Annotated in this window: 53 protein-coding genes and 1 other RNA gene (2 of these 54 running past the window's edge); 22 read left to right on the top strand and 32 right to left on the bottom strand. The window is 69.8% G+C overall.

Features of this window, described 5'->3' with window-relative positions; genetic code table 11:
- Together AB0I38_RS08020 and AB0I38_RS08015 are read left to right on the top strand one after the other, a co-directional pair.
- Positions 1-871, top strand: the 3' portion of a protein-coding gene (locus AB0I38_RS08020; protein ID WP_358463793.1) for a dipeptidase. 485 nt of this gene lie to the left of the window's left edge; only the last 871 of its 1,356 coding nucleotides appear in the window; its start codon lies beyond the left edge, outside the window; it ends in the stop codon at positions 869-871.
- 80 nt (positions 872-951) lie between these two features.
- A complete protein-coding gene (locus tag AB0I38_RS08015) occupies positions 952-1,590 on the top strand; it encodes an alpha/beta fold hydrolase (RefSeq protein ID WP_358463790.1) in 639 nt (212 codons plus the stop codon).
- A 73-nt stretch (positions 1,591-1,663) separates the two neighbouring features.
- Here AB0I38_RS08015 and AB0I38_RS08010 read toward each other — a convergent pair whose 3' ends face one another.
- Both AB0I38_RS08010 and AB0I38_RS08005 read right to left on the bottom strand, forming a co-directional pair.
- Positions 1,664-2,065, bottom strand: a complete 402-nt coding sequence (locus tag AB0I38_RS08010; RefSeq protein WP_358463787.1) for a YbaB/EbfC family nucleoid-associated protein — start codon at positions 2,063-2,065, stop codon at positions 1,664-1,666.
- 145 nt (positions 2,066-2,210) lie between these two features.
- Positions 2,211-2,603: a YbaB/EbfC family nucleoid-associated protein gene (locus AB0I38_RS08005; RefSeq protein ID WP_358463784.1), complete on the bottom strand. Its 393-nt coding sequence runs from the start codon at positions 2,601-2,603 to the stop codon at positions 2,211-2,213.
- Positions 2,604-2,739: 136 nt separating this feature from the next.
- Between AB0I38_RS08005 and AB0I38_RS08000 the strand changes: the two genes are divergently transcribed.
- The 4 genes from AB0I38_RS08000 to AB0I38_RS07985 all read left to right on the top strand — a co-directional run bounded on the left by AB0I38_RS08000 (position 2,740) and on the right by AB0I38_RS07985 (position 5,873).
- Positions 2,740-3,063, top strand: coding sequence for a hypothetical protein (locus tag AB0I38_RS08000; RefSeq protein ID WP_358463781.1), 324 nt, complete (start codon positions 2,740-2,742; stop codon positions 3,061-3,063).
- The gene (locus tag AB0I38_RS07995; protein ID WP_358463778.1) at positions 3,054-3,953 is read left to right on the top strand and encodes a hypothetical protein; all 900 of its coding nucleotides are present in this window, start codon (positions 3,054-3,056) and stop codon (positions 3,951-3,953) included. The genes AB0I38_RS08000 and AB0I38_RS07995 overlap by 10 nt, the downstream gene beginning before the upstream one ends.
- 6 nt (positions 3,954-3,959) lie before the next feature.
- A complete protein-coding gene (locus AB0I38_RS07990) occupies positions 3,960-4,463 on the top strand; it encodes a hypothetical protein (protein WP_358463775.1) in 504 nt (167 codons plus the stop codon).
- A 222-nt stretch (positions 4,464-4,685) separates the two neighbouring features.
- A complete protein-coding gene (locus AB0I38_RS07985; protein ID WP_358463772.1) occupies positions 4,686-5,873 on the top strand; it encodes a hypothetical protein in 1,188 nt (395 codons plus the stop codon).
- A gap of 33 nt (positions 5,874-5,906) precedes the next feature.
- Here AB0I38_RS07985 and AB0I38_RS07980 read toward each other — a convergent pair whose 3' ends face one another.
- Positions 5,907-6,425: a cysteine dioxygenase family protein gene (locus tag AB0I38_RS07980; RefSeq protein WP_358463769.1), complete on the bottom strand. Its 519-nt coding sequence runs from the start codon at positions 6,423-6,425 to the stop codon at positions 5,907-5,909.
- Positions 6,426-6,542: 117 nt separating this feature from the next.
- Between AB0I38_RS07980 and AB0I38_RS07975 the strand changes: the two genes are divergently transcribed.
- A complete protein-coding gene (locus tag AB0I38_RS07975) occupies positions 6,543-7,529 on the top strand; it encodes a LysR family transcriptional regulator (RefSeq protein ID WP_358463766.1) in 987 nt (328 codons plus the stop codon).
- A gap of 78 nt (positions 7,530-7,607) precedes the next feature.
- Positions 7,608-8,234, top strand: a complete 627-nt coding sequence (locus AB0I38_RS07970; protein WP_358463763.1) for a LysE family translocator — start codon at positions 7,608-7,610, stop codon at positions 8,232-8,234.
- Positions 8,235-8,273: 39 nt separating this feature from the next.
- On the opposite strand, the gene AB0I38_RS07965 is transcribed toward AB0I38_RS07970, so the two are convergent.
- Entirely contained in the window at positions 8,274-8,561 is a 288-nt protein-coding gene (locus AB0I38_RS07965; RefSeq protein ID WP_358463760.1) for a hypothetical protein, read from the bottom strand.
- Positions 8,562-8,656: 95 nt separating this feature from the next.
- Positions 8,657-9,115, bottom strand: a complete 459-nt coding sequence (locus tag AB0I38_RS07960; RefSeq protein WP_358463757.1) for a hypothetical protein — start codon at positions 9,113-9,115, stop codon at positions 8,657-8,659.
- Positions 9,116-9,214: 99 nt separating this feature from the next.
- Here AB0I38_RS07960 and AB0I38_RS07955 point away from each other — a divergent pair, with 99 nt between their 5' ends.
- Positions 9,215-10,513: a hypothetical protein gene (locus tag AB0I38_RS07955; RefSeq protein ID WP_358463754.1), complete on the top strand. Its 1,299-nt coding sequence runs from the start codon at positions 9,215-9,217 to the stop codon at positions 10,511-10,513.
- A 27-nt stretch (positions 10,514-10,540) separates the two neighbouring features.
- Here the strand turns inward: AB0I38_RS07955 and AB0I38_RS07950 are convergent, their stop codons facing one another.
- Genes AB0I38_RS07950 through AB0I38_RS07930 form a run of 5 tightly spaced genes read right to left on the bottom strand, consistent with a single transcriptional unit; the run spans position 10,541 to position 16,848 of the window.
- On the bottom strand, positions 10,541-12,124 hold the full coding sequence (locus AB0I38_RS07950; RefSeq protein ID WP_358463751.1) for an acyl-CoA synthetase: 1,584 nt from the start codon (positions 12,122-12,124) through the stop codon (positions 10,541-10,543).
- 46 nt (positions 12,125-12,170) lie between these two features.
- Complete coding sequence (locus AB0I38_RS07945) at positions 12,171-13,316, bottom strand: thiolase domain-containing protein (protein ID WP_358463748.1); 1,146 nt, start codon at positions 13,314-13,316, stop codon at positions 12,171-12,173.
- Positions 13,317-13,366: 50 nt separating this feature from the next.
- A complete protein-coding gene (locus AB0I38_RS07940) occupies positions 13,367-14,386 on the bottom strand; it encodes a thiolase domain-containing protein (protein WP_358463745.1) in 1,020 nt (339 codons plus the stop codon).
- Between the two features lie 19 nt (positions 14,387-14,405).
- The gene (locus AB0I38_RS07935; protein ID WP_358463743.1) at positions 14,406-15,308 is read right to left on the bottom strand and encodes a Zn-ribbon domain-containing OB-fold protein; all 903 of its coding nucleotides are present in this window, start codon (positions 15,306-15,308) and stop codon (positions 14,406-14,408) included.
- The gene (locus AB0I38_RS07930; RefSeq protein ID WP_358463740.1) at positions 15,298-16,848 is read right to left on the bottom strand and encodes an acyl-CoA synthetase; all 1,551 of its coding nucleotides are present in this window, start codon (positions 16,846-16,848) and stop codon (positions 15,298-15,300) included. Before AB0I38_RS07930 ends, AB0I38_RS07935 begins: the two co-directional genes overlap by 11 nt.
- A 218-nt stretch (positions 16,849-17,066) precedes the next feature.
- Here AB0I38_RS07930 and AB0I38_RS07925 point away from each other — a divergent pair, with 218 nt between their 5' ends.
- Entirely contained in the window at positions 17,067-17,876 is an 810-nt protein-coding gene (locus tag AB0I38_RS07925; protein WP_358463737.1) for a crotonase/enoyl-CoA hydratase family protein, read from the top strand.
- Positions 17,877-17,928: 52 nt separating this feature from the next.
- On the opposite strand, the gene AB0I38_RS07920 is transcribed toward AB0I38_RS07925, so the two are convergent.
- A complete protein-coding gene (locus AB0I38_RS07920) occupies positions 17,929-19,035 on the bottom strand; it encodes an NAD(P)H-dependent flavin oxidoreductase (RefSeq protein ID WP_358463734.1) in 1,107 nt (368 codons plus the stop codon).
- A gap of 186 nt (positions 19,036-19,221) precedes the next feature.
- Positions 19,222-20,139 (bottom strand): DUF3068 domain-containing protein, encoded by a 918-nt coding sequence (locus AB0I38_RS07915; RefSeq protein WP_358463731.1) that lies wholly within the window; start codon positions 20,137-20,139, stop codon positions 19,222-19,224.
- A 157-nt stretch (positions 20,140-20,296) separates the two neighbouring features.
- Between AB0I38_RS07915 and AB0I38_RS07910 the strand changes: the two genes are divergently transcribed.
- Positions 20,297-21,022: a class I SAM-dependent methyltransferase gene (locus AB0I38_RS07910; RefSeq protein ID WP_358463728.1), complete on the top strand. Its 726-nt coding sequence runs from the start codon at positions 20,297-20,299 to the stop codon at positions 21,020-21,022.
- On the top strand, positions 21,019-22,161 hold the full coding sequence (locus tag AB0I38_RS07905; RefSeq protein ID WP_358463725.1) for an acyltransferase family protein: 1,143 nt from the start codon (positions 21,019-21,021) through the stop codon (positions 22,159-22,161). Before AB0I38_RS07910 ends, AB0I38_RS07905 begins: the two co-directional genes overlap by 4 nt.
- Here AB0I38_RS07905 and AB0I38_RS07900 read toward each other — a convergent pair.
- From AB0I38_RS07900 to AB0I38_RS07885, 4 genes are all read right to left on the bottom strand, one after another.
- Positions 22,082-26,236 (bottom strand): alpha-(1->3)-arabinofuranosyltransferase domain-containing protein, encoded by a 4,155-nt coding sequence (locus AB0I38_RS07900; RefSeq protein ID WP_358463722.1) that lies wholly within the window; start codon positions 26,234-26,236, stop codon positions 22,082-22,084. The two genes, AB0I38_RS07905 and AB0I38_RS07900, sit on opposite strands and share 80 nt — an antisense overlap.
- Positions 26,233-27,357: a glycosyltransferase family 4 protein gene (locus tag AB0I38_RS07895; RefSeq protein ID WP_358463719.1), complete on the bottom strand. Its 1,125-nt coding sequence runs from the start codon at positions 27,355-27,357 to the stop codon at positions 26,233-26,235. Before AB0I38_RS07895 ends, AB0I38_RS07900 begins: the two co-directional genes overlap by 4 nt.
- Complete coding sequence (locus AB0I38_RS07890) at positions 27,354-28,157, bottom strand: glycosyltransferase (RefSeq protein WP_358463716.1); 804 nt, start codon at positions 28,155-28,157, stop codon at positions 27,354-27,356. The genes AB0I38_RS07895 and AB0I38_RS07890 overlap by 4 nt, the downstream gene beginning before the upstream one ends.
- Positions 28,158-28,413: 256 nt before the next feature.
- Complete coding sequence (locus AB0I38_RS07885) at positions 28,414-30,000, bottom strand: hypothetical protein (RefSeq protein WP_358463713.1); 1,587 nt, start codon at positions 29,998-30,000, stop codon at positions 28,414-28,416.
- Between the two features lie 50 nt (positions 30,001-30,050).
- On the opposite strand from AB0I38_RS07885, the gene AB0I38_RS07880 reads away from it, so the two are divergent.
- On the top strand, positions 30,051-31,919 hold the full coding sequence (locus AB0I38_RS07880) for a hypothetical protein (RefSeq protein WP_358463710.1): 1,869 nt from the start codon (positions 30,051-30,053) through the stop codon (positions 31,917-31,919).
- Between the two features lie 150 nt (positions 31,920-32,069).
- Here AB0I38_RS07880 and AB0I38_RS07875 read toward each other — a convergent pair whose 3' ends face one another.
- Complete coding sequence (locus tag AB0I38_RS07875; RefSeq protein WP_358463707.1) at positions 32,070-32,546, bottom strand: hypothetical protein; 477 nt, start codon at positions 32,544-32,546, stop codon at positions 32,070-32,072.
- A 10-nt stretch (positions 32,547-32,556) separates the two neighbouring features.
- A complete protein-coding gene (locus AB0I38_RS07870; RefSeq protein WP_358463704.1) occupies positions 32,557-33,810 on the bottom strand; it encodes a helix-turn-helix domain-containing protein in 1,254 nt (417 codons plus the stop codon).
- Positions 33,811-33,948: 138 nt separating this feature from the next.
- Between AB0I38_RS07870 and AB0I38_RS07865 the strand changes: the two genes are divergently transcribed.
- The 5 genes from AB0I38_RS07865 (at position 33,949) to AB0I38_RS07845 (ending at position 36,179) form a co-directional block, all read left to right on the top strand.
- Positions 33,949-34,257, top strand: coding sequence for a hypothetical protein (locus tag AB0I38_RS07865; protein ID WP_358463702.1), 309 nt, complete (start codon positions 33,949-33,951; stop codon positions 34,255-34,257).
- A complete protein-coding gene (locus AB0I38_RS07860) occupies positions 34,254-34,607 on the top strand; it encodes a hypothetical protein (RefSeq protein ID WP_358463699.1) in 354 nt (117 codons plus the stop codon). The genes AB0I38_RS07865 and AB0I38_RS07860 overlap by 4 nt, the downstream gene beginning before the upstream one ends.
- A gap of 53 nt (positions 34,608-34,660) precedes the next feature.
- On the top strand, positions 34,661-34,948 hold the full coding sequence (locus tag AB0I38_RS07855; protein WP_358463696.1) for a hypothetical protein: 288 nt from the start codon (positions 34,661-34,663) through the stop codon (positions 34,946-34,948).
- A 190-nt stretch (positions 34,949-35,138) separates the two neighbouring features.
- Positions 35,139-35,741 (top strand): MerR family transcriptional regulator, encoded by a 603-nt coding sequence (locus AB0I38_RS07850; RefSeq protein ID WP_358463693.1) that lies wholly within the window; start codon positions 35,139-35,141, stop codon positions 35,739-35,741.
- Between the two features lie 174 nt (positions 35,742-35,915).
- Positions 35,916-36,179: a hypothetical protein gene (locus tag AB0I38_RS07845; RefSeq protein WP_358463690.1), complete on the top strand. Its 264-nt coding sequence runs from the start codon at positions 35,916-35,918 to the stop codon at positions 36,177-36,179.
- Positions 36,180-36,289: 110 nt separating this feature from the next.
- Here the strand turns inward: AB0I38_RS07845 and AB0I38_RS07840 are convergent, their stop codons facing one another.
- Together AB0I38_RS07840 and AB0I38_RS07835 are read right to left on the bottom strand one after the other, a co-directional pair.
- On the bottom strand, positions 36,290-38,467 hold the full coding sequence (locus AB0I38_RS07840; protein WP_358463687.1) for an acyl-CoA dehydrogenase: 2,178 nt from the start codon (positions 38,465-38,467) through the stop codon (positions 36,290-36,292).
- A 61-nt stretch (positions 38,468-38,528) separates the two neighbouring features.
- On the bottom strand, positions 38,529-39,227 hold the full coding sequence (locus tag AB0I38_RS07835; RefSeq protein ID WP_358463684.1) for a hypothetical protein: 699 nt from the start codon (positions 39,225-39,227) through the stop codon (positions 38,529-38,531).
- Between the two features lie 430 nt (positions 39,228-39,657).
- Here AB0I38_RS07835 and AB0I38_RS07830 point away from each other — a divergent pair, with 430 nt between their 5' ends.
- Both AB0I38_RS07830 and AB0I38_RS07825 read left to right on the top strand, forming a co-directional pair.
- On the top strand, positions 39,658-41,088 hold the full coding sequence (locus AB0I38_RS07830; protein ID WP_358463681.1) for an AMP-binding protein: 1,431 nt from the start codon (positions 39,658-39,660) through the stop codon (positions 41,086-41,088).
- 19 nt (positions 41,089-41,107) lie between these two features.
- Positions 41,108-42,172, top strand: a complete 1,065-nt coding sequence (locus AB0I38_RS07825) for a S1C family serine protease (RefSeq protein ID WP_358463678.1) — start codon at positions 41,108-41,110, stop codon at positions 42,170-42,172.
- Positions 42,173-42,177: 5 nt separating this feature from the next.
- Here the strand turns inward: AB0I38_RS07825 and AB0I38_RS07820 are convergent, their stop codons facing one another.
- From AB0I38_RS07820 to AB0I38_RS07800, 5 genes are all read right to left on the bottom strand, one after another.
- The gene (locus AB0I38_RS07820) at positions 42,178-42,723 is read right to left on the bottom strand and encodes an OmpA family protein (protein ID WP_358463675.1); all 546 of its coding nucleotides are present in this window, start codon (positions 42,721-42,723) and stop codon (positions 42,178-42,180) included.
- Positions 42,707-43,333, bottom strand: a complete 627-nt coding sequence (locus AB0I38_RS07815) for a hypothetical protein (protein WP_358463672.1) — start codon at positions 43,331-43,333, stop codon at positions 42,707-42,709. Before AB0I38_RS07815 ends, AB0I38_RS07820 begins: the two co-directional genes overlap by 17 nt.
- 29 nt (positions 43,334-43,362) lie before the next feature.
- The gene (locus AB0I38_RS07810; protein WP_358463670.1) at positions 43,363-46,404 is read right to left on the bottom strand and encodes an AfsR/SARP family transcriptional regulator; all 3,042 of its coding nucleotides are present in this window, start codon (positions 46,402-46,404) and stop codon (positions 43,363-43,365) included.
- Positions 46,405-46,406: 2 nt separating this feature from the next.
- Positions 46,407-47,966 (bottom strand): serine/threonine-protein kinase, encoded by a 1,560-nt coding sequence (locus AB0I38_RS07805; RefSeq protein WP_358463667.1) that lies wholly within the window; start codon positions 47,964-47,966, stop codon positions 46,407-46,409.
- A 63-nt stretch (positions 47,967-48,029) separates the two neighbouring features.
- Positions 48,030-48,629: a nitroreductase family protein gene (locus AB0I38_RS07800; RefSeq protein WP_358463664.1), complete on the bottom strand. Its 600-nt coding sequence runs from the start codon at positions 48,627-48,629 to the stop codon at positions 48,030-48,032.
- A gap of 361 nt (positions 48,630-48,990) precedes the next feature.
- Between AB0I38_RS07800 and AB0I38_RS07795 the strand changes: the two genes are divergently transcribed.
- Positions 48,991-50,145 carry an alpha/beta hydrolase gene (locus tag AB0I38_RS07795; RefSeq protein ID WP_358463661.1) on the top strand — a complete coding sequence of 385 codons (1,155 nt, stop codon included), beginning with the start codon at positions 48,991-48,993 and terminating at the stop codon, positions 50,143-50,145.
- Between the two features lie 22 nt (positions 50,146-50,167).
- Here the strand turns inward: AB0I38_RS07795 and AB0I38_RS07790 are convergent, their stop codons facing one another.
- The 7 genes from AB0I38_RS07790 to prfB all read right to left on the bottom strand — a co-directional run bounded on the left by AB0I38_RS07790 (position 50,168) and on the right by prfB (position 56,709).
- The gene (locus AB0I38_RS07790; RefSeq protein ID WP_358463658.1) at positions 50,168-50,428 is read right to left on the bottom strand and encodes a cell division protein CrgA; all 261 of its coding nucleotides are present in this window, start codon (positions 50,426-50,428) and stop codon (positions 50,168-50,170) included.
- 151 nt (positions 50,429-50,579) lie between these two features.
- Positions 50,580-50,963, bottom strand: a transfer-messenger RNA (tmRNA) gene (ssrA, locus tag AB0I38_RS07785).
- Positions 50,964-51,252: 289 nt separating this feature from the next.
- Positions 51,253-53,112 (bottom strand): penicillin-binding transpeptidase domain-containing protein, encoded by a 1,860-nt coding sequence (locus AB0I38_RS07780; RefSeq protein ID WP_358463655.1) that lies wholly within the window; start codon positions 53,110-53,112, stop codon positions 51,253-51,255.
- Positions 53,109-53,576 (bottom strand): SsrA-binding protein SmpB, encoded by a 468-nt coding sequence (gene smpB, locus AB0I38_RS07775; protein ID WP_189124779.1) that lies wholly within the window; start codon positions 53,574-53,576, stop codon positions 53,109-53,111. The genes AB0I38_RS07780 and smpB overlap by 4 nt, the downstream gene beginning before the upstream one ends.
- Before the next feature lie 23 nt (positions 53,577-53,599).
- Entirely contained in the window at positions 53,600-54,505 is a 906-nt protein-coding gene (gene ftsX, locus AB0I38_RS07770) for a permease-like cell division protein FtsX (protein ID WP_358463652.1), read from the bottom strand.
- 18 nt (positions 54,506-54,523) lie between these two features.
- A complete protein-coding gene (gene ftsE, locus AB0I38_RS07765; RefSeq protein WP_189124781.1) occupies positions 54,524-55,213 on the bottom strand; it encodes a cell division ATP-binding protein FtsE in 690 nt (229 codons plus the stop codon).
- 380 nt (positions 55,214-55,593) lie between these two features.
- Positions 55,594-56,709, bottom strand: coding sequence for a peptide chain release factor 2 (gene prfB, locus AB0I38_RS07760; protein ID WP_358463648.1), 1,116 nt, complete (start codon positions 56,707-56,709; stop codon positions 55,594-55,596).
- A 47-nt stretch (positions 56,710-56,756) separates the two neighbouring features.
- Between prfB and AB0I38_RS07755 the strand changes: the two genes are divergently transcribed.
- Positions 56,757-56,971, top strand: the 5' end (the start) of a protein-coding gene (locus tag AB0I38_RS07755; protein ID WP_358463645.1) for a hypothetical protein. 802 nt of this gene lie beyond the right edge of the window; 215 of the gene's 1,017 nt are visible here — the first part of the coding sequence; its start codon is at positions 56,757-56,759; the stop codon falls past the right edge of the window.

The raw sequence follows: 56,971 nt of genomic DNA, 5'->3' as shown, positions 1-56,971 counted from the left end.
CTTCGTCGAGCGCAACCCCGATCTGCTGCGGGCCGACGCCATCGTGGTGGCCGACACCGGCAACCCGCGCGTCGGCGACCCCGCGGTGACCACGTCGCTACGCGGCATGGCGGCCTTCACCGTCGAGGTCCGCACCCTGCGCGGTCCGGTGCACAGCGGGTCGTTCGGCGGCGCCGCCCCCGACGCGCTCGCCGCCCTGATGCGCATGCTGACCTCGCTGCACGACGACAACGGCGACATCCGGGTCCCGGGGCTGCCCAGAGGGTCGTTCCTCGGGCAGGGCCCGCCGGAGGCGGAGTTCAGGAAGACCTCGGGCGTGCTCGACGGCGTGTCACTGGTCGGCTCCGGCTCGCTGGCCGACCGGCTCTGGTCGTCCTACGCGATCACCGTGACGGGCCTCGACGTGCCGACCGTCTCCGGGGCGATCAACGCGGTGCAGCCGGCGGCGCGGGCCCGCGTCACGGTCCGGGTGCCCCCGGCGGGCGATCCGAAGACGACGGTCAACGCGGTGGTGGAGTTCCTGCGGCAGGTCACGCCGTGGGGGGCGCAGGTCTCGTTCGGCGACTTCACGGTGGGTTCGGGCTTCCAGGCCGACTCGGGCGGCAAGGCCCGTGCGGCCCTCAACCGGGCCATGGAGCGCGCCTTCGGCCGCCCTCCTCGCGACGTCGGCGCCGGCGGCTCGATCCCGCTGGTCAACACGCTGCTCAAGCAGTTCCCGGCGGCCGAGATCCTGCTGTTCGGGGCGGAGGACGAAGACGCCGCCATCCACGCGCCCAACGAGCGGGTCGACCTGGAGGAGCTGCGCCGCGTCGCCACCGCCGAGGCCCTCTTCCTCCACGAGCTCAGCCTCCCCTCGGCCCTCGGCATCTGACACCCCGGCTCGCGGGTCCGGCCGATGACTTTCCGGGCCCCGACTGGTCTTCCTGTCGAACACGACTTCGAGGAGGACTCATGGCCACGTTCGCACTGATCCATGGAGGCGGCTCGAGCGCCCGGGACTGGCACCTGGTCGTCGCCGAGCTGCGCCGCAGAGGGCACGACGCCGTGGCCGTGGACCTGCCGATCGAGGACGAGTCGGCGAGCCTCGGCGACTACGCCGACACCGTGGTCCGGGCCGTCGGCGACCGCGGCGACCTGGTCGTCGTGGCCCACTCGTGGGGCGGCTTCGTCGGCCCGCTGGTCTGCGACCGGGTCCAGGCCGACCTGCTGGTGCTGGTGACGGCCGTGATCCCGGTGCCGGGCGAGCCGCCCACCGACTGGTGGGCCAACGCCGGTTTCCACTCACCCGCGATGGACGATCCGATCGCCGTCTTCCTGCAGGACGTCCCCGCCGAGATCGCCGCCGAGGCGCTGACCCGGGGACGGGAGCACGCCGAGAAGGCGCTGCTGGAGCCGTGGCCGCTGGCCGCGTGGCCGGACGTGCCGACGAGGTTCCTGCTCTGCCGTGACGACCGGTTCTTCACTCCGGAGTTCATGCGTGAGCTCGTCCGCGAACGGCTGGGCATCACGCCCGACGAGATCGACGGCGGCCACACCCCGATGCTGGCCCGCCCGATCGAGCTGGCCGACCGCCTGGAGAGCTACCTCTAACGAAGGGCCGGGTCGCGGACGCGGCGGACACCGCTGCCAAGACGGCTCACCGGCACCAGGCGGATCGTCCCGGTCAGGGGCGTTCGAAGGAGCGAAGCAACCGGCCGATCTGCTCCTCGATGGCCTGAGGATCCGGCCCGCCGTCAGGGACCAGGTCGGCCAGCGCGTCGGTCATCAGCTGCCGGCTCTGCCGCTCGGCGTCATCCTGGGCCCGGCCGACGGCCAGCATCAGGTGCTCGGCCAGCGACCGGCTGTCCAGCCGCATGGCGCGCGGCGTGATGACGATCTCCCGCACGAGGCCGTCCACGGCCGTGGTGGCCTTCACCTGACCGTCCGCGGCCTCGCCCGTACCGGTGATCTCGTCCAGCTCGCGCTGCCCGTCGCCCACCCAGGCGAGGATCTTCGCGGCCTTCTCCGCATCCTGCTCCAGATCCTCGTCACGCCAGTTGGCGGGGTCCGCGTCGAAGGTGTGCACCCTGTCTCCTTACCTGTGCGTTCACGCCCCACATGGCATCCGGCACCCTTGGCGCGCACCGGTCGCGCTCGTGAGATGTGCTCGGTATTCCGGCCCAGGCGCCGCGAACCGGTCACTCCCCCGAGGTCCGCGGCCGTGCCGGAGACTATTCGATCTCGTGGGCGACCTGCTCGACCCGGCGGCGCACGAACGTCTCGTCCAGCGGCTCAGGCAGCCGCTCGGCGCGCGCCCGCGCCCGTTCGATGATCTCCTGCGACCTGCGCCCGGCCGCCTCCTGGGCGGCCCGTGTCGCCGCCATGACCTGCCTCGCCAACTCGCCGGCGGGCTGGCGCATGACCCGGGGGTTGAGTGTGATCGCCTTGAGCCGCCCGCCGCCGCCCGCCACGACGCGCACCATGCCGCCGCCCGCCTCGCCCACAGCGGTGATCTCCGCGATTTCGGTCCGGGCGGATCCGAGCTCGCGCATGATCTCCTCGGTCTGACGGACGAGCCGCTCCAGGTGGTCGAGGTCATCGCTCCATGGGCCCGAGGACGACATCGCGAACTCCTTCACCAGACTCCAGGGACGACACGATCGGCAAGATACCAGCCCCCGGCCGGCTATCAGGGTGACGAAACCAGCAAAAGATCGACCTATCACCCACCTCTACCTAGATCATGGTTAACCTACGGCCATGGATTCGGAATTACGGATGATCCATGGGGCTGTCGAGACAGCCACCACGCATCTGAGGGGCGATGGAACCGACTACACGGCAGCGCTCCAACGCTTACAGCAGCGCGGCAACGCAGCCTCCTGGGGCGATGACGGCCTACTGCGCCCGCTGGTCACCGCGTACTGCGAGTGCACCGCGATCGCCCTGGCCGCCTACACCCACATGGGCGACGTGATGGAGTCCACGGGAGACGCGCTGGCGCTGTCGAGCCGGCGGGTGTCGAATGTCGACGACGGGACCGCTCAGGACATCGACCGGCTGCCGGACACGTCATGGGTGTGATTCTGCCGCTCTGGGCCGACGGCATCCTGGCGCTGGCGGGAATTCCCTGGCCGAACATCGACGAGGATGAACTGCGGCTGGACGCGGACGCGTGGCGCACCGTCCTCGCCGGCACCTCGACGGCCGCGGCCCACGCGGACAGCACCGTCGCCCAGACGACGAGCCCGGCCGTCTACCAGGGCGATTCCGCGACGGCCCTGGCCGGCTACTGGGAGAAGACAGGTGGCGGCGGACACCTCAACGAGGCGGCAACGGCGGCTAAGTACGCGCCGGTGATTCTCGACGGCGGAGCCAACGTCATCACCGCCACCAAGGTGGCAGTCGTCTCATATGCGGCGTCGTGCGCGGTCAAGCTCTCGGCCACCATGCTCGCGGGCGGACCGCTCGCCCTCGGGACGGCCGCGGCCACGGTCCTCGGCACCCGGTACGCCATGGGAAAGGTCCTCAAGGAGGCCGGCGAGGGCGGCGCCCGGGTGCTCGCCCCCGGGCTCGCCCGGCGGGTCACAGAACCCCTGGCCAGAATCCTCAGAAACGCCCGAGGACCGTGGGGTGGCGGCCCTCCGCTCGCCCTGGCCGGCGGCCCCCGCCTGCCCACGCGACTCCCCCGTAGCCGGCCCACTGGGGTAGATGGGCCCAACGGCCCCACCGTCGCCCAGATGGGGTGGAGAAGGCCCAACTCGTCCAACAAGACGAACTCAGGTACCCACAGGGGTGTCGCCAGTAAACCGACGAGGGCCCAGGCGGAGGCGGACGCGAGACGGGCGGCCGCCGATGGTGGTTCCAGGGCTGTTTATCGCGGCCCCTGCTCGAAAGGAGACCACGTTCATGTGGACTACCTGAACAACAAAGGTGAGATCATGCACACCAGGCACTTCGACTTCGAGGGTTAGACCATCTTGAATGACTCCCAGGCAGGCAACGACGCAACCGGGCAGGACGATCTGCTGGCGGGCGCCGCCGACCTGGGCGCCGCCATCGAGCGGCACGCCCGGGTCCTCGCCGAAACCCCCCATGACTACAAGCAGGTGGTGGAGGCGGTCAATCACCTCCGCGCCTCCGCCATCGCGTACGCCACCCTCTGCGCCGACCTCGCCGGGTGGGGCAACCCGTTCAGCGACCTGGAGAACGAACCGGGCCCCGACGAGGAAGCGGCGGAGGCCGGCGACGCCTCTACCGAATACAGTCCGGTGGTGCACGTGGAGGCCCACTACCGGATCCGCGTGACGGACATTGAGGCCGCCGAGCGCCTCGTCGGCGAGGAGTCGTCCGAAGACCTGCTGGGCGCCCCCTCGGACGTGGTGACGCAGCTCTTCCTGCGCGACGGCTGGGATCCCTACCAGTACGGCGACGCTCTCCAGACGGAGGAAGTGTCATGGAGCTGCGGCCCCGACCAGGCGTGACGCCCGCCCGCTTCCCGGTACACGAGTGCATCGCGGGCCCCGGGGGTGCCACGAGCCGACCGCCAGGCCAGAGGTATGGTCTGCCCAGCGGCCGGAAATCACCGCGAGGAACCAGCGCGAAGCACCCGATAAATGATCACACTTCCACTACTTTCGGATTTTTCGTGAACCGGGAAGTGGGCGACCGGAGATGCTGACCGCATGACGGAGCAGCCTCTACACGTGAATCGCGCCGGCCTCCGACAGTCTGCCGTCAATCTCAAAGAGGTCGCCGAGCGGCTGCTCCAGTTGCACGAAGTCGGCGACGGGGCGGACGAAGGGGCCTCCGAGCTGATGCCGATCGCGCTCGGGCTGGTCGGCCAGCCGGCGCGGATGCGTTACAACCGGGCGTTCCGCGACTTCCGTGACCGCCTGTGGAAGGGAGCGCAAAGTGCCTCGGCCATGGCCGAGGTGATCACCGCCAATGAGAACGGCTACGCCCAGGCGGAGCACCAAGGCGTGCAGGCTCTGCTCAGTCTGCAGGCCAATGCGGACCGCCCTCTCGATCAGCCGCTGCTGCGGAACGACACCGTCAACCCGCTGTTCGAGCATCAGGGCGACGACAAGTACTGGCAGCCGGCGGTCATGGCTGCGGGGACGTTCGAGGCCGGCCTGCGCGCGCGGCGGCTCCGCCACCGGATCGACCGGCAGCGCTGGGTCCAGTATTTGGATGACTACGACGATCCATCCGCCCAGCGCAAACTGTCGCGAGCGACGACTTCTGCCGAACGGGCCAGGGCCTACGAGCAGATCGAGCGTTCGCGCATCGCGCTGCAGAGCGGCCGCACTGCGGCGATGCTCAAGGTCGCCGGGCGCATGTCCATCGCCGCCAGCGTGGGCACGATGGTCTGGGCCGCCGCCATGGTCCCGCGCGACGAGATACTGGACAGGCATATCGCCTACTGGGCCGCGATGGCGCGCGACCTGGACAGCCTCTTCGGCGGCGGAGATCCCGCCGGCCGGGCCGTCCTTGCGCAGACATGGCAGGGCGAGACCATGGAAGTGGCCGACAAGAAGCTGCGGGCCTTCATGACCGCGGGTATCCAGCTCTCCGACAAGGCCGTGGCGCACGCCCACGACCTCGAGCAGGCGGTGAAATCCCTTAACGCACTGCACGACAAGATCTTCGCCCTGACGGTGGTGTGGGTCCTGGCGCTGTGGACGATCCGCCTTTCCTACACGGTCAATCCCTTGGGCGCGCTGGGGGCGCAGGAGTACATCGGACGGAATCTGACCAAGACCGTGGTGGCCGCGCACGCCGCGATCAGCGCCCTGATGGCCACCCAGCTCTACATGGACGTGGACGGGCAGCCCGAGTACTCCGGGCCGGGCAACGTGCCATCGCAGGACTTTCCGGAAGTCAACGCATAGACCGCGAGGCGCGACGGACGGACCGGGCGATGCCTAGCGGACGGGCAGGTCGTAGACGCGGCGGACGCTGCTGCCGAGGCGGCGCACGTCGGCGCCGTAGACGTGCACGGAGACGCCCACCTCGTCGCTGGTGTTGAGGACCGCGTGGATGTCGCCCGGCGGGGCGAAGCCGCTGACCTCGCCCGGGCGGTTGTCGGCGCGGCCGATCTCGGTCAGGTGGTCGCCGAGGTCGCGGTAGAGGGTCTCGTGCTCGATGCCGCTGAGGACGCCGAACGCGCACCACGACACGTGGTCGTGAATCACCGTGCCCTGACCGGGGCGCCACACGACCGCCACGATCGAGAAGTCATCCTGGGCGTGCAGCACCTGCGAGACGTACCCGTCGGGTGAGCCCTCGCGTTCCTCCGGCGTGAGCAGGTCGAGCGACGGGAGATGGGCGCGGAGCAGGTCGGCGACCGCGAACGCGGTCTCACGGCGTTCGAGCCGGCGGGCGGTCAGCGCTCCGATGCCCCGCACGAGTTCGTCCAGTCCTGGTCTGACGATGGTCGTCATATTCATGGTATTCCCCTAGGGAAAGACGCTAATCGGCCTTCCCTTACCACCCTGCTACAGCCCACATCGATAGGTCCAACAGAAGTTTTGTTGCTCATCGATAGATAAGATTGATGAATGCTCGATGTCGTACGGCTACGTGTGCTCGTGGCGGTCGCTCGCAGGGGGTCGCTTACGGCGGCGGCCAAGGAGTTGCACTATTCGCAGCCGTCGGTCAGCCACCATCTGGCCCGGCTGGAGGCCGAGACCGGCGCCCGGCTCATCCAGCGCGCCGGGCGAGGCATCCGGCTGACCGAGGCGGGGCGGCTGCTCGCCGAGCGCGCGGCCGACATCATCGGCCGGCTCGACGCCACCGCCGAGGAGCTGGCCGCGCACGTCGGGCTGCGCTCGGGCCGGGTGCGACTGGCCGCGTTCCCCTCGGCGCTGGGCACGTTCGTCCCCAAGGCGGCCATGCGGATCGCCCGCGGCCATCCGGGGCTGCGGCTGGAGCTCACCGAGACCGAGCCGCCCGAGGCGCTCAGGCTGCTGCGGGCAGGGAGGGTCGACGTGGCGGTGATGTTCCGCTACGACGACACCACGCCCGAGGAGAGCGGCCTCCACCTGACCCACCTCCTCGACGACCCCAGCTACCTCGTCTCCCCCTCCCCGTCGACGGGCGAACCGGCGACCGGGCCGGCAGGCGAGCCGGCGACCGGGCCGACAGGCGAATCGGCGACCGGACCGACAGGCGAATCGACCAGCGAACCGGCGGGCGCGTCATCAGAGACGTACGAGCCCGCCAGGCTGGCGGAGCATGCGGGAGCCGCGTGGATCGCCGGGTGCGATCGGTGCCGGAGCCATCTGCTCGACATCTGCGCCAAGGCCGGGTTCGAGCCGCGCATCTCGTTCACCAGCGACGACATCGTGGCCGTGCAGGCGCTGGTGGCGGCCGGCATGGGGCTGACCGTGCTGCCGGGGCTGGCGCTGGCCGCGCACCGCCATCCCGGCGTGACGGTCGCCGAGATCCCCGGCTCGACCAGGCACGTCCACGCCGCCGTCTACGGCGAGCCGCCGCACCCTCCGGCCACCGAGGCGCTGCTGTCGGCGCTCCGGGAGAGCCGTTGACCGCGCGGTCGTCCGGGCAGGCCGGCTGACCGCTTCGGGGCCCGGTAAACCCTTTGACCGCATTCTTACGATGGCCTCATGCCGGATATCGCGACACTCGCGCTCTTCTGCGCGGCCACCCTCGCCCTGCTCGTGGTGCCCGGCCCCGCCGTGCTCTTCATCGTCACGCGCAGCGTCGCCCAAGGCAGGTCAGCGGGTCTGATCTCGGTCCTCGGCGTGCACGCGGGCTCGCTGGTCCACGTGTTCGCCGCGGCGCTCGGCATCAGCGCGCTGCTGGCGGCCTCGGCGACGGCGTTCACCGTGGTCAAGTACGCGGGCGTGGCCTACCTGGTGTGGCTGGGCGTGCGCAAGCTGATGCACCGTGGGTCGGATGAGGAGGCCGTGGCGACCGAGACGCATTCCAGGCGGCGGATGTTCTGGGAGGGGTTCGTGGTCAACGTGCTCAACCCGAAGACCGCGATCTTCTTCCTGGCGTTCCTGCCGCAGTTCACCGCCCCGGCCGCGGGCCCGGTCGGGCCACAGATCCTGCTGCTCGGGCTGCTCTGGCTGGTGCTCGGAATGGCCAGCGACGGCACCTACGCGATGGCCGCCTCGGCCCTGGCCGGGCGGCTGCGCCGATCGGCCAGGGCCCGCCGCCGCCTCGACATCGGCAGCGGCCTCGCCTACCTCGGACTGGCCGCCCTGCTGACAGGTGAGAAGGCCTGACCCCGCAGCCGTCCGCTGGAAGCCAGCGACTCCGCCCGCTCAGTGGCTACCGAAGGTGATCGTCAGGATGGCCACCACAGGGTGGGGGTCTCCGTCCGGGTTCGTTTGATAGCCGCCGTGATACTGGTAGTCGATGCGAGCCATGCTGCTCACCTCATAGTGATGAGTGCGTGACCAACCTGGCTCTTTGGGCTTCCCTGCCTTGCCGCGAAGGATCGTGATCGAGGCGATCGCCGATGGTTTGCCCGGCTCCTGTGAGACGTGATCCCAGAACTGTTGCGCCTGCTGAACACCCACACGCTCAGCCAGTTGCGCGTAGTGCTGCAAGAATCGGCGGTGAACGAGGACGCGGTACTGAGGGACGACCGGAGGTTTCCGGCCGGGCCGCCGGGCCGGACGCATGGGCTCATAGGCGCTGCCACTCATCGTGGTGGCTCTGCTTCTGTGAAATCGTCCGGATCGTGTCGTCCGAGAAGGACGGACCGACGTAGTGGGTCTTCCAACTGCCGTGCGGTTATGCGCCATGCGCGGATGCACTCTTCGAGCACCGAGGGATCTTCGTCCGAATGCGCCGCGACGAGCACGGCGTGCAGTTCGTCGACGAACTCGCGGAGATCGTCGAGCTCGAAGACGCGCAGCCAAGCCAGATCACCTAGATCAGTGACATTGGGTGGCGCCGCCTCACGACGAAGCAGCTCCTCCAGCCGCATGTGGGCGAGAGACCACTTGGCGATCTCCTCAAGCATTCGGAGGCGCCGCTCGGGCAACATCACAAGGCTCGTGCTGTCCTTGTCACGGATCTGCGCGAGACCGTGGCGGGCGCGATCGATGATCTCCGTGCGCTTGTTCGCCAGGTCGGATGCTTGGTAGATGTCGGTCATGACCGCTCTCCAGTTGCCAGGATCATGGGTACAATCCTAGTGGTGATTCTACGAAGACGCTGTAACTATTTCGCGAAGTCTCTGTAGGGGAGGGTGAAAGTGCAGGAGAGCTGTCATCCGTTTGACGCACGCAGGCAGTTGATGTGCGAGGACCATACCGGCCCACGAGAGAGCTGGACGCTTTCCAGTCTGGTCACCGACATGAGGGACGCGCTTCGTGAGCGATTCGAACCGGTCGGCGAAAGAGGAGATCCGCTCAAGCGCTTCAATGCTGCGTCCAGAGAGCTGACCCGACGGGGCCTGGACGCGGATTCGATCGTCCGCTACGGGATGGTCGTCGAAGTTCTTGGCCCCATGCTCACAGTGCTGTTGATCGATTTGATCCTTCCTGACGGGAATGCGGACAGCGGACTGCGGGTGTCCGGAGTGGATCTCGATGGCTGGCGCACACTTCTGGGAGTGCCGGCAGGCGAACTCACCAGCCACAGCGAAATCACCTCGACGCTCGAGAAGACCACGACCAGCATCTTCGGACCGTTGCTCAACTGGGTGGGCACCGCCGCGATCGGCGCCTTGGTCAACCTGTCACTGCCGGATACCAAGGATTTCTGGAAATGTCCTCCCCCGCCGCGAGATTTTCGCGTTCTTGCCTACCAGTACAGATGGCTGGTGGAGCGAGTGACTGAAACGTACGTGAAGGCTTGGTCCACCGCCTCGTTGATACTTGAGTATCGCTATCGCCAGAACATCGAGCCGATGAGCTTTCCGGCGTTCGTATGGGAAACCCGTGATCTCGATCTTGACGAGGTCTCACGCGAGATCGCTCACCGCACCTCGGCCGAATGGAATCCGTCTCCGAACGCCCCTCCGAACTCGGAGTTCCTGCTGCAGCAGATGACAACCCACGCCCGCAGCCTGCTGGTGGCCGGTCAACGTGCGGCAGCCGCCGCCCTGTTCGAGTTCGCCGCGCAGCAGTGGCCGGACGATGCCTCAGCCCAGAACAATCTCGGCTTCTGCCTCGTCCTGGACCAGCCGGACCGAGCCCTGAGGCACCTGGGCCTGGCAGCGCGCATGGGATACGAACCAATGCCCATCAATGCGTACAACCGCATGTGCTGCTATGTCGCACTGAATCAAGAGCGTCATGCCCTCGAAACAGCCGAAGAGTTCTGGCGGCAGCGAGGGGATCTCGTCCAGAACCAGGACCGGGCCATCGTCTGGATCCTGAACGAAGAAGGCCAGTGGAGCCTTGATCGGAAAGCCCGGCCATGGTCGGTCCTTGTCGGACTCGCCATCTCCATCGCGCAGAGGCAGGGATGGCAGGAGGAAGAGGACAGATGGCGACCGAGGCTACCGCCACCAGCGGCTGAGGAAGCGCCGGGCGAGGAGATGGCATAGCGCTCCCCGCCACAGCGCCGGCCGTGGTCAGTCGGCGGATTCGGCCACCTGTCTGGCCCAGCGGTAGTCGGCCTTGCCGGCCGGGGAGCGGACCATCTCGGTCACGAACGCGTACGTACGGGGCACCTTGTAGCCCGACAGCAGCCGCCTGCAGTGCGCGTCGAGCTCCTCCGGGGTGACTTCGACTTCGGGACGCCGCTCGACGACGGCGGCCACCCTGCTCCCCCAGCGCTCGTCGGGCACGCCGGTCACCACCGCGTCGAACACGGCGGCGTGGCCCTTGAGCACGGCCTCGACCTCCTCGGGGAAGACCTTCTCACCGCCGGTGTTGATGCACTGCGAGCCCCGGCCGAACATGGTGACGGTGCCGTCGGCCTCGACGGTCGCCAGGTCGCCGGTCAGCAGCCAGCGGGTGCCGTCGGCGTCGGTGACGAACGTTCGCGCCGTCTTGTCCGGGTCGTTGTGGTAGCCGAACGCGATCCGCCCGGCCTTGGCCACGGTGCCCAGCTGTCCCGAGCCCGGCTCGACGGGCCGCAGCTTCTCGTCGAGCACGGCGAGGCCGGAGGTCGCGTTGGGCTGGTAGCGCAGCCCTTTCTCCGGTGAGGAGCCCGCGACGCCCGAGGCGGTGTAGCCCGACTCGGTGGAGCCGAAGTTGTCGAGGATCATCACGTTCGGCAGCAGTTCCTGGAGCCGGTCGCGGACGGCGCCGCTCAGGATCGCGCCGGTGGAGCTGACCGCGACCAGCGAGGAGACGTCGTAGCCGCCCCGTTCGAGCTCCTCGCTGAGCGGCCTGGCCATCGCGTCGCCGGTGATGTTGACGGTGAACACCTTCTCCCGCTCGATCGTCCGCCACACGTCGGCGGCTTCGAACTTGCGGACGTACACGATGGTGGAGCCCATCCACCAGGCGATGAAGGTGGCCATCTGCGCGGCCCCGTGCATCAGCGGCGGCGCCGCCATCATCACGATCGGGTTCGCCTTGACGGCCTCGTCGACGACCTCCTGTGGCGTGGCGCGCGGCTCGCCGTACGGGTTGCCGCCGCCGAAGGCCATGAACAGGTCCTCGACGTGCCACATCGCGCCCTTGGGCATGCCGGTCGTGCCGCCGGTGTAGATGATGTAGACGTCCTGGCCGGAGCGTAATTCGAAGCCCCGCTCCGGCTTGCCGCTCTCCAGCGCCATCCAGTACGGCACCGCGTCGCGGGTGGCCGGCTGCCCGCCCACCGCGACCAGGTGCCGCAGCTCCGGGGCGTCGGGGGCGACGGCTGCCACCCGCGATTCGAACTCGACGTCGTAGAACAACGCCCGGATGCCGGAGTCGCGGTAGAGGTAGAGCAGTTCGGCTTCGACGTAGCGGTAGTTGACGTTGATCGGCACGGCCCGGATCTTCAGCGCGGCGAGCAGCGCGGCGATGTACTCGATGCCGTTGTAGAGGTGGATGCCGACGTGCTGGCCCGGCCGGATGCCCCGGTCGAGCAGGTAGTGGGCGAGCCGGTTGGCCTCGGTGTCCAGCTCGGCGTAGGTGCGCCGCTCGTCGCCGCACACGACCGCGACGCGGTCCCCGATCGCGTCCGCGAGCGCTTCGAACAGGTCAGCGTGGTTGAACTCCATCCGGACCTCTTCTTCCTCGGTTCGGGGTATGCGGGTGTCGCCCTGGTCAGGGTTTCTCCCGTCCGACGATCCACATCGCGAAGAACTGGGCTCCCCCGCCGTACGCGTGGCCGAGCGCGAGCCGGGCGCCGTCCACCTGGTGCTCTCCCGCCATCCCGCGCACCTGCTGCGCGGCCTCGGCGAATCTGATCAGTCCGGACGCGCCGATCGGGTTGCTGGACAGCACTCCGCCCGAGGCGTTCCACGGGATGTCACCGTCGAGCGCGGTGGCTCCCGACTCGGTGACCTTCCAGCCTTCTCCTTCCGCGGCGAATCCCAGGTTCTCCAGCCACATCGGCTCGTACCAGGAGAACGGGACGTACACCTCGGCCACGTCGATCTGCCGTCGCGGGTCGGTGATGCCGGCCTGCCGGTAGACGTCGGCGGCGCAGTCCTTGCCTGCCTGCGGGCTGACCGTGTCGCGCCGGGCCCGGGCCATCGGTTCGGAGCGCATGGCCGCGCCGTGCACCCAGGCGGGCGTGCCGGTGACCTTGTCCTCCGACGACAGGACGATCGCGCAGGCGCCGTCGCTGGACGGGCAGGTCTCCAGGTAGCGGATCGGCTCCCACAGCATCGGCGTCGACTCGACCATCGCCCGGTCGATGCCGGGGATCCGCAGGTGCGCGTACGGGTTCTTCAGCGCGTTCAGCCGGTCCTTGACCGCGACCAGCGTGCCGATGTGGCCGGGGGCGCCGGTCCGGCGCATGTACTCGCGGATGTGCGGCGCGAAGTAGCCGCCGGCGCCCACCACCAGCGACGAGCTGAACGGCGGGTGGGTGGTCAGCGCCCAGGTGGCGTTGGACTCCGACTGCTTCTCGAACGCCACGACGAGCACCCGGTCGTGTACGCCGCCCTGGATGAGGCCGGCGCCGACCAGGGCCGTCGAGCCGCCGACGCTGCCCGCGGTGTGCACGCGCATCATCGGCTTGCCCGCCGCGCCGAGGGCGTCGGCCAGGTAGGACTCGGGCATCATGACGCCCTCGAACAGGTCGGGCGCCTTGCCGATGACGACCGCGTCGATGTCCTTGAAGGTGAGCCCGGCGTCGTCGAGCGCCCTGAGGGCGGCCTCGCGGACCAGCCCGGCGATCGACACGTCCCTGCGTTTGGTCGTGTAATGCGTCTGGCCGACGCCGATGACCGCGCACCTGTTCACTGGTCGCTCACCACTCCTCGTTCGCTACGCGGCCTCGCCGGTTCATGGGCTCATGCCTCCAGGACCGCGACGAGGTTGTGCTGCAGGCAGGGGCCGCTCGCGGCGTGGCCCACGGTCCGGGAGGCGGTGCCGTCGTGGATGCGCCTGGCGGCCTCACCGATGCGGATCAGCCCGGTGGCCATGACGGGGTTGGCGGCGAGCGGGCCGCCGGAGGGGTTGATCACGGTGTCGGCGGGGAGTTCGAGCGCCCGGCGCAGGATCGGCTCCTCGTGGGCGAACTGGGTGTGCAGTTCGGCCACCTCTACGGCACCCTTGCCGACCCCCGCGGCGCGTGCGGCTTCGGCCGCGGAGGCCGACCGGGCGAGATCCCGCATGCCCAGGTAATGGGGCTCTATGCGATGGGCGATGCCCCTGATGTACGCGGGGTTGTCGCACAGCCGTGTGACCAGGTCACCCGTGGCGAGCACCACGGCGGCCGCGCCGTCGGTGATGGGGGCGATGTCGGCGGTCTTCAGCGGCTCGACCGCGAACCCGTCCGGCACCTCCTCCGGCAGGTCGAGCGCGTACGCGTTGCCGCGGCCGTCGGCGCGGCTGCGCCGGACGATCTCGTCGAGTTCGGCGCGGTCCACGCCGGCGGCGGCGGCCTGCAGGGCGGCGACGGAGAGCTGGTCGAGGCCGAGCGGCGCCAGGTAGTAGGGGTCGAGCTGGAGCGTGGTGATCGCGCGCAGGTCGCCGAGTGACGACTTGCCGAAGCCGTACACCAGGGCGCTGTCGATGTCGCCGTGCTGGAGCCGCACCCAGGCCTCGTAGAGCGCCCAGGCGCCGTCCATCTCCACGTGGCTCTCGGAGATCGGCGGCCAGGCGCCGACCGCGTCGAGCGCGGAGACGAACGAGAACGGCGCGCCGGCGAGGTAGTCGCAGCTGCCGGAGCAGGTGAATCCGAACCGCTGGAGCCCGGTTCGCTCCTTGACCTCGTTGATCACGGGCAGGATCATCTCGGCCTCGGAGAGGCCGGTGTCGTGGCCGGTGTGCCTGGTCTGGGCGAAGGCGACGATGGCGACGTCTCTCATCACAGCTCCACGTCTCTGATCACAGCTCCACGTCCGGTTCGCCGGTGGGGGCGAACCACCGGACGTTCGCCAGGGACGGTGTCCACTCCTCGCGCGGGATCCACTCGGCCCGGACCCGCATGCCCTGCCGCACCTCGTGCGCGGGGACCCCGCCGACCAGGGCGATCAGCGGGCTGTCCGAGCCGTCCAGCAGGATGTACGCCGAGACGAACGGCACCTCGGGGGCCCGGGGGTCGGGCAGGTTGTTGATGGCGAAGGTGGTGATCGTCCCGGTGTCAGGCAGTTCGACCTGCTCGGTGATCACGGTGCCGCACTCCGGGCAGGAGCCGCGGAAGGGCACGTAGACCTGGCCGCAGGTGGCGCAGGCGCCGCCGATGAAGACGCCCCGGCCGATGGCTTCGAGGAAGGTGCCCAGCGCCCCGCCGGCCTGGAGCCGGTATTCGGCGCGCACGTGGGACACGATCTTCGTCACCTCGGGAGCGAAGTGTGAAATGTCGGTGATCTGGCCATCGCGGTCCTGGCGCCAGACCGGCCACACCCGGGTCCCGGGCGACAACGCCTTCGGGTTGCCCGCGTCCACGGCGTGCACCAGCGAGGTGTCGGCCCCGTCGAGCTTGATCGTCGCCCAGGCGAACGGCCGGTCGAGCGGGTGCCCGGGGCGGGGTTCGTGCACCCAGGCGCAGGCCGTGACGGTCCCGGCCGGGCCCACCTCGACGTACTCCGAGGTGACGGCGTCGCCGGTGGCCGGGTCGTACTCCAGGGGCGGCACCAGCACCCTGCCCTCGGCGGTCCGCACGCCGACGATCCGGCCGGCCCGCAGCTCGGTCAGGAACCGGCCGATCACCGGCCCGGTGGTCCGGGTGTAGCCGCCGGGGAACTCCAGCACGTGCCGGGCGACCAGCGCCCCGCTCTCAGATGGCACGGTCGTGTCCCTCCCAGTAGGGGGCACGGAGTTTGCGCTTGAGCAGCTTGCCGTTGGGCTCGCGGGGCATCTCCTCGATGAAGTCGATGGTCTTCGGCCACTTCATCCGGGCCAGCCGGCCATCCAGGGAGGCCAGCAGCTCGTCCACCAGCTCAGGCCCCGGCGTGATCCCGGTCGCGGGCTCCACCACGGCCTTGATCTGCTCGCCCCACTCCTCGTCCGGGATGCCGAACACGGCGACGTCCGCGACCTTGGGGTGGACCATGAGCTCGTTCTCGATCTCGGCCGGGTAGATGTTCGCCCCGCCGGAGATGATCATGTCGGCCTTGCGGTCGCACAGGAAGAGGAAGCCGTCCTCGTCCAGGTAGCCGATGTCGCCGACGGTGAAGTAGTCCTTGAGCCGGCTCGCCTGCGTCTTGGCCGGATCGCCCTTGTACTCGAAGGTCGCGCCGAGCATCTTCATGTAGATCGTCCCCGCGGTCCCGGTCGGCACCGGCTCGCCCGCGTCGTCCACGACGAGCAGCTCGCTGATCGGCCAGGCCGAGCCGACCGTGCCCGGGTGGGACTTCCAGCCCTCAGGGGTGGCCAGGGTGCCGCCACCCTCGGTGGCCGCGTAGTACTCGTAGACGCAGTCGCCCCACCACTCGAGCATGGCCCACTTCACCGGCACCGGGCAGGGCGCGGCGGCGTGGATCATCCACTTGAGCGAGGACAGGTCGTACGCGTGCCGGGTCTCCTCGGGCAGCGCGAGCAGGCGCTTGAAGTGGGTGGGGACCATGTGCGAGTTGGTGATCCGGTAGCGCTCGCAGAGCCGGAGCATCCCCTCCGCGTCCCACTTGTCGGTGAACACGATGGTGTGCCCCATGTGCAGGGCCGTGCCGCCGAACTGGGTGACGGCGGTGTGGTAGTTGGGCGACGTGACCAGGTGGGCGTTGGGCTGCCCCGGCGTGATGCCGAACAGGCCCAGCAGGAACGTCATCAGCTCGGCGGAGTCGTCGGGGTCGAGCCCGGAGAGCTGCCGCCTGACGCCCTTGGGCTTGCCGGTCGTGCCCGACGTGTAGTGCATGGTGGCCCCGGCCGTACGGTCGGAGGGCGTGCTCACGGGCCGGCCGTCGATGAGGTCGCCGATCGGGCGAAACCCGGGGACGTCGCCGCCCGGCAGCGCGAAGCGGCGCTCGGGCGCCAGCGCCTCGGCTCCGCGCGCCCCCTCCACGGCGTGCCGGGGATGTACGAGGAAGGCCTTGGCCTCGGAGTCGGCCACGATGTAGGCGATCTCCGGGCCGGTCAGGTGCCAGTTGATCGGCGTGTAGTACCACCCGGCCTGCAGCGCCGCCAGGTAGAAGACCAGCCCGTCGGCCCCGTTGGGCACCAGAGCGGAGAAGCCGTCGCCGGGCCGCAGGCCGAGCTCCCGGAGGCCGTGGACGAGCTGGTTGGACCGGGCGAGGAGGTCGCCGGCGCGATGCTCCGTGCCGTCGGGGTCCACGGCCGCGATCCAGTCGGGATCCGCCTGCGCCAGCCTCCAGAAACCGAGCGTGCCCATGGAACTCCTCGTCAATGTTCGATGCCGGAGACGGCCGAACCCACAACCGCACGACCGGCCCAGGCAGGCGAAACGAGAACCTGTTCTTATTTGCTTGGGCAGCGTAACCCGCCGGTGAAGAGGGGAGCAAGCGCTTGATCAGACCAGTTCCCGGCATCCGGCGCGCTATCATCGGCGGCGTTGAACAAGCGTTTGATTCAATCATCTCGGAGGCTCTCGTGGAACTCCTGCCGATCAGCACGTCCCACTGCCGCGTCGAGCGCGACGGCCAACTCGTGATCGTCACCATGGACCGGCCCGAGGCCCGCAACGCCCTCTCCTCCGACATGCTGATCGGCCTGGCCTCGGCTTGGGCGTACGTGTCGGCCGAGCCGGAGGTCCGGGTGGCGATCCTGACCGGCGCCGAGGGCACCTTCTGCGCCGGCGCCGACCTGAAGGCCATGGGCCAGCCGTCCACGGACCCCGAGGTGCGGGCCCGCGCCGCCGAGATCGCCAACTACCACTGGAAGGGCCTGCTCCGCGAGGACCTGCCCACCAAGCCGATCGTCTGCGCGGTGGAGGGCTACGCGGTCGCGGGCGGCACGGAACTCCTGGTCGGCACCGATCTGCGGGTGGTCGCCGAGTCGGCCACTCTGGGACTCTTCGAGGCCAAGCGCGCGCTGTTCCCGATGGGCGGCAGCGCGGTGCGGCTGGCCCGCCAGATCCCCTACTGCCACGCCATGGACCTGCTGCTCACCGGCCGCCCGGTCACCGCGGCCGAGGCCCTGACGATGGGCCTGGTCAACCGCGTGGTGCCGGACGGCCAGGCCCTGACGGTGGCCCGGGAGATCGCGGCCGACGTCGCCGCCTCGGGCCCGCTCGCCGTCCAGGCCATCCTGCGCGCCTACCGCGACACGCTCGGCCTGTCCGAGCCCGAGGCGCTGAAGGTGTCGGACGAGCTCGGCTGGCCGGTGATCGGTTCCGAGGACGCCCGCGAGGGCGCCCGAGCCTTCAAGGAGAAGCGCCCCGCCACCTACCAGGGCCGCTGATCCCAGGACCTCGCAGGCCTGGAAGATCTGGTGACCGTCGTTCCGGTGTGAGTCAGTCGTCGGTGATGTGGCCGAGGCGTTCCAGCGCCTCGGCGTACTCCTCGACGAGCGAGTACATGACGTCGCGGGTGGTGCGCACCTGGTTGGTGATGCCGATGATCTGACCCGCCGGGAAGGTGGCCAGCTCGGCGGCGTCGGAGCGGCCGATGCGCCGCAGGGCGTCGGAGACCAGCATGAACTGCAGCGGCATCGGCAGCGTCCCCGGCGACTCCTGGGCCTCCCACGCGTCGGTCCACTCGTTCTTGAGCAGCCGGGCCGGCTTGCCGGTCCAGCTGCGGGAGCGGACCGTGTCGCGGGAGGTGGCCTCCAGGATGCGCTCCTTGGCCATCTGGGGCGTGTCGGCCTCCTCGACCGTGAGCCAGAGCGAGCCCGTCCAGACGCCCTCGGCGCCCAGAGCCATGCCGGCGGCCATCTGGCGCCCGTTGCCGATGCCGCCGGCCGCCAGCACCGGCACGTCGACCGCGTCGACGACCTGCGGGATGAGCACCATGGTGGAGATCTCGCCGGTGTGGCCGCCGGCCTCGGTGCCCTGCGCGACCACCACGTCGACGCCGACCTCGACCTGCTTGAGCGCGTGGCGTGGGGTGGAGGCCAGGGCGGCGACCTTGACGCCGTGCGAGTGGGCCAGGTCGACCACGTCGGCCGGGGGCGGCCCGAGGGCGTTGGCCAGCAGCGCGATCGGATGCCTGAGCGCCACCTCGACCTGCGGGCGGGCGGTGGCGTCGGTCCAGCCGAGCAGCACCTTGCCCGCGTCGGCGTCGGCCGACAGGGGCGGCACGCCGTGCGCGGCCAGCAGGTCGTCGACGAACTTCCGGTGGCCCGGGGGGATCATCGTCTGGAGGCGGCCGACCAGCTCGTCGGCCGCGAAGTCCGCGCCCTCGTAGGAGGCGGGCATGACGACGTCGACGCCGTACGGCTTGCCGTCGACGTGGTCGTCGATCCACTTGAGCTCCATTTCGAGCTCTTCGGGGGTGAAGTAGAGGGCGCCGAGAACGCCCATTCCGCCGGCGCGACTGACCTCGGCGACGACGTCCCGGCAGTGACTGAACGCGAAGATCGGCAGTTCGATCCCGAACATCTCCGTGACACGTGTCCGCATACATCGACAATACGACCACCGAATAACGAACTGCAACGTGTTCTACTCTAGAACCTTTCATCGGTACTGGCCAGTAACATCGACCGAGAACCCGTTCTAATTACGTACCGTTACGAGCCGACCGGCAAGGACAAAGGGCCGGGCAGCAAAAAGGGCCCCGCGTGACGCGGGGCCCCGGAAGAACGGTCAGGACTCGCGGGAGCGGCGGCCGAGCATCACGCCGGCCACGACCAGCACGACCCCGACGACCAGCAGGACGAGCGGGATGATGTTGCGCAGCAGGTTGATCTGGCCCTTACCATCCTCCGCGCTCTGCACCAGCTTGCCGACCGTCTCGTCCGTCATCTTGGCGACGGCGACGAAGGCCACCGAGCGCTCGATGCCGTCCTGGGTCTTGAGCACCTCGTGCCGCTGCTGTTCCTGCTTGACCGGAGCACCGGTGGAGGGCTCGATCCAGTAGGTGACCTTGCCGTCGTACCAGCGGTCCACCTGCACGTCGCCGGTGGTGTCGGTCATGCCGAGCACCGAGGCGGGAGCGGTGAGGGTCGAGGTCTTGGTGGGCGGCACGTCCTGCTCGAAGACGTAGACGGGCAGGCCGCCGACGTTCTCCTCGCGGACGAAGCGCGCGTCGAACGCCTTCATCGCGCTGGAGTTGAAGACCTTGTAGGTCTTCTTCTCCGTGTCGAACGGGAACTTGTAGATCTGGCCCTCCAGCGTCACCGGGGCCTTGGCGACGTTGACGCCACAGCAGTTCACGCCCACGCCGGAGTACTTGTCGAAGGCGCTGCGACGGTCGCTAAGGTCGATCTGCGGGCGCGCGTTGGTGACGTCGTTGACCACGGTGGCCTCGTCCCAGACGACCCGGGTGGAGTTGGCCTCCTTCACGTCGCCACGTGTGGTCACGATGATGTCAAGGTCGGCCGTCAGCACCTTGAGGTCCTGCTTGGAGAAGTACTGCGCGCCCTTGGCCTCCAGGTGGGTGATACCGAACTGGTTCGCGGGGGCAGAAATGATCTTCTCTGCCGCCCAGAATTTCACGAGCGGGGCGAGTGCGATGAAGAACGCCCCGACCCCGATGAGGACGAGCGTGGAGATGCGACCCATCAACGGCCTCCGCGATCCTAGAACCTGTTGTTATCTTGCTCGAACATCCGGCAACAAAGTATGACAGTGAGTGACATGCGTCACCGTCCGGAACGGAGCCGCAATCAAATCGATAGAAACAAGTTCTAGAGTGACTCCGCATATGAAAGCAGGAGATATGCCCAGGCGCGCTGACTTGGCGCGGTCCATCCGGTTATTCCGGGCGTTCCGCTCCGAACAGGACGACCAGCAGGGCTACTACACGACGCTGGCGGCGGACACGGCCGCCCAGCTACGCCAGTACGTGGACCTCCGCGACCGGCTCGTCCTCGACGTGGGCGGCGGCCCCGGCTTCTTCGCCACGGAGTTCCGCGGCCACGGCGCCCGCTGCGTGTGCGTGGACGTGGACGCGGGCGAGTTGACCGGCCAGGGCACGCCCGGCGGCGGGCTGCTCGGCAGCGCCCTCGACCTGCCGCTGCGCACCTCCTCGGTCGACGTCTGCTTCTCCTCCAACGTGCTGGAGCACGTCCCGGAGCCGTGGCGGATGGCCGCCGAGATGGTCAGGGTGACCAAGCCCGGCGGCCTGGTGTTCCTGGCGTACACCAACTGGCTCTCCCCTTGGGGCGGTCACGAGACCTCGCCCTGGCACTATCTGGGTGGCCACCGAGCCGCCCGGAGATACGAGGACACGTACGGCAAGGCGCCGAAGAACCGCTACGGCCAGAGCCTCTACCCCGTCTCCGTCGCCCAGGGCCTGCGCTGGGCCCGGAGCGAGCGGCGGGTGGACCTGGTCGACGCCTTCCCCCGCTACCTGCCCTGGTGGTCCCGCCCGATGCTGCACGTCCCGATCGTCAGGGAGTTCGCAACGTGGAACCTGGTCCTGGTACTGAGAAAGCGTCCTTGAAGAGGGATGGCGCGCTCGACGGCATCCGCGCCCTGGCCGCGCTCGGCGTCTGGGTGCTGCACGTGGCCGGCAACACCGGCGTCATGTACCGCGAGGGCATGTTCGCCTGGATGACGACCCGGCTGGGCGTCGCGGTGCCGATCTTCTTCCTGCTCTCCGGCCTGCTGCTCTACCGTCCGTGGGTCCGGGCCCTGCTGGAGGACGCCCCGGCGCCGCGTCCCGGCCTCTACCTCTGGCGCCGGGCGTTCCGCGTGTTGCCCGCCTACTGGGTGGTCACGTTCCTGGCGCTGCTGGCGTGGAGCTCGATGGACTGGACCGGCTGGGCCAAGTGGCTGCTCCTGCTGCAGAACTACACCGAGCAGGACCGCGCGCCCGACGGGCTCTACCAGATGTGGACGATGCCCATCGAGATGGCGTTCTACCTGGTGCTGCCCCTGCTCGCCTGGCTGCTGCACCAATGGGCGCGCCGCGGCAACCGGCCGGTGCGGCTGCTCGCGGGCATCGCCGTGCTGCCGGTGATCTCGGTGGCCAGCGTGATCGTCTCCCATTCGCTCGACGAGCCGGAGATGGCGCTCTGGCTGCCGCACCACCTGATCTACTTCGCCGCCGGGATGGCGATGGCCGTGCTGTCGGTGTGGCGCAAGGAGATCAAGGCCATCGACGCGCTGGCGCCGCAGTTGCTCGTGCTGGCGCTGCTGCTGTACGTGATGCTGAGCACGGAGCTGGCCGGCCCGCGCACGCTGACGCTGCCGGACATGGGGCAGTCGCTCTGGCGGATGGGCCTGGAGGCGTCGGTGGCGATCCTGGTGGTCGCGCCGTTCGCGCTGGCCCCCCGGCACGACTCGCTCCGGCACCGGGTGCTGGGCAACCCGGTGACCGCCTACCTGGGCCGGATCTCCTACAGCTTCTTCCTCTGGCACGCGCCGGTGATCACCCTCTACTACAAGGTGACCGGCACCCAGCCGTTCACCGGCGACTTCGTGCAGGTGGCGATCCTCACGTTCGTCGGCACCATGCTGGTGAGCGTCGCGAGCTACCACCTCATCGAGGAGAACGCGCTCAGGCTGAGCCGGCGCGGGTCAGCACCTGCTCCGCCGCCGGACGCTCCCGCGGCGAAGGAGGCGGCACCGGTGCGCTGACGAGCTGCCCGAACAGCACGCCCATGGCCGCGCAGGCGAGGAGCTGCGGCACGTGGTCGGTCAGCAGCTCCACGTCCACGCCGTAGTCGCGCAACGCCATGGCCGCGGCCAGCGACACCGTCGCCCCGCCGAACAGCCAGGCGGCCACCCAGGGCACGGCCCGCCTCGGCAGTCGCGGCCACAGGACGACCACGACGCCGGCGAGCACCACGAGCATGCCCTGCCAGCCCGCCACCCAGGCGCCGAACCCCAGCCCCAGCACGATCACGTACGGCGCCCGCCACCGGGACAGGCGGGCGGCGGACGCCGACGCGGTCTCCAGCACGTGCTCGGGCCTGGGGCCGCGCATCACCAGGGCGAGCAGGACGAGCAGCGCGATCCCGGCCAGCCCGAGGCCGAGCGCCAGCCGGTAGGGCTTGTCCGGCCCGTACTCCATCCGCACGGTCCCCGAGGTGCCCGCGGGCAGCTCCCAGGCCTGCTTCCAGCCGTCGATCCGCGCGGGCCGCAGGACCTGCCCCTCGACGGTGGCGTGCCAGCCCGCGTTGTAGTTCTCGTTGACGACGAGGAAGGAGTCCTGGCGGGCGGCCACGCGCACCTCGCGCAGCGCCGCGGTCCAGGTGCCGGGCAGCGCGGCGCCCTCCACCGGAGCGGGCCGCTCGGGCACCGAGCCGACGACCAGGTTGGTGATCTCGAACGGGTCCCAGCCGGCCACCCGCACCCGGTTGTCGCCGCCGCCGAGCTCCGCCCGCGAACAGCCGGTGAACCGCACGGGACGCTGTTCCAGCAGGTCGGCATAGGTGCCGCTGACCTTGGTGCGGATGGTCTGGCCGTTGACCTGGAGCTCCGGGCCCTGGCCGCAGGCCAGCCGGAACGGGATGCCCTCCGGCCTGCTCGCCGGGCGGACGCCGGGCACGATCAGCTCGGTGACCTGGAGCCGCCTGGAGACAGGGTAGAAGCGCAGTTTGAGCGAGGACGTGGACATCGGCTGGAAGGCCAGGGTGCCGCCGGCGTCCGCCCGGCCGCTGCGCACCTGACCCTTGTCGCCCATCACCACGAGGTCGAGCGGCTGCTTGTCGCCTCCGGGGCGGGCCACCTGGATCCGGGAGACGTTCCGCTTGCCCTTCCAGCGGATCGTGAGCGTGGGCTCGGCGTCGGAGGGCGAGGGCACCCAGGTGGTGGACGCGTCGGCGTCGAAGGCCGACCGGGGCGCCACCACGGGTTCCTTGTTCACCTGTGACGAGCCCTCGACCCTGGTCACGTCGGCGCTGAGCCGGGTGAAGCGGTCGACCAGCTCGGCGTCGCGCAGCACTGCGGTGCCCTGGACGGCGGCGGTGCGCTCCTCCTCGACGGTGAAGGTCCGGTCGAAGCCGGCGCCCTCCTCGCCCGGTCTGGCCAGCAGCGGGTTGCAGATCCAGCGGGCCGGGTCGCGCATGCACTCGGGGCGCGCGTCGAGGCCGCGGTCCATCACGTAGACGTCGCCGCCCTGTCCGGGCAGCCGGATGGTGCGGCTCGGGATGATCCCGGGGATCGCGAGCTCGGTGATGCCGACCCGCTGCACGAAGCTCCAGCCCCGGTTGTACGTGTCCACGATCTCGATCTTCAGCCAGCTCGTCGGGCCGGGCGGCGTGCGCAGGGTCTGGGGGGTGTTGGTCTGCTCGACCTGCTGGACCAGCCGGCCGCCCTCGGTCACCACGGCCACCCGCTTGATCGACTGGCCGAGCAGCACGTTGTTGGTGAACGTCGCCTGGAAGGACGGGATGTCGCGCTCCTGGGGCAGGTCGATGCGCAGCCACTCGCCCTCGGGCCGTTTCCAGCCGCCGCTCTCCCAGGTGGTCTCGAAGTCTCCGTCCATGGCCGCCCATGGGCTGCGGCCGGTGGCGCTGAGGCCGGGGATCGCGCCGGCGTCGGCGACCGAGGAGGAGGCGGTGATGGCCGAGATGCCGCCGTACTCCGCGGTGGCGGTCTCCTCCAGCCAGCCGTCCTCCAGCAGGTCGAGCGCCCTGACACCGGTGAAGTCGTCGCGCCGGTCGGCGGTCAGGGTGGGGGTCCAGTTGGACCTGATCTCGCCGAACTGCCGCTCACGCAGCCGCAGCGTGTCGCTCGTGACGACCGGCACCTCCTGCCGACCGGCGTCGCCGTTGACCAGCACCGGGCCGTCACCCAGCAGGCCGAGGTCGCCCATCGTGAGCAGCGAGTCGGGGCCGCCGCGCACCCGCAGCGCCTCCGCTCCGGGCCGCACGTCGACCAGCTCCGAGCTGCCCGACACCTCGTACAGCTCCAGCGCGGGGAACGGCCAGTCCACGGACTCGATCACGTCGTCGGTGACGCTGTCGCCCACCTCGCCGCCGAACGAGCGGATCTTGGTGATGCCGGGCGACTCGCGTAGCGTCTCGTAGATCCTGGTCGGCCAGGCCCCCTGCAGGTTGGCCCTGATCAGGTCGTTCCGGACGACCAGGTAGCGCACGCCCATCCGGCGCAGCACCTCGGTCAGGCCGGGCGAGCCGTGGCCGGCCGTGAGCCGCTGGTCGATGGCGTCGAGCAGCCTGGTCAGGCCCACGGACCCGGCGGCGGTGACCTGCCTGGCCGTCCAGCGGGCGTGGAGCAGCGGCTGCGTGGGATCGTCGAGCGGCCGGCCCCACAGGTACTCGCCGAACTTGGCGCCGGGCACCACCAGCACGCCGTCGTCGCCGGCGTTCTCGTTGATCCAGGCGGCGGCCTCCTTCCAGTAGAGGGGCACCTCCTTGAAGGAGCCGGGCGCCGCCAGGCCCTGGTTGAAGACGGGCAGCACGAGCCCGGCGAAGGCCACCAGCGCCACCGCCCGCACCCGCAGCCGGGCCCCGGCCAGCAGGTGGACCAGCCCGAAGGCGAGCGCGAGGCGTACGAGCGGGTCGAACTTGCGCAGGTTGCGCAGCGGCGCGAGCGGCCCGTCGAGCAGCCAGCGCACCGGCTCGGCGACGACCGGCTCCAGCGCGCTCATGTGCCCGGCGACCAGCGCGGCCACGCCCACCACGAACACCGTGATCAGGAAGCCCTTGGCGGGCAGGTCCCGCCGGGCCAGGCCGGCCAGGCCGAGCGCGGCGAGCAGGCCGGTGATCACGACCATCGCGGCCGAGGTGGCGATCGCGTAGCCGGCCGGCTGGTCGTTCACCCCGCCGACGGTCAGGAAGCGCACCCAGTCGGACGCGCCGCGCAGCACGTTCGTCAGCGAGGTGACCTGCGTGGTGGTGGAGGCCGTCTCGGTGTAGGGCAGGAAGGAGAAGGCGTAGCGGCCGACGAGCAGCAGCGGCAGCCACCAGAACAGGGTGGCCACCGAGACGGCGCCCGTCCACCAGCCGAGCATCCGCCAGCGCGGCACCGGCTGTGGCCGGGTCAGGATGTAGATCACCGGGGCGACCAGCACGGCCAGCACCGCGACCGCGTTCACACCGCCGCAGAGTGCCACGGCCAGGCCCGACCGGATCGCGCCCCTGGCCCGCTGGCCGGTCTCCGACGCGGTGAGCAGCGGGATCAGGATCCACGGCAGCATCGCGGCGGGCAGCCACTCGATCGAGATCTCGCCGAGGATGGACAGCGCGCGGGGCGCCAGCGCGTACGCCAGCGCGCCGACGATGCGGGTGCCGGGGGTGCCGATGCCGAGCTGCCTGCCCAGCCGCTCGACGCCGAGGAACGCCACGCACAGCAGCAACGTCAGCCAGAGCCGCTGCGTCACCCAGGGCGTGATGCCGACCAGGTCGCCGAGGGCGAAGAACGGGCCCATCGGGAACAGGTAGCCGGCTGCCTGGTTCTGCAGCTGGCCGAAGTGCTGCAGGTCCCACAGGTGGGCGGCGCGCTCCAGCCAGCCGACCGGGTTGAGCGCCAGGTCGATCTTGGTGTCGGAGATGATCTGGCCGGGGACCGTGGTGAACGACAGCACCGCGAAGCCCAGGCAGCAGATCACCAGCCAGAGCCGGTGCCGAGCCTTCGCGCTCACACCTCCCTCGCCCACGCCTCCCTCGCGCGCGCCCTTCTCGCGAACGCTTCCCTCGCGCGCGCCTTTCTCGCGCGTGCCTTCCCCGCTCAGGGCTCGCTCGCTCACGACTTCTCCCAGACGGGCTCCACGGCGTGGCCCCGCATGAGCAGAGCCATGCGCTCGGCGCTGCGGTCCCAGCAGAACTTCGCCGCCCACTGCCGGCTTCTCTCGCCGTACGGGTCCGAGGGGGCGGCGTCCTCCAACTCCTCCAGCGCCGCCGAGATGCCCTTGGCCAGGTCCGTGCCCTCGGGGAGCAGCCAGCCGGTCTCGCCGTGCCGTACCGCGTCCCTGAGTCCGTCGACGTCGAAGGCGACCGTCGGAACGCCGAGCGCGGCGGCCTCCAGCACGCACAACCCCCAGCCCTCACCCTGCGAAGTGCTCACCTGCAGCCAGGCGGAGGCGATGAGACGTTCCTTGTCGTCCTCGGACAGGTAGCCGTGCATGGTGACGCCCTCCGGCAGCCGGGCGCGCAGGCGGGCCTCCTCGGGACCCCGGCCGATGACGTCCACGGTCAGGCCCGGCCAGCGCTTCCTCAACTCGCCGACGGCGTCGAGCAGGAGGTCGACGCGCTTGTGCGCGACGAGCCGGCCCACGCACACGAGTCGAGGCACCCCACTTCTCTCGATATTTCGTGATCCATTGATGCTTACGCCGTTGGGGACGATATGGATCGGCCCCCGCCACCCGAGCCGCTCCCGCATGGCGTTGACCGTCGACGGCGAGACGGCCACGCTCACCTGGCCGCGATAGGTCCACCGCGAGACCGGCCCCTCCAGGAACCGCCCGACCGCCGCCAGCCAGCGCGGCAGGTGCACCTCGAACTGCCGGTCGTGCACGTGGTGCACCACGCAGAAGATCCGCACGCGACGGGGCAGCACCCAGGGGGTGAAGAACGGAATGCCGTTCTGGCAGTCGAGCACCACGTCGAACTGCGAGCGGCGGAGCAGCAGCCAGCCGAGCACCAGGGGATAGACGGTGAACAGGCCACCCATCCGGGCGATCCGTACCCCGTCGAGTTCGTCCGTGGCGGGCTGGCCGGAGCCCCGGGCCGTGACGAAGCAGACCTGATGGCCCGACGCGGCGAAGCGCCGGGCCATCTCCCAGGCGTAGGTTTCGGCGCCTCCGGCGGCGGGGTGCCACGGATCGCGCCAGTTGACGACGGCGATGTTCACGGGGATCCGGTTCACGGATATCCGACGGAGTCCAGCGGCTGGTCCCAGGCGGGCCGGGCGCCGGCACGCGGTTCGGTGCGCAGGGTCAGCCAGATCCGGCCGAGTTCGAGCAGGATGCCCGCGCTGTGCCGGGTCGGCGAGAAACGCGAGCCCGGCATGTCCCGCCACTGCACCGGGATCTCCAGCACCTTCGCGCCGAGTTCGGCGCACCGCGCGAGCAATTCGACGTCGAAGGCGAACCCGGGAGTGCGCAACCGGGACGCCACCTTACGGATGAGGGCGCCGTCGAAGAACTTGAAGCCGCACTGGGTGTCGTTCACCCCGCGCACGAGCACCCTGGCCAGCGAACGGAAGCCGACGGCGCCCAGCTCGCGCACCCGGCTGTGCCGGTTCTCCACGTCGGAGCAGGTGTGCGAACGCGAGCCCACGACCACCCGCTCCCCTGAGAGGAGCAGGCCGAAGGCGACGTCGATGGCGTCGAGGTCGGTGGCCATGTCGGCGTCACAGAAGCCCACGAAAGGCGCGCGAGTCTCGAGCAGCCCGGCACGCACGGCGGCGCCCTTGCCGGGAACCGGGCACTGGATCAGCCGGACCGGGACCGCCCCCTTCGGCCAGGTCCTGACGATCTCGGCGGTGGCGTCCGTGCTGTTGTTGTCGACGACGATGACAGCGGTCGGGAACGGCATGCGGGCAAGCTTCGCGCACAGCTGCAGGAGCCCCCCGGGGAGTCGTCCTTCCTCGTTGTACGCCGGAACGACGATCTCGAGCAGTGGTGGTCGGCTCGTCCTCTCGTCCCCTCGGAGGGAGGGCGGCATGACGACTCGGGTTACCGGTCGCCGTAGTTGTAGAGCGGCTGGTTGACCGGTGTGGCCGTGGCGCCGGTAAAGGAGACGGTGGTGACCGTCGCCACGAGCGTAGCCACGGCGACACCGATGATCGCTGCTAAGAGGATTTTGATCACTTGGGGGGTCCTCCTCGGACACGGCAGTGGTGACCGTCACAAACCTAGAACCTATTCTTGCTACTCGGAAGTAGCTAAACGAAATCTTAATAAACCCGCTGATCAATTACCTATTCGGACGCACCCTGCCCAGTCGCCCGGTCCAGTCGGTACAGTCGCAGGTCAGCACCGTCCACCACCAGCGTCGCGGCGCGGAGCCATCCCTCGAACACGCGGCGTTCGTCCGGGGTTCCGGCATCGACGACCACGTACCGAAATCCGGCCCGGAGCAGGTTCGGTGAAGGTTCTACTAGTACGCGTTCTACCTGGCGGGCCCGTCCGTCCTCACTTCCGACGACCATCGAACCGACCCGTACGGTGTCGTTGGCGACGACATCGCGACCGGGAACGGCGAAGAACCGCTGGGCCGGATCCAGCACCGCCCGGTGGCCGTTCCACGGAAAGCGCCGGTAGGACTCGAACGGCAGCACCAGGATGTCTCCCGGCTCGCCGTCTCGCCGGATGACCTCGCGCGCGGCCGTCCAGTCGGCGGGATAGTTCACGGCCCGCAGCGCCCCGGCCGCGCCCCACGCCAGGGTGGGCAGCACGGCGAGGGGCACCAGCACCATGACGCCCGCCCACGCCGGAGCGCGGCGGGCCACCGAAGCGACCGCAGGGGCCGAAGCGGCGGAGGCGGTCAGCAGCCCGAGGCCGACGGCCACCAGCAGCGCCAGCGGAGCGACGAACTGCTGGGCGTCCCGGAACACCGCGAACCCGCCCCACACCCCGATCAGCCAGGTGAGCACCGCCCGCCCCGGCTCGGTCACCCCCAGGCAGGCGATCGCGAACCCCACCGCCGCCGCCACCGCGAGCCCCCTCCGGTACGCCACCCGCCCGAGTAAGGCGAACCCGGCGATCCCCGCCACGGCCAGCGCCAGCCGCGCCACCGCGCCCGGCAGCGTGTCGTAGCCCGCCGGGACGGCGTGGGAGTTCCAGATCCCGCCGAGCGAGAGCAGGCTCCCCACGGCCCCGAACGGCCCGTCGGCCCTGGCCGCGAAGGCCTCCACGCCGACTCCGTCACCCGTCACCCCGCCGGGGCGCAGTGCCGCGACCAGCAGCCAGGGCAGGCTGAACGCCACCACGATCGCCCCCGTCCGGAGCGTCCCCATCCACCTCCGCGTGCCGGTGAGCGCCAGCGGGAGGGCCGTCAGCGCGGTGATCGTCATCGCCGCGAACCCGCCCACCGCCGCCGGCACGATCGCCACGGCCAACCGGCGGCCCGAGACCATCGCGCCCACCACCCAGGGCAGGCCCGCGTAGCCCAGCAGCAGCGCCCACTGCCCCATCAGCAGGCGCTCGGCCACGTACGGGTTCCACACGTAGAACGCCCCCGCCACCAGCCGGGGCGCCAGGGACTCCGAGGGCACCAGCAGCGCGGCCCCCGAGCAGCCCAGCACGAAGACGCCGAGCAGGATCGCCTTCTGCACCAGCTCCCCCGGGATCACCCAGGAGAGCGCGGTGACCACCGCGTCGCTGGGCACCACCCGCGGCGCGCCCCCGGCCAGGCCGAAGGTGAACCGCGAGAAGGCCGGGTCCGGGACGAAGACCATGTCCTGCGCCAGGACGAACCCCCAGCCCAGAGCCGGGCCGAGGGCGAGGCAGCCGAGGGCGAGACCGAGCAGGGCGGCCATCGGCCCGGCGCGGGTCGTGTGCGGCATCCCGCTATGACATCACAACCGGACAACGGGCATTCCGTATAAATCATCCCGTGGCTACTCTTCCGAATGGGGAGGGCGGGGTGGCGACGAGCGAGGTGACGGTGGCGGCCCGGCCATGGGCGCGCGCGGACGCCGTACTGGCCACGGCCATCACGATGATCGCCGTCCAGCTGGTGTGGAAGTTCGGCCTGGTGCAGCGGACCTACTTCCGCCAGGACGACTTCACCTTCATCGCCCGCGGCCTGGAACACGGGCTCACCTGGGACTACCTGATGCGGGTGGACTACGGGCACCTGGTGCCCGGGCCGTTCGCCATCCAGTGGACGATGGGCCGGCTCGGCGTGTACAACGACATGCTCGCCCACACCATCACGATCAGCCTGCTGGGCGCGGCGGGGCTGGCACTGCTGCGGCTGCTCTGGGTGTTGTTCGGCGCCCGGCCGGCGATCCTCGTGCCGCTCGGCTTCTACCTGCTCACGCCGCTGACGATCTCGTCGCTGTCATGGTGGGCGGTCGTGATCGAGACGCTGCCGTTCCAGATCGCGCTGCCGATGGCGCTGAGCTCGCACGTCCTCTACAACCGGACCGGCCGCTTCCGGCACGCGGTCGCCGCCGCGGCCTGGGTCGTCCTCGCCATGCTGTTCTTCGTGAAGGCGCCGTTCATCCCGGTGCTGGCCTTCGTGCTGACCCTGGGCTGGTTTCCGCGCGCCAAGCGCAAACCGGCCTGGCTGCTCTACCTCGCCGTGATCGCGGTCTACGCCGTGATCTTCTTCCGCCAGCTGTTCACCTCCGTGCAGCTCACCAACGACACGGTACGGCCGGGGCTGCCGGACCCGGCCATCGCCGCCGGTTTCGCCTGGAACCTGCTGACCGACTCCCTGGTGCCCGCGACCCTCGGCGGGCCGTGGCAGTGGCGGCCGATCGGCGACGACTACGCCATCGCCGCGACGCCGCCCGTAATGGTCTGGGTGAGCCTGGCCGTCGTGGCGGCCGTGGTGACCGTCTCCGTGCTCTACCGGCGGCGGGCCTGGCTGGCCTGGGCCGCGCTGTTCGCCTACTTCGTGCTCGCCGACGTGGTGCCCGTCATGATCGGGCGCATCGAGGAGCTCGGCCCCGACCTCGGCGGCTCCGAGCTGCGCTACGTCTCCCCCACGGCCACCGTGCTGGCGATCGTCCTCGGGCTGGCGTTCATCCCGCTGCGCGACGAGGAGCGGCCCTGGCGGCGCCCGGCGGCGCCCCGGCTGAGGTACGCGTGGGTCCCGCTGGGCGTCGCGTTCGCGGCAGGCTCGGTGTGGTCGGTCACCGCGTACGCGCGCCTGCCGCTCGGCGAGCATGTCAAGAGCTATGTGGAGACGGGCCGGCTGGCGCTCAAGCGGGCCGGGGCGAACGCCGTCATCCTCGACACGCACGTCCCCGCCAAGGTCGTCTACCCGATCTTCTTCTACGACTACGCCCGAGTCTCCAAGGTGCTCGGGCCGATCGCACCGTACCCGGTGACCTGGGCCCGGCAGCTGACCGGCCCGGTGCGCAACCCGCTCGTCTTCGACCCGCAGGGCCGCCTGCGCCCGGTGGACATCCAGGGCGTGACGATCCCCCAGAGCGCCGGCTGCGTGCCGGTCGCGGGCCGAGAGGTGATCTTCCGCCTCCCGGCGCCGCTGCCCGAGGGTGACTGGACGGCTCAGGTCGGCTACCTCAACCCGACGCCCACCAGACTCGCCGTACGGCTGGGCGGCGGGCAGGCCGTGGTCCCCGCGGGCAAGGACTTCGGCTGGACGTTCGCCACGGTCAAGGGCGGCGGGGCCGAGCTGACGATCCGCACGGTGGACGGCGGCTCGGCGTGCATCGGGCAGATCAAGGTGGGCGTCCCGCGGCCCGCCAAGTCGGGCACGCCCAGCCCACTACAGCCCATCACCCGCTGACCACCGGGCCTCTCACACCCGCGAGCACCAACGTCAAGCCAGGTGACCCATCGGGGTGGGGTGCCTGCCAGACGGGCCTGCTCCCGACCGAGGAATAGCTCCACAGCACTCCGTCGTACGGCTCACGCTCGCTTTTCTGGGCGTGAACCGTCAGTCTCGCTCGGCGCCTTCGGGCCAGATAACGCGGACCTTCAGCCCGCGTGCTCTGGCCTCGACCACGATGTCCGCCGTTCCGCCGTACCCTCTGGCGGGCCTGCCGTCCCAGACGGCAAACAGCTCGTCGGCGTGGTCGAGCATGAGACGACTGGCGGTCATGTGCGACTCGGAGGTGGACTCGACGAAGTCCAGCTCGTGAACGCGCGCGGCTTCGGCGAACAGCGCGTCGTAGTCCTGGTGCGCTTCGGCGGGCAGTCCTTCCCGGTATTGCTGTGCGGGAACTACCACTTCCAACATTCCGCCCAGGTCAAGGATGGCCCGGGCGAAGAGCTGGTCGGCGCCGTCGGCGAGACAGGACAGCCCGATGATCGCGGGAGCATGCTCGGCGAGCGCCTCCCGAATCGCGTGGTCGACCAAGGTGACGGTCTCGGCGGGCAGGCCGCGGTGGCCGGAGACAGCAATACGGATCATGACCTTCTTCCTAGAGGAGAGTCGCGCGGAGTTGCTCGTCGAACGCCCGGACGTCTGCCGTCATCGGTCCGTCGTAGGTGCGGCGGAATCGTCTGGTGCGTTGAATGACCCGTTCGGAGCCGTAGGTGACGCCCACCATGAGGGCGTTAGTGGCCAGGTGGAATGCCTCGTCGTGCTGTCCTGACATGGCCTTGGCGGTGGCGATCTCGGTCATCAGTACCCCACGCTGTTTGGCGCCGGGCTGGGCCGATGACAGTGACTCGGCGAACGCGGCCATGGCCTCGTCGGGGCGGCCGAGCCGTACCATGACCAAGGCTCGATAGCCCGCGAGCTTCGCATGGTCGAACGGGAAGACCCAGGGCCATGGCGGTGCCGCCGCTCTTTCGCTGGCGGTCACCGCGGATTCGGCCTGCCGCAGGGCGGACAAGGCTGCGGAAGCGTCATGGGCGGTCGCGTGGCCGAGAGCCTCGATGCTGGACAACCACGCTCGTGCGGTCGCCGGCGGCCGCTCTCCCAGTTCCCTTCGTGCCTGGGCGAGCAGGTCCAGCGCTGAGACGGGGTCGTCGGCGTCGATCTCGAAGGCTGCCAGGCTGCCGATCATGTAGGCCACCAGCAGGGAGTGTTCGGCTTGGCGGGCGGCGTCGACTGCCAGGCGGTAGTAGGTGCGTGAGGTGCCGGTGTCATGCATGTCGGCGTGGACCCATGCGGCGAAACCGGCGGCCTCGCTCATCACGGCCCGGATATCGCCCGCGAAGGCCGAGCGGGTGGCGCGTCCGAGAATGCGATTGGTCAGGTTCACGTGGGCCACTGCTCCCCGGGCCAGTTCGCGGGCGGGTGTGGTGGCCTCCAGGCGCCGTTGAGCGCCAGTGATGCTGGTCAGTATGGGCGCGGTGGTCTCGTCCACCTCCGCGCGTCCAGGCAGCGGCAGGGCGGTGAGAACCGTAAGAGCTACCGCCTTGCCGAAATCTCTGCGTTTCGTCGGATCGTCATCTCCTCGGGCACCGAATCGGAGTAAATGAAGGGGTATCCCGACTCGGATTGATATCTCCCGGACCTGGTCCACGGTGAGCGGCTGACGATTCCGCAGCACCTTGGAAACCCAGCTCTGGGAGTAGCCGACCGCCTCGGCCAACTGGCCCTGCGTCCAGTCGTTCGCCCCCTGCACCTCGGCAAGAACGGCGGGGATGTCGCACTCGGCAAGAGCAGCTGCCACGGCGGGCGCGGACCAGAACTGAGGCGGGAGACGGCCTTGGTTCTGATTCATAGCGCTAGGTTAAGCGCCGGTCTCAACGCTAAACCGGACATAGAGTGCTGCCACACCGATATTCGTAAGAGGAATATCCCCAGCGCCGTCGGTACTACAGCATTACCCAGGACCGATGTCGGCGGTGATGCTCATCGCATGAGTGCTCTTCCGCTCCACGCAGCCGAGCGACTACAGCGTGCGCTCAAAGACTGCGGCATCTCCGCCGACGTGCACCACGGTCACGGCGTGGCGCTCGTCTCCGTCTGGATGGATCTTCTCGTCTGGACAGACGGCTTCGTCTACCGATGGTGGACGGGGCAAATGTCGCGGAGGACGAGACGGCGCCTGTACACCACCTACGGAGTCGACAACCCGGCCACCGTCGCCCGCTACGTGGCTCATCGGTACGAGGAACTCCGCAGGACGCACCCGCTATCCGAGGTCGTCATGGAGACCATGCCATGATCACTCCGGACGAGTGCCTGAGCCCGCACCTGACCATGGCACAACGTGACCACTACAGGCTGGAGTGGCGTCAGCCGTACCTGACACTGGAGCGGGTACGGCCAGTGACCTGGACGTGCTTCTGCCGGGCGACGGTGTACGAACTCTACGAAGGCGGCGGCAGGGCGTTCCTGCGGCGCACCGTCCAACTCGACGGCAGCCCCGAGACGCGCGAAACATCCCTCATGTCGATCAGTAAAGCCCGGGCGATCTGGACAGCACTGCTGTCTGGTCGAAAGCCGTCGCCGAACGCGCCGCGCGCCTCGGTCGAGTACGCGTCACCCACCGCGATGCCCCGGACTTCTACCTGACCGCCGCCGACCGTGAGGATCAGCGCGGGCAGACACTGGCCACGGCATCTCGCTTGTTCCTCGCCCTCATCAAGCACGATCCGACCGCCCGCGCGCTGGTCATCGCCATGCCCGAGGTCTTTCCCTGGGTTCGCCACCTCACCTCCGCCGAACTGCGTTCCTTCACACTCGAACTGGTGGAGGCACTTTCTGACGCCGCGGAACTTGATGTCGATGTCACCACACAGGAAGTCATCGCGGGCTGGCGGGCGACCGCTCGGATCAAGGCCGCCCCCGCGCACTACGCCCAGGCTCGCAAGGCCACACGTGGCGACTTCGGACCGGTAGAAGTCTCAGCGTGAGTCCGAAGCGTGGTGACCGGGTCACGGTCCCGCCTTCGGACGACGAATGGGATATCCGGTTCGGTGCCAGTGATGCGGTCAAGGCGCCAACGTCAAGCCAGGTGACCGTCTTGCCGAAAGATCAAAGCTTGACTCCCGGTTTTGGGCCTAAAACAGGGAGTAGCATCAAAGGGGAAGGAGAACCATCCTCATGGCTGATGTCAGACCCCGGAAGTCTTCGACGGGAGCGACTAAGAAGCGAAAGCATCGGACGCTCCCGCCGCAAAGTGATCACGAGACAGGTGGCACGGCGCAGGCTCCTCATCGGAAAGAGATCGAGGAGCGGGCGACGCTGGCCTTGTTCGAGCAGGCACAACGGCTGGACGGGGTGGTTGCCAGCACTCATGAGACCGGCACCCGTGACACGGTCCGAGAGGTTGTCCAGGATCTGCTCGCTCACGCCGAGCCGGTGCGGGCGACGATCGCATCGAAGATCCTTGGTGTTGACGAGAAGACGGTTCGCGCGTGGGCCAAGGAAGGACTGCTCGTCCCGGTCAGGGGAAGACCCCGCCTGATGCTTGAAGCCGAGCGTCTGTACACCGTGGCAACACTCATCCAGGATCTACGCCGGGCCGGCCGCACCCGGAATATGGCCGAGGTGATCTGGCAGCGCCTGCAGGACCGGGAGCTTCTGGAGAACGATCAGCTGATCGACGGTCTTCGGCAGGTGGAACAGGGCGAGGGCCGTCCGTGGCGGGAGATCAGGGCAGAGTGGAGTTCCAAGAATTCGGAGCTGACTGCCAGTGAAGACTGAGGTCTACCTCTCGGTTCTCGCGGAGAAGCACGCTGAGACCTTGCGCGGGGCGGATCTCAGATCATTCGTCGCCTTTGTCGGTGATCTGGAAGCACGGGGTGCGCGGCCCTTGGATATCGGCTCACGGGGGAACTGCCGGTGAGTCGGTTGTGCGTCAAGCATTTGAGAGGCGTCATGCGCGTCGTGGTCGCCTTCAAAGAGCCGGGTCATGCATGGGTTCTGATGCTGGGACCTCATGATGAGCGCAACCGGACGCGCGATGTCTATACCTCGCTGTGGGAGGTATGCGGGCTGGATGCGCCGCCGGTGGGTGAACGTACCAAGCCCGCCTGTTGTGACGACGATGGCGCGGACCCGAACCTGCCGGACATAGATGATCTGGTGACTCGTTGTCGTGATCTCGCCAAGCCGCCTCGTCGGCGTAAGCGCCCAAGCTGACAACCTCCGGACTGAACGGTCATCGCACACGAGTGGGACCACCGTGCCGTAACCCTCGGGAACCGGACGATGCCCCGTGGGGGGCCGGGTGGTGGCCCGGCCCCCGCCGCTCACTTGCCCGGTTCGGGGTCCCGGGGCAGGCCGAGCATGCGCTCGCCGATGATGTTCAGCTGCACCTCGGTGGTGCCGCCGTAGATGGTCATCGCCCGGGTCGCCAGGACGGCCCGGTTCCAGTAGCCGGCGTCGCCGAGCTTCATGTCCGCCGCCACCACGGCCGAGGCGCCGAGCAGGTCGACCGCGGTCTCGGAGACGTGCTGGGCGTGCGAGGTGGACAGCAGCTTGCGCACCGAGGCGTCGGCGCCCGGCTCGGCCCCGGCGAGCTGCTTGAGCGTCACCCGCAGCGACAGCGCGTTGATCGAGTGGCCCTCACAGACCACCTCGGCCAGCTTCTGCGCCTCGACCTGGGTGAGCTCGCGGCCGAGCCGCCCGGCCAGTCCGAGCAGGTCGGGCACCGAGGACCCAGTGCCACCGGAGCCGGACGAGAGCGAGACGCGCTCGTTGGACAGCGTGTTGCGGGCCACCTTCCAGCCGTCGCCGACCTGGCCCACGACCAGCTCGTCGGGCACGAACACATCGTCGAGGAAGACCTCGTTGAACAGGTTCTCGCCGGTCATCTCGGTCAGCGGCCGGACCGTCACGCCGGCGCCCTTCATGTCCACGAGGAAGTAGGTGATGCCCTCGTGCTTGGAGCCCTCGGAGGAGTTGCGGGCGATGCAGATGCCCCACTCGGCGAAGTGCGCGACGGAGGTCCAGATCTTCTGGCCGTTGAGCTTCCAGCCGCCCTCGACCTGCTCCGCCTTCATCTGCAGCGAGGCCAGGTCGGACCCGGCGCCGGGCTCGGAGAACAGCTGGCACCACATCATCTCGCCGCTGAGCGTCTTGGGCAGGAAACGCTCCTGCTGCTCCGGCGTGCCGTAGCTGACCAGCGACGGCACCACCCAGGCACCGATGATCATCGCCGGCAGCTTCACCTTGGCCGCCTTGAGCTCCTGCGCGATCAGCACCTGCTCCAGCGGCTTGGCGCCACGGCCCCACGGCGCGGGCAGGTGGGGCATGACGAAGCCCTGCGCGGCCAGGGCGCGCTTCTGCTCCTTGCCCTCCAGCGTGGCGATCTGCGCGATCTCCGCGCGGATCGACTCGCGCCGCGCCTCGGCGTCCTCGGGCAGCTCGATCTCCATCTCGCGGGTGACGCCCTGCAGGGCGAGCGCGGCGACCGAGGCAGCCCACTCGGAGGAGGAGCCGAGCAGCGCGCGGATGGTGAGCGCGCGGCGGTAGTAGAGGTGCGCCTCGTGCTCGTAGGTGTAGCCGATGCCGCCGAACGTCTGGATCGCGTCCTTGGCGCACTGGACGGCCGCGTCGGGGGCCATCACCCCGGCGATCGCGGCGGCGTACTCCAGCTCACGCCCCTCGGCCCGAGTGGCGTCCCACACCGTGGCACGGGCCTGCTCCAGCGCGACGAGCATCCGCGACAGCTTGTGCTTGATGCCCTGGAACTGGCCGATCGGCCGGCCGAACTGGACGCGTACCTTGGCGTAGTCGGAGGCGGCGGTGACGCACCACGAGGCGAGCCCCGCGGCCTCGGCCCCCAGCAGGATGGCGGCCAGGTTGAGCACGTCGGGGCCCTCGACCCCGTCGAGCACGCGGTCGGCCGGCACGGTCACGTCCGACAGCTCGACCTTCGCCACCGACCTGGTCAGGTCGAGCGACTTCACGGCGGTGACGGTCGCGGCGGAGGCGTCGAGCGCGATCCACTCCTCGCCGTCGGCGGTGGAGACCGGGAGCACGAGCACGTCGGCCTGGGAGGCGCCCAGCACGGGCTCCGCCGTGCCCGACACGACGAGTGAGCCGTCGGCGGCGCGGGTGCCGCTGAGGGCGCCCGTCAGCGCGACCGCGCCGGTGGCCGTCCCGTCGGCGAGACCCGGCAGCAGGTCGTGACGCTTGGCGGCGTGGATCACCGCGCTCGCGAGGACCGTCGGCACGTACGGACCCGGCGCCATCCGCTCGGCCAGCGCCTCGATGGCGACCGCGGCCTCCAGCAGCCCGTAACCGGAGCCGCCGGCCTCTTCGGGCAGGTGCAGACCGAGCAGCCCCTGCTCGGCGAGCCCCGTCCAGAACACCGGGCGCTCGTCGGTCGCGGAGCGCAGCAGCTCGGTGGGAATGTTCCGGTCGGCCCAGCCGCGCACCGATTCGCGGAGCGCCTCGTGCTCCTCGCTCAATCCGATCGCCATTGCACATCCTCCAAGCAGGTCCAGATCATGCCAGAACCATATTCTAGAGGGTGCTTCTAGCCTAGAGCGGGCGAATTCGGGTCGCGAGGGTATTCAGATCCCGCCAGTGAGATCTGCCGCTCTGCGGGATCGAGGCGAGCAGCATCGCCGGCTTCGTCTTGCCGACCTCGACCACCGACACCAGCGCCTGCGCCGACTGCCGCTTGCCGGACAAGGTGTAGGTGACCTGGTAGGCGAGGGTCCACCCCTTGCCCGTAGGGAGCTTCTGCGACCCCGTCCAGGTCAGCGTGGCGCCCGCCGGATACTGCGAGCGCAGCGTCCACCGGGCGGCGCGGACCGCGAGCTCCCGGTAGTCGGCGTCGGTCGACGGCTTGGTCTCCGGGGAGTCGGCCGGGAACATGGCCGAGGCGATCACCGTGTGCGGAACCGCCACCTTGCCGACCCGCTGCGCGATGGTAAACGGCGGGAACGACCTGGCCGTCCACGGGTCGCCGAGCCGGGGATAGCTGATGCCGTTCTTGGTGTCGTTGATGATCCCGGTGACCACCGAGGCCGTGCCGGGCAGGTTGGCGAAGACCTTGGTCCTGGGCGCCGGGGGCAGCGCGACCTCGCTGACCTTCGGTGACGGCGTGGCCGAGGCCGAGGCCGAAGGGGTGGCGCTGGCGGGGACCGGCGCGACGGGGACCACCCGCGCGGTCTGCTCGTCCTTGCTCGGCACGTCGCCCGAGAACAGCATGAAGATCAGCAACACCGCGGCCACCGTCGCGAAGATGGCGCCGATCAGGTAGACGACCCGGATCGGGATGTCACCGATGCGCGCCAGCAGACCCCGCTTGGGCGGAGGCGGCGGAGAGAGGGACGGCCCGGGGGCCGATCGAGGAAGGGACGGTCCAGGAGCCGAGGCAGGGAGAGACGCCCCGGGAGCCGACGGAGGTAGAGACGGCCCGGAGGCCGACGGAGGAAGGGACGAGCCGGGAGCCGACGGAGGAAGGGACGGCCCGGAGGCCGGTGGCCGGCGGATCTGGACCGTCTCCTCGGCGGGAAGAACGATCTTCCGGAACGGGGTGGTGGGAGAGTCATGCGCGTTTCCTTGTTCTCCAACGTCCGCCATGGCCATGAGGCTACGTCACCAGGGAGAAGGATTTTTCCGCTATTCCCTCGGCAGAATGTAATTCTGTATGGTCGCGGTCATGCGCGGTTTCTACGAGATTGCGGCCGGCGACCCCGGGCGCCCCGCCCTGCTCGGCGATGACGCCCTGACCTACGGCGAGCTGCTGTCCCTGGTCAACCGGACCTCCCGTGGCCTCGTCGCGCGCGGCGTGCGGCCCGGCGACACTGTCGTGACCGTCTTGAAGAACGGCTCCGACGCCCTGACCATGATGCTCGCGAGCTACCAGGTGGGCGCCTACCTCGTACCGGTCAACTGGCATTTCACCGCCGAGGAGACCGACTACATCGTCGCCGACTGCGGCGCCCGGACGGTCGTCGCCCCCGGCGCGCTCTCGGTAGCGGAGCTCGCGGACGGGCGGCCCGACGGCCCGCCCGAGCACCGGCGGGCCGGCTCGATGATGCTCTACACCTCCGGCACCACCGGCCGCCCCAAGGGGGTGCGCCGGCGGCTGCTCGACCTCACGCCCGAGGAGCTCCACCCCATCCTGATGCGCAAGAGCTGGAAGCACTTCGGGCTGCCGCCCGGCGGCGTGCACCTGGTGTGCTCACAGCTCTACCACTCCGCTCCGTACGGCCAGGCCATGATGGCGCTGCAGCTCGGGCACGCGATCGTGGCCCCCGAGAGGTTCGACGCGGCCGAGACGCTACGGCTGATCGAGCGGCACCGGGTGACGAACGCCTTCATGGTGCCCACCATGTTCCACCGGCTGCTGGCGGTGCCCGATCGGGAGTCGTACGACCTGTCGTCGCTCACCCACCTCTACCACGGCGCCGCGCCCTGCCCGCCCGCCACCAAGCAGGCGATGATCGACTGGCTCGGGCCCGTCCTGTGGGAGTACTACGGCTCCACCGAGGCGGCCGTCGCCACCATGGTCTCCTCCGAGGAGTGGCTGGCCAGACCGGGCACGGTCGGGCGAGCGCTGGACGGGATGGCCTTCACCATCGTCGGCGACGACGGTCAGGAGGTGCCCCGGGGAGAGCCCGGCCTCGTCTACATCGGCGGCGTCAACCGCTTCGAGTACCACGGCGACCCCGCCAAGACCGCGGCCTCCATGCGCGGGCGCGACTACACGCCCGGCGACATCGGCTACCTCGACGAGGACGGCTACCTGTTCCTGCTCGACCGCCGGACCGACCTGATCATCTCGGGCGGGGTCAACATCTATCCCGCCGAGATCGAGGCCGCGCTGCTGGAGCATCCGGCGGTCACGGACGTGGCGGTGATCGGCGTGCCCGATCCCGAATGGGGACAGTCGGTGGTCGCGCTCGTCCAGCCTGCCCCTGGAGCGCCCGGATCCGACGCGCTCACCGCCGAACTGCTCCGCCACTGCGCGCCCCGTCTGGCCAAACTCAAGCACCCACGGGTCATCGAGTTTCGCGACACCCTGCCCCGAACCCCCACCGGCAAGCTGAGCAGGAGGGACGTGCGCGAGGCGTATCTTTCACGTTGAGCTGGGCAGATATCCTCGCATGAGGAAGATCGTCGCGGGCATCGCCACCGCTGTGCTGCTCACCGGCTGCGCGGCCAGCGTCCCGACCAGCGTCGCCTCCCCCTCACCCGGCGCCACCACACCGGCCGCCACACCGAGCGCCACCGTCTCGCAACATGGGCTGGAAGCCGCCTACGAGCAGGTCATCCACGACGTGCTGCCGTCGATCGTGCAGATCACCACGAAGGTAGGGCTCGGCTCCGGCATCGTGTACGACACGGCGGGCCACATCATCACCAACGCGCACGTGGTCGGCGAGGCGACGCGGATGAAGGTGACGCTGGCCACCGGCGGCACCGAACGCGACGCCAAGCTGGTCAAGAGCTTCGCCCCCGGCGACCTGGCGATCATCAAGGTCGACGACACCAAGGGGCTGACCCCGGCCAAGTTCGGCGACTCCGCCAAGCTCCGGGTCGGCCAGGTCGTGCTCGCCATGGGCAACCCGCTGGGCCTGTCGGGCAGCGTGACCAACGGCATCATCTCGGCCCTCGGCCGCACGGTGAGCGAGCCGGAGGAGCCCGGCTCCCCCGCCGCGACGATAGCCAACGCGATCCAGACCTCGGCCGCGATCAACCCGGGCAACAGCGGCGGCGCCCTGGTCGACCTGACCGGTCAGGTCATCGGCATCCCGACGCTGTCGGCCGTCGACCCCAACCTGAGCGGCGGCGCGGCCAACGGCATCGGTTTCGCCATCCCGAGCAACACGGCCACGGACATCGCCGAACAGATCGTCCGCGACGGCAAGGTCACCAACACGCACCGGGCCGCCCTCGGCATCAGGGGCAGCACGATCGTCGGCGGAACCGGGAGCCCGGCCGGCGTCGGCGTGGTCGCGGTCGAGGCCGGCAGCGGCGCCAAGAAGGCCGGGATCAAGCCGGGAGACGTGATCCTCTCCATCGACGGCAAGGAGACGCACACGATGGCCGACCTGGCCGAATACCTGACCACCCGCAAACCCGGCGACCAGGTCAAGGTCGAGGTGCTGCTCCCGGGCGGCGACATCACGACGGTCACCGCCACCCTGGGCGAACTGCCCGGCGAGTGACCCGCTCACTGCTCGACGTTGTAGACGATCTCCACCCGGCGGTTCCGCTCGCGGTTGGCCGGCACGGGCTTGCCCTCGACGACGTTCGGCAGCTTGGGGCGGCTCTCGCCGTACCCCTTGGCCTGGAGGGTCACGCCCGCGCCGGTCAGCAGGCCGCGCATGACCTGCTCGACCGCCTGCGCCCGGCGCTGCGACAGCGTGACGTTGTACGCGTCGGTGCCCTGGTCGTCGGTGTGCCCCTCGATCTTCACGACACCACCCGCGCCCTCGGTGTTGACCTTGGCGGCCACCTCCTTGAGGCGCTGCCTGGCCTTGGCGGTCAGCACCCACTTGTCCAGCGCGAACAGCACGTCGCTGGTGAGCGCGACCGTGACCTGGGCGCCCTGCTTGGTCTCGCTCTCCGAGCCGTCCAGCGACTCGATCTCGCCGATGACGTCCTCGATGGGGAGGACCAGGTCCTCGACGACGCCGGTCGCGTGACCCGGCGGTGCCGGCGTCCCGCTCAGTGTCGTCGTCAGGACGAGGGCTGCGGCGCTAAGAGATCGGAACATCGGTCAGCACGCCCACCATGGGCATCTCGATGTTGATCTTCGTGATGTCAGCCGGCGGGGCCGCGAAGACCGCGTAGAGAGTGGACGCCTCGCCTTCCTGGAGGAACTGCCCCTGGGTGCCGGAGCAGACGCACGTGGCGTCGCTGCCGGTGCCGTTGCGGGCGACGCGATAGCGCTTGGCGTTGACCGGGTCGATCAGGGAGACCTTCGCCACCGAGTAGTCAAAGCTCCCGGTGCCCAAGCCGTTGTGCACGTTGACCTTGCCGTCGACGGCGGTGATGGTCCAGTTGAGGCTCAGGGTCCTGCCCTGCCGCTTGAGCACCGTGATGTCGACGCGCGCCGTGCCGGAGTCGCCGCCCGACGCCACCTTGGACTCCAAGGTCGCGATCACCTTGCCGCCCTGCGGCGGCGTGCTCTGCTCCGCGGCCGGGTCGGACGCGCTCTCCGCTGGGGCGGACGTGCTCTCCGCTCCGGCGGGCGGGGGCTCCTGCTCGGCCGCGGTCCGCTGGGACTGCTGCTGCTCCTCCCCGCCGCCGCCCTGCTGCCCCGGGAGCATCCCGCAACCGGTCAACGCGATGGCCGCGACGGCCAGCGCGATCGTTTTCCGCATCTTCTGAACACCTTTGCCGGTAGGGGTCTTTACTCGTGACCGACGTTAGGCGGACGACCTTCAGGATCCGCATAGTCGCGCCATGGCCGGCCACCCCGCCTGCGCGCCTCTCGCGTCAGATGTTCGGCCTCCGCACGGCCATCCCTGTCACTGAGAACGTCAAACTCTCCCATAGCGTATGTAATCGCCTCAACTGCCCCATCAATCTCATCCAGATCGAGACGCGCCCGTGCCAGCACGAGCAGGGCACGGCCGGCCCCCCGGCGGTCGCCGTGGCGCTCGAACGTCTCCACGGCCTCGCGCGCGTACGCCTCCGCCGCACCCGGGACGCCCTCCGACGTGGCGATCCGGGCCAGCAGCAGCAGTGACGCCGCCTCCGGCAGGCGGTCGCCCAGCCGCCGGTTGATGCCCAACCGCCGCTCGGCGCACTCGCGCGCCTCGGCATGACGACGGGCGTCCAGGTGCAGCCCGGCCAGGTCGCGCAGCGACTCCGCCTCGCCGCGCGGGTCGCCCAGCTCCCGGTACGCCGCCAGGGCGCTCTCCAGCATCGCGAGGTCCCGGCGGACGGCGCCCAGCGCCCGCAGCGCGTCGGCCCGGCCACGCCGGTCACCGGCCTCCTCGAACACCCGCAGACACCCCGCCAGCGCCCGCCCGGCCGCCTCCGGCCGCCGCTCGACCAGGCCCAGCCGGAGCGTGATCCTGGCCAGTTCCAGCCCATCCACCAGCGGCTGGGCCGCCCTGAGCGCCGCCGCGGCCGACTCCGGCCTGCCCTCGGCCCGATGCAGGTCGGCCAGCCCGCGCAGCAGCAGCGCCTCACCCCGCCGGTGCCCCATCGCGCGGGCCGCGTCGAGCCCGGTGGCGGTGGTGGCGTGCCAGTCGTCGTGGTGCGCGCCCAGCTCGAACAGCGGGGTCAGGTAGAAGGCCAGCCGCCAGGCCGCCTCGTGCAGGCCCACGTCGTGGAAGTCGCCGACGGTCGCCACCAGGAACCTGCGCTCCGCGCCCAGCCAGCGAGCCTCGGTGCGGAGCCTGCCGGTCTCCATGATCTCCTCAGCCGTACGCGCCACCGTCTGGCCGGAGCCCGGCTCGGCGGGCAACAGGGCCGTCCTGGCCCGCCTCGTCCGGTCGAGCACCTCCCCGGCGATCCCCGCCAGCACCCGCGCCCGCGCCTCCCGCCCGCTCACCGGTCCCTGGCCGACCCCGGTCCCGCCCTTCCCTTCGGCGCCGGACCGGCCGCCTGGTTCCACGCCGAGTTCGCCGGCGACGGGGACGGACCGTTCCCCGGCCAGGCGTTCGGCGGCGTAGAGCCTGGTCAGGTCGTGCCAGCCGTACCTCTCCTGGCCCGCCTCGTCCAGGCCGCGCGACTGCAGCAGACCGGCCTCGGCCAGCGGTTCGAGGTCGGCGCCCAGCACCCACGGCGCGAAGTCGGGCGCGGACAGGGCGCCCAGCCGGCGCAGCAATCGCTGTTCCGGGTCGGCCAGGCCCCGGTAGCCGAGCGCCAGGCTGCCGCGCACCGCCAGGTCGCCCGCGCTCAGCTCGTCCAGCCGGCGGCGCTCGTCACCCAGCCGCCCGGCCAGGTGGTCGAGCGTCCAGCCCGGCTTCCTGGCCAGGCGGGAGCCCGCGATGCGCAGGGCCAGCGGCAGGCCGTCGCAGAGCCGTACGATGCGCCGGGCCGCCTCGGGCTCGGCCGCCACCCTGTCCCGGCCCGCCACCCCGGCGAGCATCGCCACGGCCTCGTCCGGATCGAGCACGCCCAGCTCGTACGCCCTGGCGGCCTCCAGCCCGGCGAGCGGTGAGCGGCCGGTCACCAGCGTCAGGCTGCCGGGCCCCGTCGGGAGCAGCGGGCGCACCTGCGCCTCGTCCGCGGCGTCGTCGAGGACCAGGAGCAGAGCGCGGGTGGCCGTGAGACTGCGGTACATCCTGACCCGCTCGTCGAGCACGGCGGGGACCGCCCCGTCGGGGCAGCCCAGCGACCGCAACAGGTCCTCCAGCACCGCCCCCGGCGGCCGGCCGTCCAGGGAGGCGTAGAGACGGCCGTCGGGCAGGTCGAGCCGGGTGGCGGCGTGCACCGCGACGGCCGACTTGCCGCACCCGGGCGGCCCATGGATCACCAGCACCACCGGTGCCGGGCGAGCATCCACCCCGGACACACCAGATCCGCCCGCACCCGATCCGCCCGCACCCGATCCAGCCGCACCCGAACCCACCGTGCCCGAACCCACCGTGCCCGGCCCGGAAGCACGCGTCCGCGTCTGGGCGGCGGTGGTGATCCAGGAGAGGACGTGGGCACGGCCCGTGAAGTCCGAAATATCGGGTGGCGTCTCATTTATGGGCATCCGCCGTAACGGGGGCGGCTCGCTGGACAGCGCCCGCCGGTGCGCCTCCCGCAGCTCGGCCCCCGGCTCCAGCCCCAGCTCGTCCACGAGCGTCCGCCGCGCCTCCTGGTACGCCTCCAGCGCCTCCGACCGCCGACCGGCCTGGCACAACGCGTCGAGGAGCCGGGCCCAAGCGCGCTCGCGCAGCGGATAGGCCGCCACCAGCCCGCGCAGTTCGCCGACCACCTCCCCGCCCCTGCCCAGCGACAGGTCCAGCGCGACGCGCTCCTCCAGCGCGGTCAGCCGCAGCTCCTCCAGAGGCACGGCGTGCAGCCGCCGCAGCGCGGACGAGTCGACGTCGGCCAGCGCGGCCCCCCGCCACAGGCCTAGCGCCGCCTTGAACCCCGCGACGGCCTCGGCGACCCGCCCCGCCTCCCGGGCCGTCCTCGCCTGACCCACGAGCCGCTCGAACCGGTGGCAGTCGACGTCATCGGGCCGCACGTCGATCAGATAGCCGCCGGGCACGGTCGTGATGCCGTCGACCACCTTGCGCAACGCGCTGACGTACACCCTGAGCACGGACTCCGCCGACGCCGGCGGCCGGTCGTCCCAGACCATGGCCATCAGCCGCCCGATCGGCACCACCCTCCCGGCCGACAGCAGCAGGGCGGCGAGCAGCGCCCGGTGCTTGGCCGGCCCGGGCACCCGCCCGCCCTCGACCTGGAGCGGCCCGAGCACGCCGAACCGTACGCGCTCCACGCCTAGCCCTTCGCGGGCCGGAGGGCGAACGACTCGAACCGTACGCGCAGCTCGTCCGCGCCGTCGGGCGCCGCGTGCACCCCGGACTCGCCCCGGCCGAGCGGGGTTCCGGGGTCCGTGGCCTCGGCGACGAGCACCTCGTTCAGCCACATGCGCAGCTTCGCCTTGCCACCGCTCTGGCCGCACTCGGCGACGACGCGGTCGTCGGCGACCTTCGGCGCCTTCTCGGGGCCGTACAGCATCACAGGGTCCTGCCCCGTGAGGCGCTTGGCGATCGTGATCTGGCCGGCGCCGCTCACCGCGAACTCGTATCTCCCGCCGGTGCCCGTCCCACGGCACCACACCCCGTACGCACCCGACCCCTGTTCCAGCCGCGCCTTCGCACTCACCACCACGACCCCGTCCGGCTCGGGTCGCGGCGCCGTCTTCCACAGCCGCCATCCCGGCCTGACGGTCAGCGCGTATCCGGACCCGACCGGCCGCGCGTCGCCCGCGTCCGACGTCCCGACCGCCCACGCGTCACCGAAGTCGGCCTCGTACGGCCAGCTCTCCGGCCCCGCCTGCGACAACGCCACAGCACTCGCCACACCGAGCGCCATCACGACGCCGACCCCCCAGTACCACCGCCGCAGGCCCGCCCGCCTTGTCCCGGTCCCAGCACCCCGGACCACGGGATCGCGAGCCGCGCCGGACCACACCGGAGCGCCCGAAGCGGGCGGGGCGACGGGACCGGTCCAGGTGCTTTCGACGACTCGGGTGGCCGTGGCAGGGGTGAGCGCGTGACCGCCGCCGACCAGCGCCTCCAGTAGCTGCTGGGTCGTGGGCCGCAGCTCGGGCCGTTTGGCCAGGGCGCGCTCGACCACCTCGCGCAGCCCGTGGTCGAGTCCGTCCAGCGCGGGCCCCTCGTTGACGATGCGATACAGCACCTCGCCCGGCGCGCCGCCGCCGAACGGAAGCCGTCCCGTGCCGGCGAAGGCGATCACGCCGCCCCAGGCGTAGACGTCGGTGGCCGGGCCGAGCGGCTCGCCTCGCACCTGCTCGGGAGCCATGAACGCCGGGGTGCCCAGGATGGACTGGCTGATCTGACTCTCGTCCACGAGCTGCGCGATGCCGAAGTCGATCACCCGCGGCCCGAGGGGTGAGAGGAGGACGTTCGACGGCTTCAGGTCCCGGTGGATCACCCCGGCGCCGTGGATCGCGGTGAGGGCGGTCGCGATGCCCACCGCCAGGGCCTCCAGGTTGGACCCGGACAACGGCCCCTGATCTCGTACGGCCTGCGCCAGGTCGGGACCCTTGACGTATTCGGTGACGAGGTAGGCGACATCACCGTCGATCCCGGCGTCGAGGACGGGAGCGGTGCAGAACCTGGCCACGCGCCGGGCGGCGGCCACCTCGCGTTCGAAGCGGCGCCGGAAGGCGGGGTCGCGGGCCAGCTCGGGGTGGATCAGCTTGACCGCGGCCAGGCCGCCGGTCGGGGTGGCGGCGAGGTGGACCTCGCCCATGCCGCCCCGGCCCAGGACGCGCCGCAGCGCGTACCCGCCGATGACCCGGTCTCCACTCACCGCAGACACATTAGCCAGATCCCGATATTTCCGGATGAGCGAGTGGCTTCTACCGGCCGGACGTCACCACCGGTCGAGATGGAGGACCTCGTCGAGCGGAACACGCGGAGCGGGCCGGAAGGTGTCACCCGTGTAGTAGGCGGTGGGGATGAGCGCCCCCTGGCTGACGCCGCCGGGGATGCCGAGCAGCTCCGCCACCTCGCGCTCGTAGGCCAGGTGCAGCGTGGTCCACGCGGTGCCCAGCCCGCGCGCCCGGGCGGCGAGCATGTAGCTCCACACCGCCGGCAGCAACGACCCCCAGAGCCCCGCCTGGTTGCCCTCGGGCAGCCCGCGCGATCCCACCTGGATGCACGGGATCATCAGCACCGGCACCTCGCCCATGTGATCTCCCAGGTACGCCGCGCTCTCGGACACGCGTCGCTGCACCTCGGCACGGTCCGGGTCGTCCTTGAACAGGGCCGTGGCCGAGCCGCCGGAGCGGTAGTAGACCTCGAACGAGCGGCGGTAGTAGTCACCGATCTTCGCGCGGAGCCCGGGATCGGTGACCACGATCCACTGCCAGCCCTGGCGGTTGCTGCCGCTCGGGGCCTGCAGGGCGATCTCCAGACACTCCCGTACCAGTTCCATCGGGACGGGACGGTTGAGATCAAGACGTTTCCGCACGCTCCGGGTGGTCGTGAGCAGCTCATCCGGGCCAAGTGATGGGTGAGTCATGAGTGCATGATCGCACTCGCGTGCCGGAAAGCGAGGGCGATGTCCCTGTATGCGGCTCGCCAGCGGCTCTAAAGACCCTCGCAACCGGCCCGGCGAACCATCAGAGCACCAGACCACCTGACATCCACTCGGCCGCCAGACGAGGACAGGATCATGCGACGCCTCGCGGGGCTCATCACGCCCCTGATCATCGGACTGCTTTCAGCGGGATTCCTCGGCACCGGCCCGGCCACCGCCCGGGCGGCCGCCGGCCCCTCCGGCCTGAGCGCCTACTACGGCCAGCGACTCGCCTGGTCCGCCCAGCTCGGGTGTGCGGTTCGCCAGGACCAGCGCCAAGACCGTCTTCTCCTCCCGCATCCGATCACGCTTCGACATCGTCGGCTTCGATCCCCGCGGGGTGGGCGCCTCCTCGCCGGTGCGCTGCTTCACCAGCGCCCAGTTCGACGCCTACTACGCGCTGGACGGCACCCCCGACACACGCGCCGAGCGGAAGCGGCTCGACCTGGCGCAGCGCGCGTTCGCGCGGAGCTGCCAGGTCAACTCGGGCCAGCTGCTGCCCCACGTGGGCACCCCCGACGCCGCCCGTGACATGGACGTGCTCAGGGCCGCCCTCGGCGAATCACGCCTGACCTACCTCGGCTACTCGTACGGCACCTACCTCGGCGCGACGTACGCGGACCTGTTCCCCACCAAGGTGCGCGCCATGGTGCTGGACGGGGCGATCGACCCGACGAAGTCGTCGGCCGAGATGGTCTCCGGACAGGGCAGCGGCTTCGGCGTGGCGTTCACGTCGTTCCTCAAGGACTGCTTCAAGGTCAAGGACTGCCCCTTCAGGACGCACCGGATCGGCCCGTCCGTCAAGAAGGTCGATGCCCTGCTCCGCCGCACCGATCGAGCGCCGCTGCGCAACAACGCGGACGGCCGGCAGGTCAACGAGGCCATCGTGACCCACGGCATCCTCACCTCGCTCTACAGCGAGGACTTCTGGCCACTGCTGCGCAAGGCGTTCGCCCAGGCGTTCAAGGGTGACGGCGAGATCTTCCTGTGGCTCTCCGACCAGGGCAACAACCGGCGGCCGGACGCCACCTACACCAACGACTTCGAGGCCCGCCTCGCGGTCAACTGCCTCGACCACCCCTCGAAGCGCGCCAAGCCGGGCAAGCAGAGCCTGCTCAGCGCCGACCCGTGCGACTACTGGCCGGTCAGGAGCAGGACGGCGCCCAAGGCGCTGCACGCCAAGGGCTCGGGCCCGATCCTGGTGGTCGGCACCGTACGCGACCCCGCCACGCCGTACGCCTGGGCCAGGTCCCTGGCCTCGCAGCTGTCGAAGGGCGTGCTGCTCACCTTCGACGGCGACGGCCACACCGCCTACGGGGGCCCGTCGAACTGTGTGAACACCGCGGTCGACCGCTACCTGATCACCCGCGTGCCGCCGCGGAAGGGCACCGTCTGCCCCAAGGTCTGACCGGTGATCCGGCCGGACGCGCTCAGGGGCGACGGCGTGCCGACGTCACCAGCAGGATCAACGCGAACACCATCCCCAGGAGAAGGAAACCGAACCCGACCAGGAGGTTTCGATTCCCGAACTCGTGGAGAACCGGCATGGTGGGGTCCACGTAGAACATGACGATCCACAGGATGCCGACGATCCATGAGGCGGCCATCGCCCAGGCCGGCCATCGCGCCAAGCCCCTGGACCGCCAGGTCGTGATGTTGGGAGTTCCCTCACGGGGATAGGAGTCGGACACCGGTTTCACTCCTGTCGGTAGCCGCGAAAAGCGCACAGCTCGCCCGACGACGCTATCCGACCCGTCAATGCACCCGGCGTCCATGGTGCGTCCGCCAACGCAAACCGCCTCCGGCCCGTCGATGAATCGACGAGCCGGAGGCGGTTTGATCTTGTGGAGGTGGCGGGAATCGAACCCGCGTCCTTCAACCCCAAGGCAGGGCTTCTCCGGGCGCAGCCTGCTGTGCTTTTCTCAGCCCCGGCAATCACGCAGGCGTGTCGCCGACGGGCTCAGCCACTGTTGGATTTCCCGAGCTCCCCCGTGGCCGGGTAGCTCGGTTGAGCCTTCTAACGATGCCAGACACCGGGCCGAAGGCACTCCCGGGCTGACAGTGGTTTCGCTACTTAGGCAGCGAGAGCCAGGGAACCCTGGCCGACCACAGTGCGCTTAGAATTGGCACTTGTTGTTTGCGGTCACAGGATTAACGAGGTTATGTCCGCAGTCCTCGGCCCGCTTCACCTGACTTGCAAAGTCAAAGTCGAAGCCAGTCACCCCCTGTGCAGTTGTCAACACGGTTCCGGGGAACCGCGCAACATGACGATACCCTGGTTAACGCCTGAGATGCCAACTCGATTCCCGGCATGGCAGAACCCCCGGGAGCGCGGCGCGAGGCACTCGCTCCCGGGGGCCGACCGGCAGGGTCGAGCCGGTCCGGACGGCAGGACTTCCCCCGAGATGAAGTCCTGGCTCATCGCGGCGACCGGGTCCGCAACCCCCCGAGCGGGCCCGGTCACTGTGTAAGACGCCTGCGCCGCCCGGATCGGTTGCTCACCGTCACGACGATTTCACGACGGGTCTCGCAGCGTCGCGAAGAAGTCTCCGGCCACCGCCGCGGGGTCGTAATTGCGGGACAGGACGGCGATCGCGACGTCGCCCTGCCACCCGACGAACCACGCCTGCCTGCTGCCCTCGTCACCGGCCGGGGCGGCCACGCCGTAGACCCGGCCGCTGCCGGTCTGCGCGGGCGTGCCGGTGGCTCCGGCGCGCATCATCGCGGTCAGCGCGGTGCGTACCTTGGGGTCGAGCGCGACCGGCTGGGGCGGCGGCTCGGGGACGATCTCCGCGGTCGGATCGGGCGAGCTCGGGTCGGTCACCAGCACGGGCGGGCGCCAGGTGCCGGACGCGACGGCGGCCGCGACCAGCGCCATCGACAGCGGGCTCACCTGGACGGTCTGGCCGGAGATCGCCTTGGCCTTGTCGGCGTCACTGTCCAGCTTGGGCAGCGAGCCGCTGAACGACTGGAGCGGCAGCTGCCAGGGCTGGCCGATGCCGAACGCCTTGGCGCTCTTGGTCAGCGCGGACGCGTCGACCCGGCGCGCGAGCGAGGCCAGCGCGGTGACACAGCCCTTGGCGAAGTTCTCCTGGAAGGTGGGCGACAGGCCGCCCACCTGGCCCGCCTCGGCGAACCTGGCACCGCCCACGGTGCGCTCGGCCGGGCAGGCCAGCCGCTGCGTGGGCTTGACCCCGGCCTTGATCAACGCGTCGGAGGCGACGATGGAGAAGGTGGTGCCGGCTGGATACTTGCCCGCCAGCACGTCCTCCTCCTCGTTCAGGCCCTTGGCGGCCACAGCGCGGATCTCGCCGTTGGACCGGTCGACCGCCACCAGGGCGCTGACCTCGGCCTGGTCGACCGCTGACTCGGCGGCGGCCTGGATCGCGCGGTCGATCGTGGTCTTGACCGAGAGGTTCTCGCGTCCGGGCCACTCCTGCAGCAGGGCGGCCTCCTTGCCGGTCCGCAGATCAAGAGTGATCACCCTGGTCCGCGTGGACCCGGTCAGGTAGTCCTGATAAGCCTTCTGGAGGCCGCTCTGCCCGACGGAGTCGCCGGCGCGCTGCGGGCCGCCGAGCTTCTGCTCGGTCTCCGGGGTGAGGGCGCTCACCTTGCCGACGATCTCCATCGGCGCGTCGGGAGCGAAGAGCTGCTCCTGGCGCTGGGTGGTGATCTCCGTGATGGTGTCGAGCTTCGGCTTCATCGCGAGGTAGCGCGTGCGCCCGAACGTGGCCAGCTCCACGAACTTGCTGGGCGGCGACGACCGGATCCGGCTCAGCAGGCGGTCCTGGGCGAACCCGGTGATCGCCGAGAGCCGCCTGACCACCTCTTCGTCCTTGCCACCGAGCTGGGACGGGATGACACCGGCCACGTAGAGGAACTGGGGGCGCTGCAGCGAGGCGCCGTTCCTGTCGACCACCGGCTGGCGCCGCGTGGGCTTGGTGTCGACGGCGAACCGCTGGCCCTCCTTCAGCTGCGGATGCAGCACCGAGGCCGACCAGCGCACCTTCCAGCTGCCGTCGACCAGGTGCAGCGGGAGCACCGAGTCGTAGACCCAGAGCGGGTTGTTCTCGCCGAGGTCGACCTCGGCGCTGAAGTCGGCCCGCGACTCGTCGCCGGCGATGTGCACGCTCTTGATCTTGAAGCGGAACGACGCCGCGTCGAGCTCCAGCTTGGCGTCGGCCAGCGCCTTGCGCACGGCCGCCCGCTCTCCGTCGGTGCGGTCGGCGGCCAGGTCGTAGTCCTCGGACTGCCAGCCGACGAGGAAGTCGCGCACCGCGTCGTGCGGCGACGCCTCGTCGAAGCACCCGGTCAGAGTCGTGCACGCGAGCGCCAGCGTGACGGTCGCGGTGAGAGTACGGCGAACTCGGCTCATCGGCTACGGTGCCGCAGCGCCCGGGCCATCTCCCGCTTGGCCTGCTGCTCGGCCAGTGTCTGCCGCTTGTCCCAGTCTTTCTTGCCTCGGGCGATGCCGATCTCGACCTTGGCCCTGCCGTCCTTGAAGTAGAGCAGGAGCGGGATGATCGTCAGCCCGCCCTCCTTGGTCTTGGCGGCCAGCTTGTCGATCTCCTTCTTGTGCAGGAGAAGCTTGCGCTTGCGCCGGGCGGCGTGGTTGGTCCACGTCCCCTGGGTGTATTCGGGGATGTGGACGTTGAGCAGCCACGCTTCGCCACCCTCGATGGTGGCGTATCCGTCGGCGAGCGAGGCCCGCCCCTCACGCAGGGACTTGACCTCAGTGCCCTGCAGCACCAGACCCGCCTCGAAGGTGTCCTCGACGTGGTAGTCGTGCCGGGCACGCTTGTTCTGGGCGATGACTTTCCGCCCGGTCTCACGTGGCATGACTCGACCTTACCGGCGATTCGCTAGACCCTGAGGTAACGGCGAAGCGTGATAAAGGACGCGAGCACACAGATCACGACGCCGATCCCCAAAGTGCCCATGATGACCGTGGCAACGGAGTCCCAGCCCAGCTGGCTGCCGACCGCGAGGTAGCGGGCCACCTCCTCGAAGATGAAGACCTTCGCCATGATCAGGAAGACCGCGGCCACCACGCCACCGATCAAACCGGCGATCATGCCCTCCATCACGAAGGGCAGCTGGATGTAGAGGTTGGACGCCCCCACCAGCCGCATGATGCCGGTCTCGCGGCGCCGGTTGAAGGCCGACAGCCGGACGGTGTTGCCGATCAGCAGCGCGGCGGCCAGGACCAGGACACCCGCCACCACCAGAGCGGCCCACCGGAGCGTGTCGAGCATCTTGAAGAAGTTGCCGATCAGGTCCTTCTGGTTGGTCACCTGCGAGACCCCGGGCTTGCCTTCGACGCCTGCGATCACCGGCTGGTAGTTGTCAGGGTCGGCCAGCTTGACCCGCAACGACGTCGGCATGTCCTCGACCTTGGTGGCGTCGACCAGCGCCTTGTTGGAGGCGTAGGACTGCTGGAAGTTCTTGTAGGCCTGGGCCTGATCCTCGTAGAAGACCTCCTTGACCCCGGGGAGCTGCTCGATCTGGGCCTTGAGGGTCTTGGTCTGCTCGGCGGTGATCGCCTTGCCCTTGCAGGCAGGTATGGCGGAGCCCTTGTTGCACAGGAAGACCGAGACCTCGACCTTGTCGTACCAGAAGCCCTTCATCATCGAGACCTGAGTGTTGATCATCAGGCCGACGCCGAGCATCGCCATGCCGACCGCCACGGTGATGATCACCGCGACCGTCATGGTCAGGTTGCGCCGGAGGCCGATCCAGACCTCGGAGAAGATGAAATTCGCCCGCATTTCTGCCTGCTACTCCTGTCAGTACGCCTGGCCGTATACGCCACGCGACTGGTCGCGGACGATCTTGCCGTCCTCCAGCTCCACGACGCGCTTGCGCATGGAGTCGACGATGGCCGCGTCGTGCGTGGCCATGACGACCGTGGTGCCAGTCCTGTTGATCCGGTCGAGCACCTTCATGATGCCGATGCTCGTCGCGGGGTCGATGTTGCCCGTCGGCTCGTCGGCCAACAGGATCATCGGCCGGTTGACGAACGCGCGGGCCATGGCGACGCGCTGCTGCTCGCCGCCGGACAGCTCGTCGGGCATGCGGTGGGCCTTGCCTTCCAGGCCGACCAGCTCGATGACCTCGGGCACCACCTTGCGGATGAACCGCCGTGGCTTTCCGATGACCTCGAGCGCGAACGCCACGTTCTCGTAGACGTTCTTGTTCGGGAGCAGCCTGAAGTCCTGGAACACGCAGCCGATGCGGCGGCGCAGGTGAGGCACCTTGAAGTTGGAGAGGCGGGCCAGGTCCTTGCCGGCGACGTGGATCGCACCGGAGTTGGGCCGCTCCTCCTTGAGGATCAGGCGCAGGAAAGTGGACTTCCCTGACCCCGAAGAGCCGACGAGGAACACGAACTCGCCCTTGTCCACGTCAACGGAGACGTGGTCGAGCGCGGGCCGGTTCTGGTTCGTGTAGACCTTGGTGACATTATCGAAATGGATCACGAGAGCATCACGGCATGCCAGTCTAGAGGTCGAGACGGAAGCGAGGGTGGCACATGCCCACTTCCCGCCGCTCGCCCATCGGGGACGTCTCTCTTTACCAAAGATCGACGTTCCGATTGGCCAGAGGACAGTCTAGGGGGAAGACTGGCATGGAACGTCCATAACGGAAACAAAACGATTGTGCGGCTAGACTTGGGGCTGTCATGAGTTGCGAACACCTCGTATGCGCGCAGTGTGCCCACCCGGTCGTCGAAGGCCGCTGTGCCCTCTGCCGCGCCAATCGTGAGCGGATGCACCATCACGGCTTCGGCGGGCTGTCGCCCGCGCTGATCGTTCTGCTGCTGGTCGTGCTGCTCTTCCTGACGCTGGCGCTCAGGCACCTAGGCGGTCTCTGACTCCTGGCGGCGCATCCAGCGGATCTCCGACTCGATGAAGTCGTCGATGTCGCCGTCGAGGACGGCCGACGGGTTGCCCGCCTCCGTGCCCGTGCGCAGATCCTTCACGATCTGGTAAGGGTGCAGCACGTAGTTGCGGATCTGCGTGCCCCATGACGTCGTGCTGGCACCGCGCAGCTCCGACATCTTCTCGGCCTCCTCCTGGCGCTTGCGCTCCAGCAGCTTGGCCTGGAGCACGGCCATCGCCGAGGCGCGGTTCTGCAGCTGCGAGCGCTCGTTCTGGCAGGAGACCACGATGTTGGACGGCAGGTGGGTGATGCGCACCGCGGAGTCGGTCGTGTTGACGCCCTGGCCGCCGGGGCCGGACGAACGGTAGACGTCGACGCGGATCTCGTCCTCGTTGATGTCGATGTGGTCGGTCTGCTCGACGACCGGCACCACGTCGACGCCGGCGAACGAGGTCTGGCGGCGGCCCTGGTTGTCGAACGGGCTGATGCGGACCAGCCGGTGGGTGCCGTGCTCGCCGCGGAGCGTGCCGTAGGCGTAGGGGGCCTTGATCGTGAAGGTGGCCGACTTGATGCCGGCCTCCTCGGCGTAGGAGGTGTCGTAGACCTCGGTGGAGTAGCCCTTGCGCTCGGCCCAGCGGAGATACATCCGCAGCAGCATCTCGGCCCAGTCGGCGGCGTCGACGCCACCGGCCTGGGAGTTGATCGTCAGCAGCGCCTCGCGGGAGTCGTACTCGCCGGACAGCAGGGTGCGGACCTCGAGCGCGCCGATGTCGGAACGGAGCGAGGAGAGCTCCTTGTCGGCCTCGGCCCGGGTGTCGTCGTCACTCTCCTCGGCCGCGAGCTCATAGAGGACGCCGAGGTCGTCGAGCCGGCGGACCAGGCCGTCGACCCTGTTGAGCTCACCCTGGAGGTGGGAGAGCTTGCTGGTGACCTTCTGCGCCTGGTCGGGGTCGTCCCACAGATCGGGGGCGGCAACCTGCTGCTCCAGCTCCTCGATCTGCTTGCGCATCGCGTCGAGGTCGAGCACGTCCTTGATGCTCCGGAGGGTGCCCGCGAGCTCGTTGATCTCTTCTGCCGGATCTATGAGTGCCACGTCTCCCAAGAGTACGCGACCCTCGCCCGCCCGAATAACATGGCGAGGTGCGTACACAAGGTCGGCGGAAGGCGCTGGCGCTCACCGCCGTCCTGCTGGCCGGGGCCGCCGGACTGGCCGCCTGCTCCGCCTCCTCGCCGCCCGCCCCCTCCGAAGCGGCGGCGGCGACGGCCGCGAGCGGACCCCCGACGTCCGCGCCGCAGCGCCCCGCCGTCACGCGGGCCGATGCCGCCGAGGTCTTCGCCACCTTCGTCGCCACCGA

Origin of the sequence: Nonomuraea cavernae (assembly GCF_040655715.1) — a bacterium.
GTDB classification, from domain to species: Bacteria; Actinomycetota; Actinomycetes; order Streptosporangiales; family Streptosporangiaceae; genus Nonomuraea; species Nonomuraea cavernae_A.
Note: the sequence above shows the minus strand (reverse complement) of the source record. Positions and strands in the feature narration are given on the sequence as shown.

Bases quoted from the DNA above. Each gene is read 5' to 3' on its own strand.
- AB0I38_RS08015 (WP_358463790.1), top strand. From the start codon at position 952: ATGGCCACGTTCGCACTGATCCATGGAGGCGGCTCGAGCGCCCGGGAC.
- AB0I38_RS08005 (WP_358463784.1), bottom strand. From the start codon at position 2,603: ATGTCGTCCTCGGGCCCATGGAGCGATGACCTCGACCACCTGGAGCGG.
- AB0I38_RS08000 (WP_358463781.1), top strand. From the start codon at position 2,740: ATGGATTCGGAATTACGGATGATCCATGGGGCTGTCGAGACAGCCACC.
- AB0I38_RS07995 (WP_358463778.1), top strand. From the start codon at position 3,054: ATGGGTGTGATTCTGCCGCTCTGGGCCGACGGCATCCTGGCGCTGGCG.
- AB0I38_RS07980 (WP_358463769.1), bottom strand. From the start codon at position 6,425: ATGACGACCATCGTCAGACCAGGACTGGACGAACTCGTGCGGGGCATC.
- AB0I38_RS07975 (WP_358463766.1), top strand. From the start codon at position 6,543: ATGCTCGATGTCGTACGGCTACGTGTGCTCGTGGCGGTCGCTCGCAGG.
- AB0I38_RS07970 (WP_358463763.1), top strand. From the start codon at position 7,608: ATGCCGGATATCGCGACACTCGCGCTCTTCTGCGCGGCCACCCTCGCC.
- AB0I38_RS07960 (WP_358463757.1), bottom strand. From the start codon at position 9,115: ATGACCGACATCTACCAAGCATCCGACCTGGCGAACAAGCGCACGGAG.
- AB0I38_RS07950 (WP_358463751.1), bottom strand. From the start codon at position 12,124: ATGGAGTTCAACCACGCTGACCTGTTCGAAGCGCTCGCGGACGCGATC.
- AB0I38_RS07940 (WP_358463745.1), bottom strand. From the start codon at position 14,386: ATGAGAGACGTCGCCATCGTCGCCTTCGCCCAGACCAGGCACACCGGC.
- AB0I38_RS07930 (WP_358463740.1), bottom strand. From the start codon at position 16,848: ATGGGCACGCTCGGTTTCTGGAGGCTGGCGCAGGCGGATCCCGACTGG.
- AB0I38_RS07920 (WP_358463734.1), bottom strand. From the start codon at position 19,035: ATGCGGACACGTGTCACGGAGATGTTCGGGATCGAACTGCCGATCTTC.
- AB0I38_RS07915 (WP_358463731.1), bottom strand. From the start codon at position 20,139: ATGGGTCGCATCTCCACGCTCGTCCTCATCGGGGTCGGGGCGTTCTTC.
- AB0I38_RS07910 (WP_358463728.1), top strand. From the start codon at position 20,297: ATGCCCAGGCGCGCTGACTTGGCGCGGTCCATCCGGTTATTCCGGGCG.
- AB0I38_RS07890 (WP_358463716.1), bottom strand. From the start codon at position 28,157: ATGCCGCCCTCCCTCCGAGGGGACGAGAGGACGAGCCGACCACCACTG.
- AB0I38_RS07885 (WP_358463713.1), bottom strand. From the start codon at position 30,000: ATGCCGCACACGACCCGCGCCGGGCCGATGGCCGCCCTGCTCGGTCTC.
- AB0I38_RS07875 (WP_358463707.1), bottom strand. From the start codon at position 32,546: ATGATCCGTATTGCTGTCTCCGGCCACCGCGGCCTGCCCGCCGAGACC.
- AB0I38_RS07870 (WP_358463704.1), bottom strand. From the start codon at position 33,810: ATGAATCAGAACCAAGGCCGTCTCCCGCCTCAGTTCTGGTCCGCGCCC.
- AB0I38_RS07865 (WP_358463702.1), top strand. From the start codon at position 33,949: ATGAGTGCTCTTCCGCTCCACGCAGCCGAGCGACTACAGCGTGCGCTC.
- AB0I38_RS07860 (WP_358463699.1), top strand. From the start codon at position 34,254: ATGATCACTCCGGACGAGTGCCTGAGCCCGCACCTGACCATGGCACAA.
- AB0I38_RS07850 (WP_358463693.1), top strand. From the start codon at position 35,139: ATGGCTGATGTCAGACCCCGGAAGTCTTCGACGGGAGCGACTAAGAAG.
- AB0I38_RS07845 (WP_358463690.1), top strand. From the start codon at position 35,916: ATGCGCGTCGTGGTCGCCTTCAAAGAGCCGGGTCATGCATGGGTTCTG.
- AB0I38_RS07840 (WP_358463687.1), bottom strand. From the start codon at position 38,467: ATGGCGATCGGATTGAGCGAGGAGCACGAGGCGCTCCGCGAATCGGTG.
- AB0I38_RS07830 (WP_358463681.1), top strand. From the start codon at position 39,658: ATGCGCGGTTTCTACGAGATTGCGGCCGGCGACCCCGGGCGCCCCGCC.
- AB0I38_RS07825 (WP_358463678.1), top strand. From the start codon at position 41,108: ATGAGGAAGATCGTCGCGGGCATCGCCACCGCTGTGCTGCTCACCGGC.
- AB0I38_RS07820 (WP_358463675.1), bottom strand. From the start codon at position 42,723: ATGTTCCGATCTCTTAGCGCCGCAGCCCTCGTCCTGACGACGACACTG.
- AB0I38_RS07815 (WP_358463672.1), bottom strand. From the start codon at position 43,333: ATGCGGAAAACGATCGCGCTGGCCGTCGCGGCCATCGCGTTGACCGGT.
- AB0I38_RS07780 (WP_358463655.1), bottom strand. From the start codon at position 53,112: ATGAGCCGAGTTCGCCGTACTCTCACCGCGACCGTCACGCTGGCGCTC.
- smpB (WP_189124779.1), bottom strand. From the start codon at position 53,576: ATGCCACGTGAGACCGGGCGGAAAGTCATCGCCCAGAACAAGCGTGCC.
- ftsX (WP_358463652.1), bottom strand. From the start codon at position 54,505: ATGCGGGCGAATTTCATCTTCTCCGAGGTCTGGATCGGCCTCCGGCGC.